Origin of the sequence: Ferdinandcohnia jepli (genome assembly GCF_047246645.1) — a bacterium.
Taxonomy (GTDB): Bacteria; Bacillota; Bacilli; order Bacillales; family Bacillaceae_L; genus Ferdinandcohnia.
The window spans coordinates 115,343-173,013 of record NZ_JBFOKR010000001.1 but is presented as its reverse complement, the minus strand read 5'-3'; the positions used below and the strand labels follow the sequence as shown (position 1 = coordinate 173,013).

56 protein-coding genes (1 of these 56 cut by a window edge) are annotated in these 57,671 nt (G+C 36.9%); 16 read left to right on the top strand and 40 right to left on the bottom strand.

The genetic code is table 11. The features are described 5' to 3' along the window. Nucleotides 1-4,699 carry the 5' portion of a type I pullulanase gene (pulA, locus tag AB3M96_RS00910; protein WP_412965671.1) on the bottom strand. It extends 1,757 nt beyond the left edge of the window, so 4,699 of the gene's 6,456 nt are visible here — the first part of the coding sequence; its start codon is at nucleotides 4,697-4,699; its stop codon lies beyond the left edge, outside the window. 305 nt (nucleotides 4,700-5,004) lie between these two features. Here pulA and AB3M96_RS00905 point away from each other — a divergent pair, with 305 nt between their 5' ends. Beyond that, the gene (locus AB3M96_RS00905) at nucleotides 5,005-6,060 is read left to right on the top strand and encodes a YeiH family protein (protein WP_412965670.1); all 1,056 of its coding nucleotides are present in this window, start codon (nucleotides 5,005-5,007) and stop codon (nucleotides 6,058-6,060) included. Nucleotides 6,061-6,392: 332 nt separating this feature from the next. Here the strand turns inward: AB3M96_RS00905 and AB3M96_RS00900 are convergent, their stop codons facing one another. From AB3M96_RS00900 to AB3M96_RS00885, 4 genes are all read right to left on the bottom strand, one after another. Then, a complete protein-coding gene (locus tag AB3M96_RS00900; protein WP_412965669.1) occupies nucleotides 6,393-6,809 on the bottom strand; it encodes a hypothetical protein in 417 nt (138 codons plus the stop codon). A 107-nt stretch (nucleotides 6,810-6,916) separates the two neighbouring features. Then, nucleotides 6,917-9,277: an FdhF/YdeP family oxidoreductase gene (locus AB3M96_RS00895; protein WP_412965668.1), complete on the bottom strand. Its 2,361-nt coding sequence runs from the start codon at nucleotides 9,275-9,277 to the stop codon at nucleotides 6,917-6,919. Between the two features lie 254 nt (nucleotides 9,278-9,531). After that, entirely contained in the window at nucleotides 9,532-9,894 is a 363-nt protein-coding gene (locus AB3M96_RS00890; RefSeq protein ID WP_412965667.1) for a Na-translocating system protein MpsC family protein, read from the bottom strand. A gap of 62 nt (nucleotides 9,895-9,956) precedes the next feature. Next, nucleotides 9,957-11,222, bottom strand: a complete 1,266-nt coding sequence (locus AB3M96_RS00885) for an L-lactate MFS transporter (RefSeq protein ID WP_412965666.1) — start codon at nucleotides 11,220-11,222, stop codon at nucleotides 9,957-9,959. A gap of 369 nt (nucleotides 11,223-11,591) precedes the next feature. Here AB3M96_RS00885 and fdhD point away from each other — a divergent pair, with 369 nt between their 5' ends. Then, nucleotides 11,592-12,401 carry a formate dehydrogenase accessory sulfurtransferase FdhD gene (gene fdhD / locus AB3M96_RS00880; protein ID WP_412965665.1) on the top strand — a complete coding sequence of 270 codons (810 nt, stop codon included), beginning with the start codon at nucleotides 11,592-11,594 and terminating at the stop codon, nucleotides 12,399-12,401. A 73-nt stretch (nucleotides 12,402-12,474) separates the two neighbouring features. Here the strand turns inward: fdhD and AB3M96_RS00875 are convergent, their stop codons facing one another. Both AB3M96_RS00875 and AB3M96_RS00870 read right to left on the bottom strand, forming a co-directional pair. Continuing rightward, nucleotides 12,475-12,924 carry an SRPBCC family protein gene (locus AB3M96_RS00875; RefSeq protein ID WP_412965664.1) on the bottom strand — a complete coding sequence of 150 codons (450 nt, stop codon included), beginning with the start codon at nucleotides 12,922-12,924 and terminating at the stop codon, nucleotides 12,475-12,477. A 478-nt stretch (nucleotides 12,925-13,402) separates the two neighbouring features. Continuing rightward, complete coding sequence (locus AB3M96_RS00870; RefSeq protein WP_412965663.1) at nucleotides 13,403-15,094, bottom strand: DUF2339 domain-containing protein; 1,692 nt, start codon at nucleotides 15,092-15,094, stop codon at nucleotides 13,403-13,405. Between the two features lie 167 nt (nucleotides 15,095-15,261). On the opposite strand from AB3M96_RS00870, the gene AB3M96_RS00865 reads away from it, so the two are divergent. Both AB3M96_RS00865 and mscL read left to right on the top strand, forming a co-directional pair. Further along, nucleotides 15,262-15,564, top strand: coding sequence for a hypothetical protein (locus AB3M96_RS00865; protein WP_412965662.1), 303 nt, complete (start codon nucleotides 15,262-15,264; stop codon nucleotides 15,562-15,564). A gap of 87 nt (nucleotides 15,565-15,651) precedes the next feature. After that, on the top strand, nucleotides 15,652-16,020 hold the full coding sequence (gene mscL / locus AB3M96_RS00860; RefSeq protein WP_412965661.1) for a large-conductance mechanosensitive channel protein MscL: 369 nt from the start codon (nucleotides 15,652-15,654) through the stop codon (nucleotides 16,018-16,020). A 445-nt stretch (nucleotides 16,021-16,465) separates the two neighbouring features. Here mscL and AB3M96_RS00855 read toward each other — a convergent pair whose 3' ends face one another. From AB3M96_RS00855 to AB3M96_RS00805, 11 genes are all read right to left on the bottom strand, one after another. Further along, nucleotides 16,466-16,984, bottom strand: a complete 519-nt coding sequence (locus AB3M96_RS00855) for an acyl-CoA thioesterase (protein ID WP_412965660.1) — start codon at nucleotides 16,982-16,984, stop codon at nucleotides 16,466-16,468. 106 nt (nucleotides 16,985-17,090) lie between these two features. After that, a complete protein-coding gene (locus AB3M96_RS00850; RefSeq protein WP_412965659.1) occupies nucleotides 17,091-17,531 on the bottom strand; it encodes a GNAT family N-acetyltransferase in 441 nt (146 codons plus the stop codon). A 27-nt stretch (nucleotides 17,532-17,558) separates the two neighbouring features. Next, the gene (locus AB3M96_RS00845) at nucleotides 17,559-18,035 is read right to left on the bottom strand and encodes an NUDIX domain-containing protein (RefSeq protein WP_412965658.1); all 477 of its coding nucleotides are present in this window, start codon (nucleotides 18,033-18,035) and stop codon (nucleotides 17,559-17,561) included. Nucleotides 18,036-18,155: 120 nt separating this feature from the next. Continuing rightward, the gene (locus AB3M96_RS00840; RefSeq protein WP_412965657.1) at nucleotides 18,156-18,590 is read right to left on the bottom strand and encodes a DUF6376 family protein; all 435 of its coding nucleotides are present in this window, start codon (nucleotides 18,588-18,590) and stop codon (nucleotides 18,156-18,158) included. Nucleotides 18,591-18,792: 202 nt separating this feature from the next. Then, complete coding sequence (locus tag AB3M96_RS00835) at nucleotides 18,793-19,758, bottom strand: bile acid:sodium symporter family protein (RefSeq protein WP_412965656.1); 966 nt, start codon at nucleotides 19,756-19,758, stop codon at nucleotides 18,793-18,795. 330 nt (nucleotides 19,759-20,088) lie between these two features. Further along, nucleotides 20,089-20,415, bottom strand: a complete 327-nt coding sequence (locus AB3M96_RS00830) for a MerR family transcriptional regulator (protein ID WP_412965655.1) — start codon at nucleotides 20,413-20,415, stop codon at nucleotides 20,089-20,091. Between the two features lie 41 nt (nucleotides 20,416-20,456). After that, nucleotides 20,457-20,612 carry a hypothetical protein gene (locus tag AB3M96_RS00825; protein ID WP_412965654.1) on the bottom strand — a complete coding sequence of 52 codons (156 nt, stop codon included), beginning with the start codon at nucleotides 20,610-20,612 and terminating at the stop codon, nucleotides 20,457-20,459. Nucleotides 20,613-20,832: 220 nt separating this feature from the next. After that, nucleotides 20,833-21,561: an exonuclease domain-containing protein gene (locus tag AB3M96_RS00820; RefSeq protein ID WP_412965653.1), complete on the bottom strand. Its 729-nt coding sequence runs from the start codon at nucleotides 21,559-21,561 to the stop codon at nucleotides 20,833-20,835. Nucleotides 21,562-21,573: 12 nt separating this feature from the next. Continuing rightward, nucleotides 21,574-22,542, bottom strand: coding sequence for a DUF294 nucleotidyltransferase-like domain-containing protein (locus tag AB3M96_RS00815; protein ID WP_412965652.1), 969 nt, complete (start codon nucleotides 22,540-22,542; stop codon nucleotides 21,574-21,576). An 87-nt stretch (nucleotides 22,543-22,629) separates the two neighbouring features. Continuing rightward, nucleotides 22,630-23,892, bottom strand: a complete 1,263-nt coding sequence (locus AB3M96_RS00810; RefSeq protein ID WP_412965651.1) for an ammonium transporter — start codon at nucleotides 23,890-23,892, stop codon at nucleotides 22,630-22,632. Nucleotides 23,893-24,144: 252 nt separating this feature from the next. Then, nucleotides 24,145-24,300 (bottom strand): hypothetical protein, encoded by a 156-nt coding sequence (locus AB3M96_RS00805; RefSeq protein ID WP_412965650.1) that lies wholly within the window; start codon nucleotides 24,298-24,300, stop codon nucleotides 24,145-24,147. 294 nt (nucleotides 24,301-24,594) lie between these two features. Here AB3M96_RS00805 and AB3M96_RS00800 point away from each other — a divergent pair, with 294 nt between their 5' ends. Further along, nucleotides 24,595-25,968, top strand: a complete 1,374-nt coding sequence (locus AB3M96_RS00800) for a YjiH family protein (protein ID WP_412965649.1) — start codon at nucleotides 24,595-24,597, stop codon at nucleotides 25,966-25,968. Between the two features lie 233 nt (nucleotides 25,969-26,201). On the opposite strand, the gene AB3M96_RS00795 is transcribed toward AB3M96_RS00800, so the two are convergent. The 5 genes from AB3M96_RS00795 to AB3M96_RS00775 all read right to left on the bottom strand — a co-directional run bounded on the left by AB3M96_RS00795 (nucleotide 26,202) and on the right by AB3M96_RS00775 (nucleotide 32,183). Then, nucleotides 26,202-27,986: a S9 family peptidase gene (locus tag AB3M96_RS00795; RefSeq protein ID WP_412965648.1), complete on the bottom strand. Its 1,785-nt coding sequence runs from the start codon at nucleotides 27,984-27,986 to the stop codon at nucleotides 26,202-26,204. 26 nt (nucleotides 27,987-28,012) lie between these two features. Next, nucleotides 28,013-29,023: an ABC transporter ATP-binding protein gene (locus AB3M96_RS00790; RefSeq protein WP_412965647.1), complete on the bottom strand. Its 1,011-nt coding sequence runs from the start codon at nucleotides 29,021-29,023 to the stop codon at nucleotides 28,013-28,015. Between the two features lie 122 nt (nucleotides 29,024-29,145). Next, nucleotides 29,146-29,955: an ABC transporter permease gene (locus AB3M96_RS00785; protein WP_412965646.1), complete on the bottom strand. Its 810-nt coding sequence runs from the start codon at nucleotides 29,953-29,955 to the stop codon at nucleotides 29,146-29,148. Between the two features lie 3 nt (nucleotides 29,956-29,958). After that, the gene (locus tag AB3M96_RS00780; RefSeq protein ID WP_412965645.1) at nucleotides 29,959-30,762 is read right to left on the bottom strand and encodes an ABC transporter permease; all 804 of its coding nucleotides are present in this window, start codon (nucleotides 30,760-30,762) and stop codon (nucleotides 29,959-29,961) included. A 131-nt stretch (nucleotides 30,763-30,893) separates the two neighbouring features. Beyond that, nucleotides 30,894-32,183: a purine/pyrimidine permease gene (locus tag AB3M96_RS00775; protein WP_412965644.1), complete on the bottom strand. Its 1,290-nt coding sequence runs from the start codon at nucleotides 32,181-32,183 to the stop codon at nucleotides 30,894-30,896. A gap of 118 nt (nucleotides 32,184-32,301) precedes the next feature. Between AB3M96_RS00775 and AB3M96_RS00770 the strand changes: the two genes are divergently transcribed. Then, on the top strand, nucleotides 32,302-33,285 hold the full coding sequence (locus AB3M96_RS00770; protein ID WP_412965643.1) for a Gfo/Idh/MocA family protein: 984 nt from the start codon (nucleotides 32,302-32,304) through the stop codon (nucleotides 33,283-33,285). 438 nt (nucleotides 33,286-33,723) lie between these two features. Here the strand turns inward: AB3M96_RS00770 and AB3M96_RS00765 are convergent, their stop codons facing one another. Both AB3M96_RS00765 and AB3M96_RS00760 read right to left on the bottom strand, forming a co-directional pair. Next, the gene (locus AB3M96_RS00765; protein ID WP_412965642.1) at nucleotides 33,724-34,956 is read right to left on the bottom strand and encodes a Bcr/CflA family efflux MFS transporter; all 1,233 of its coding nucleotides are present in this window, start codon (nucleotides 34,954-34,956) and stop codon (nucleotides 33,724-33,726) included. Nucleotides 34,957-35,208: 252 nt separating this feature from the next. After that, a complete protein-coding gene (locus AB3M96_RS00760) occupies nucleotides 35,209-35,853 on the bottom strand; it encodes an SDR family oxidoreductase (protein ID WP_412965641.1) in 645 nt (214 codons plus the stop codon). A 159-nt stretch (nucleotides 35,854-36,012) separates the two neighbouring features. Here AB3M96_RS00760 and AB3M96_RS00755 point away from each other — a divergent pair, with 159 nt between their 5' ends. Both AB3M96_RS00755 and AB3M96_RS00750 read left to right on the top strand, forming a co-directional pair. After that, nucleotides 36,013-36,711, top strand: a complete 699-nt coding sequence (locus AB3M96_RS00755; protein WP_412965640.1) for a YetF domain-containing protein — start codon at nucleotides 36,013-36,015, stop codon at nucleotides 36,709-36,711. A gap of 57 nt (nucleotides 36,712-36,768) precedes the next feature. After that, nucleotides 36,769-36,900 carry a hypothetical protein gene (locus AB3M96_RS00750; protein WP_412965639.1) on the top strand — a complete coding sequence of 44 codons (132 nt, stop codon included), beginning with the start codon at nucleotides 36,769-36,771 and terminating at the stop codon, nucleotides 36,898-36,900. 48 nt (nucleotides 36,901-36,948) lie between these two features. On the opposite strand, the gene AB3M96_RS00745 is transcribed toward AB3M96_RS00750, so the two are convergent. Next, complete coding sequence (locus tag AB3M96_RS00745; protein ID WP_412965638.1) at nucleotides 36,949-38,103, bottom strand: glycerate kinase; 1,155 nt, start codon at nucleotides 38,101-38,103, stop codon at nucleotides 36,949-36,951. 890 nt (nucleotides 38,104-38,993) lie between these two features. Between AB3M96_RS00745 and AB3M96_RS00740 the strand changes: the two genes are divergently transcribed. Continuing rightward, nucleotides 38,994-40,001, top strand: a complete 1,008-nt coding sequence (locus tag AB3M96_RS00740; RefSeq protein ID WP_412965637.1) for a nuclease-related domain-containing protein — start codon at nucleotides 38,994-38,996, stop codon at nucleotides 39,999-40,001. Nucleotides 40,002-40,296: 295 nt separating this feature from the next. Here the strand turns inward: AB3M96_RS00740 and AB3M96_RS00735 are convergent, their stop codons facing one another. The 4 genes from AB3M96_RS00735 to dsdA all read right to left on the bottom strand — a co-directional run bounded on the left by AB3M96_RS00735 (nucleotide 40,297) and on the right by dsdA (nucleotide 44,046). After that, entirely contained in the window at nucleotides 40,297-40,902 is a 606-nt protein-coding gene (locus AB3M96_RS00735; RefSeq protein ID WP_412965636.1) for a HEAT repeat domain-containing protein, read from the bottom strand. A gap of 13 nt (nucleotides 40,903-40,915) precedes the next feature. Beyond that, nucleotides 40,916-42,376 carry a sodium/pantothenate symporter gene (gene panF, locus AB3M96_RS00730; RefSeq protein WP_412965635.1) on the bottom strand — a complete coding sequence of 487 codons (1,461 nt, stop codon included), beginning with the start codon at nucleotides 42,374-42,376 and terminating at the stop codon, nucleotides 40,916-40,918. Next, a complete protein-coding gene (locus tag AB3M96_RS00725) occupies nucleotides 42,373-42,660 on the bottom strand; it encodes a YhdT family protein (RefSeq protein ID WP_412965634.1) in 288 nt (95 codons plus the stop codon). Before AB3M96_RS00725 ends, panF begins: the two co-directional genes overlap by 4 nt. Nucleotides 42,661-42,747: 87 nt before the next feature. Next, on the bottom strand, nucleotides 42,748-44,046 hold the full coding sequence (dsdA, locus tag AB3M96_RS00720; protein WP_412965633.1) for a D-serine ammonia-lyase: 1,299 nt from the start codon (nucleotides 44,044-44,046) through the stop codon (nucleotides 42,748-42,750). An 86-nt stretch (nucleotides 44,047-44,132) separates the two neighbouring features. Here dsdA and AB3M96_RS00715 point away from each other — a divergent pair, with 86 nt between their 5' ends. Next, nucleotides 44,133-44,312 carry a small acid-soluble spore protein H gene (locus tag AB3M96_RS00715; protein ID WP_412965632.1) on the top strand — a complete coding sequence of 60 codons (180 nt, stop codon included), beginning with the start codon at nucleotides 44,133-44,135 and terminating at the stop codon, nucleotides 44,310-44,312. A 724-nt stretch (nucleotides 44,313-45,036) separates the two neighbouring features. On the opposite strand, the gene ltaS is transcribed toward AB3M96_RS00715, so the two are convergent. Continuing rightward, nucleotides 45,037-46,986, bottom strand: coding sequence for a lipoteichoic acid synthase (gene ltaS / locus AB3M96_RS00710; RefSeq protein WP_412965631.1), 1,950 nt, complete (start codon nucleotides 46,984-46,986; stop codon nucleotides 45,037-45,039). Nucleotides 46,987-47,515: 529 nt separating this feature from the next. Between ltaS and AB3M96_RS00705 the strand changes: the two genes are divergently transcribed. Beyond that, the gene (locus tag AB3M96_RS00705; RefSeq protein ID WP_412965630.1) at nucleotides 47,516-48,448 is read left to right on the top strand and encodes a metallophosphoesterase; all 933 of its coding nucleotides are present in this window, start codon (nucleotides 47,516-47,518) and stop codon (nucleotides 48,446-48,448) included. Between the two features lie 37 nt (nucleotides 48,449-48,485). Here the strand turns inward: AB3M96_RS00705 and AB3M96_RS00700 are convergent, their stop codons facing one another. Beyond that, entirely contained in the window at nucleotides 48,486-49,493 is a 1,008-nt protein-coding gene (locus AB3M96_RS00700; RefSeq protein WP_412965629.1) for a metal ABC transporter solute-binding protein, Zn/Mn family, read from the bottom strand. Nucleotides 49,494-49,861: 368 nt separating this feature from the next. Between AB3M96_RS00700 and guaC the strand changes: the two genes are divergently transcribed. Next, entirely contained in the window at nucleotides 49,862-50,845 is a 984-nt protein-coding gene (guaC, locus tag AB3M96_RS00695) for a GMP reductase (protein ID WP_412965628.1), read from the top strand. Between the two features lie 39 nt (nucleotides 50,846-50,884). Here the strand turns inward: guaC and AB3M96_RS00690 are convergent, their stop codons facing one another. Next, on the bottom strand, nucleotides 50,885-51,295 hold the full coding sequence (locus tag AB3M96_RS00690; RefSeq protein WP_412965627.1) for a hypothetical protein: 411 nt from the start codon (nucleotides 51,293-51,295) through the stop codon (nucleotides 50,885-50,887). Nucleotides 51,296-51,313: 18 nt separating this feature from the next. Further along, nucleotides 51,314-51,883, bottom strand: coding sequence for a hypothetical protein (locus tag AB3M96_RS00685; protein ID WP_412965626.1), 570 nt, complete (start codon nucleotides 51,881-51,883; stop codon nucleotides 51,314-51,316). Between the two features lie 135 nt (nucleotides 51,884-52,018). On the opposite strand from AB3M96_RS00685, the gene AB3M96_RS00680 reads away from it, so the two are divergent. Further along, on the top strand, nucleotides 52,019-52,264 hold the full coding sequence (locus AB3M96_RS00680; RefSeq protein WP_412965625.1) for a DUF2164 domain-containing protein: 246 nt from the start codon (nucleotides 52,019-52,021) through the stop codon (nucleotides 52,262-52,264). 114 nt (nucleotides 52,265-52,378) lie between these two features. After that, nucleotides 52,379-52,726, top strand: a complete 348-nt coding sequence (locus AB3M96_RS00675) for a hypothetical protein (RefSeq protein WP_412965624.1) — start codon at nucleotides 52,379-52,381, stop codon at nucleotides 52,724-52,726. 90 nt (nucleotides 52,727-52,816) lie between these two features. Here the strand turns inward: AB3M96_RS00675 and AB3M96_RS00670 are convergent, their stop codons facing one another. Beyond that, nucleotides 52,817-53,260 carry a GNAT family N-acetyltransferase gene (locus tag AB3M96_RS00670; protein WP_412965623.1) on the bottom strand — a complete coding sequence of 148 codons (444 nt, stop codon included), beginning with the start codon at nucleotides 53,258-53,260 and terminating at the stop codon, nucleotides 52,817-52,819. A 139-nt stretch (nucleotides 53,261-53,399) separates the two neighbouring features. Next, nucleotides 53,400-53,729: a chaperone CsaA gene (csaA, locus tag AB3M96_RS00665; RefSeq protein WP_412965622.1), complete on the bottom strand. Its 330-nt coding sequence runs from the start codon at nucleotides 53,727-53,729 to the stop codon at nucleotides 53,400-53,402. Nucleotides 53,730-53,903: 174 nt separating this feature from the next. Between csaA and AB3M96_RS00660 the strand changes: the two genes are divergently transcribed. Next, complete coding sequence (locus tag AB3M96_RS00660; RefSeq protein ID WP_412965621.1) at nucleotides 53,904-54,347, top strand: GNAT family N-acetyltransferase; 444 nt, start codon at nucleotides 53,904-53,906, stop codon at nucleotides 54,345-54,347. A gap of 82 nt (nucleotides 54,348-54,429) precedes the next feature. Here the strand turns inward: AB3M96_RS00660 and yidC are convergent, their stop codons facing one another. Then, nucleotides 54,430-55,215 carry a membrane protein insertase YidC gene (gene yidC, locus AB3M96_RS00655; protein ID WP_412965620.1) on the bottom strand — a complete coding sequence of 262 codons (786 nt, stop codon included), beginning with the start codon at nucleotides 55,213-55,215 and terminating at the stop codon, nucleotides 54,430-54,432. Nucleotides 55,216-55,664: 449 nt separating this feature from the next. Further along, the gene (locus AB3M96_RS00650; RefSeq protein WP_412965619.1) at nucleotides 55,665-55,958 is read right to left on the bottom strand and encodes a DUF5316 domain-containing protein; all 294 of its coding nucleotides are present in this window, start codon (nucleotides 55,956-55,958) and stop codon (nucleotides 55,665-55,667) included. Nucleotides 55,959-56,133: 175 nt separating this feature from the next. Between AB3M96_RS00650 and AB3M96_RS00645 the strand changes: the two genes are divergently transcribed. After that, nucleotides 56,134-56,292: a hypothetical protein gene (locus AB3M96_RS00645; RefSeq protein ID WP_412965618.1), complete on the top strand. Its 159-nt coding sequence runs from the start codon at nucleotides 56,134-56,136 to the stop codon at nucleotides 56,290-56,292. 27 nt (nucleotides 56,293-56,319) lie between these two features. Here AB3M96_RS00645 and AB3M96_RS00640 read toward each other — a convergent pair whose 3' ends face one another. Together AB3M96_RS00640 and AB3M96_RS00635 are read right to left on the bottom strand one after the other, a co-directional pair. Next, nucleotides 56,320-56,988 carry a hypothetical protein gene (locus AB3M96_RS00640; protein ID WP_412965617.1) on the bottom strand — a complete coding sequence of 223 codons (669 nt, stop codon included), beginning with the start codon at nucleotides 56,986-56,988 and terminating at the stop codon, nucleotides 56,320-56,322. An 81-nt stretch (nucleotides 56,989-57,069) separates the two neighbouring features. Beyond that, nucleotides 57,070-57,540, bottom strand: coding sequence for a hypothetical protein (locus AB3M96_RS00635; protein ID WP_412965616.1), 471 nt, complete (start codon nucleotides 57,538-57,540; stop codon nucleotides 57,070-57,072). Nucleotides 57,541-57,671: the final 131 nt, after the last annotated feature.

Genomic DNA, 57,671 nt, shown 5'->3' with positions numbered 1-57,671 from the left:
GATCTCCATCTTTAAAACGGTCTGTTAATAGGAAATAGATACGGGCTTCATCCCAATCAAAATCTAGTTTGTCACCTACTATTTGTTCTGGTTTCACTGTTAAACTAACTGTTTTTGTATGAGTATTTCCATACTCGTCTATAGCTGTAATGACAATTTCCTTTTCTCCCGCTGTAACTGATTCATCGACAGAGAAACTGACTGCCCCTACGGATGGATCGATAATGACCTTTTCCTTACCACCTAGAGGTGAAAGGTTAGCATACAGTTCACGTATAATAACATCTTCCTCCGATGTAGCCTTCGCTGTTAGAACCGTACTCTCATCATAGGTAATTTCATTAGGTGAGATGGACGCTTCAATTGTCACATTCGGACGATTATACGTTATAGTTGATTTACCATTTTTAGTGTTCTTAGGATCTGTTACTTCAACAGTTTCCCCGTTCTTTGTTACTAAGAAACTATATTCATGTGTACCTTCAGGAATATTTGCTAGTTTATAAGAGAAATACTCATTTTGTTCACTATACTCCATCGGATACTCTGCATCATTGATTCTTACTGAGACTGAATCAATTGTATGCATTTCATCTGTTGCAAATAACTCTTCGTCTCTATAGTAAAATGTTACATCTCCATTTTCTAAAACAGGTCCTTTTACATTTGGTACGGTTGTCTGCCCAGGAACACCTGTAACTACTGTTACCTTAGTCAAGATGGCATCACGATCAATTTTAACATTGTGGTCATCGCTATCAGGTGAAATTTTGGCAGTATTCCAATCTGTACCTCTGCGGACTAAAAATCCAATCGATTCAGTTTCAGGTGCAATTTCAACATTAGCAATTGCAGTATCACCTTCAATTGTTTCAAAATCGATTTGGTCATTTTTCACACCAGTATTCCACACCCATAGATTCCAATCACCTTGTTCAGTTTTGAAATCACCTTCTGGGCGAACATATTTAATTCGAACATATCGTTTTACATTCTTCTTTATTTCCATGTCATGCGTTCCTACGGCATCTCCTGATTTCGCCGAAATCGTAACAAAGCCAGGTTTCACACCGGTCACTTTACCAGCACTGTCTACTTTTGCAATTGTTTCATCCGAAGTTGACCATATAACCTTCGCTCCAAGCATATCTTGACCATATTGGTCCTTCACTAACGATGTTAATTGTGTTGTATATGTTTCAAATACTGAATCATAACCGGAAATTTGAATTGTATTAGGTACTAGGTTGTCAACCGTAACTTGTATATCCGCCGTACTATCACCTGCTTTTGCGGTTATTGTTACTTCACCTTTCGTAATACCAACTACTCTTCCATTAGTAACAGTGGCAATTGCTTCATCCGAAGAAGACCATTCAATTTCTTCCCCTAACATGATTCGGCCTTTTTGGTCTTTTACATAGGCAGTAATAATCTTCGAATCGGTTGGATTAATTGCAATTGCAGCAGGGCTTACCTCAATAGATGTCGGTACTGGAGTGTATGCCGCCTCTGCGTCATCATATAATACCATCATTGAAAGACCTTCAACAGTTACCTTATTAGAAGCAACCGTGCGAATTGTTTCTGTACCTGCACTTGTGTGATCTACCACAACCTTCCACTCAGCCGTTGTTGGTAGTGTTACTTCCTTAGGCGTTTTATTGGCATTGTAAATCACAACAATATTCTTCCAAGTATCATTGTTTGCATAGTCTTTTAATTGATAAGCTACGACATTATCATTCTGTTTAAGAACTGCTAAATGATTCTCAATATCTACTTTCTCATCCATTTTAAAAGCAGAGTGCGTTTTTCTAAGTTCAATTAGCCCTTTATAATAATTAAAAACAGATTGATACTCGTCTTTTAAATTCCAACGTATTTTATTAATAGAATCTTGACTCTTATAGCTATTATGTTCCCCGTATTTACTTCTAAGCATCTCTTCTCCCGCATGAAGAAAAGGAACACCTTGAGATGTTAATACGATACCATTTGCTAATAGACTACGTTTAACCCATTCATTATCTAATGCGTTCTCTTCTGTGATAACTGCATGTGGATCATAGTCAGGGTTCGTATGGTCAGAATCCGTACCCGCAACCCTCATTAATTTATCCCATAAATTCAAATTGTCATGAGCCGTAACATAGTTAACTGACTCAGAGGAACGATTCGTAAAGTCATAGATTGCTCCCTGTACACCCTTAACAATGTCAGCTTCCTTACCGGCTGCACCTGTAGCAAATCCTGTACCCGCACCATCGCTATCACCTTTTATCGCCCCACGAATATGATCGTTAAAAACAGCATACCCCTGGTCCTTTTGCGTTCCTTTTACATGCTGAAGTGCTGCAGGTAAACTTGTAGACCCACCTGTCCAAGGCTCTCCATAAAGTAAAAAATTAGGGTCGACCTTAGTTGTTAGCTCTTTTGTAATTTCTTGCATCGTTTGTTTATCAATTAAGCCCATTAAATCAAAACGGAATCCATCAATTCCATATTCAGTTGCCCAATAATGTACAGAGTCTTTTATATACTTACGCACCATTGGTCTTTCGGATGCAACTTCGTTTCCTGTTCCAGAACCATTTGTAATTTTCCCTGTATCATCTGTACGATAATAATAGCCAGGAATAATCAGATCAAAAGGTGAACTTCCTTCAAGCTGTGTTGATTCGTTCATATACGTATGGTTATATACAACATCCATTACTACACGAATTCCTTGTTCGTGTAGTGATTGTACCATTTGCTTATATTCTTTAATTCTACTTGTCGGATCCTGTGGATTAGTAGAATAAGAGCCTTCTGGAACATTAAAATGAATTGGGTCGTAACCCCAGTTAAACTTAGCATCTTTCGAGGCAGGGTCATCAACTGTTAATTCATTCACTGATCCAAAATCATAGGTTGGTAGAAGGTGTACATAATTTACACCTAGTTCCTTTAGGGAATCGACACCCGTCTTCACACCATTTGGTCCTTTAGTACCTGTTTCTGTAAATGCTAGGTACTTCCCTTTGTTCTCCATGCCAGAATTTTCATCAATCGAGAAGTCTCTCACATGTAATTCATAAACAATCGCATCATTTGGAGATACAACTGCCGGTTTATCATTTGGATCAAATCCAGCTGGATTTGTACTTAGTAAATCAACAATTACTCCTCGTTGCCCATTTGCAGAAGTAGCACGTGCATACGGATCAACTGCATAATTAACAGTTCCATCTGCAAATTCTAGTTTGTACATATAATACTTATTCTTTAAATCTTGTTCAATTTCAATAGACCATACACCATTGTCAGCTCTGTTCATTTCTGTTTCAGTACCATCTGTATGATCTGTAACAAACGCTCCTTCATATGTACCAGCATTGTCATAGATTGCTAGACTTACTTTTTCTGCAGTCGGAGCCCAAAGCTTAAAACTAGTTTTTTGACTTGAATAAGTATATCCTAAGTCATCTCCTTCATAGAAAAAGCGATCATCGTTTAAAATATTGCGCATTTCTAGAAGCGTCCCTTCAGTATCACCTACTGATATTTCATATTGTTTTCTTACATCAATTTCTTCAGGGTCTGCCAACTTTAAGATAACCTTTTTATCGTCAATAATTTGTTTTGCCGCTGCGATTTCCTCACCTGTTTCTACATCACTTACAGTAAATGGTAGGTCACCGTATGCTTTATTTGTTGTTACTAACATCTCGGTCACTGAGTCCATTAATGCCGACTGTACTTTAATCGGTTCCGGTGATTCTATGGTAAAGACAGAGTTGTCTCCTTTTTCATTCGGGTTCAATGGATCCTTTGTAGATTGGTCCCAAGAACGATTATTTAGAATAAATTTGTACTCGTACTCTTTTGGTGCCAAATCATGTAAGGTTGCCGAGAAAACACCATTTTCGAGTGTCATTTCTACTGCTGTTTCCAAATTCCAGTCATTAAATGCTCCAATTGCATATGCTGCTGTTTCATCTGTCTTCTTGTAATTAAAAGTGACACTTCCATCTTCATTTATTACTGGACTTTGAAGTGAAGTGATTGTAAAGACAGAATTCCCGTCCTTTTGATTTGGGTTTGCTGGATCAGTTGTAGATTCATCCCAGCTGCGATTGTTTTTAATAAATTTATACTGATACTCCCCTGGAACTAAATCATTGATAGTTACCGAGAATATACCATCTTTTTCCTTCATTTCAATCGCATCATTTAAACTCCATTCTTTTGTAAAATTACCAATAACATATAATGCCTTTTCACCCTGACTTACGTAGTTGAATGTAACACTTCCGTCTTGGTTCAATATTGGGCTTTGAACTTGTTGCCCAACTGTAAAGACAGAGTTATTATTTTGCTGTTTTCCGTTCGCAGGGTCAAGAATCCAATTGCCATCTACAATAAATTTGTACTCATATGTTCCTTTCGGAAGTGAATGAGTTATCTCCCATATATTCTCTGAGTTCTTAACCATATTGAGCGCACCATTTGCCCAATCTGTGAAGTTGCCTGCTACCTGAACAGAAGTAGCTTCACCTCCAAAATAAAATGTTACACTTCCGTCATCATGAATTACAGGACTTACAATTTCTGCACTTCCGGTTGCAGGTAAAACAACACCAGAAAACATCTGTAAGATAAGTGAGAAAACCATAAGTAATGATAACGTTTTCATTTTTGTCTTTTTAAACATCAATTTCCCTCCTTTTAAATAGTTATACAAAAATTAGTGAAACCGTTTGCACAATTATGCAAAAAGATAATTACATAGCAACCAATTTACCATGCAGCTTTTTTGCGCAACCGTTTGCACTACTCCCTACTTTAATAGAATAACACCTCACACAACTGATTACAATAAGATTATTGGCATAATTCACCTACAAATTACGAGTTATTTCTACTAATTATTAACCATATTATCCTTCTATTAAACTGACGAGAACATATGATAAGATAAATATAGAAAACTTTGAGTTAATTAAAAGGAATGATCATGTGAGTAACACAAACTTGGAAATGCATCCGTCTTCTGTTGTAAGGAAACTTGAAACAATACAATTTTTACAATCTATCAAAAATAAGTTGCCAGGAGTATCTCTCGTTTTTATTATAGGAGTTTTAGCAAACTCACTTGGAAAAGACTTCCCTCTAATTGGAGGAGCTGTTATTGCAATTATCATAGGGATTCTTGTCCGCAACTTTCTTGGAGTTCCTATTGCATTCAGTGAAGGAGTTTCTTATACACTTAAAACATTATTAAAACTCGCAATTGTACTACTCGGCTTTGGCCTTAGTTTTTCAAGCGTATTTAAACTGGGATATGAGGCAATTCTTTTAGTTGTGGCTTCAGTTTTATCAGGTATTCTTTTCACCTTTTTCCTTGCTAAACTTTTTAAACTGGATGGAAATATTCCTATATTGGTGTCTCTTGGAACTGCCATATGCGGTGCTACTGCTATTGTTACTACTAGTCCAATTGTACAAGCAAAAGAGGAAGAAACTGCATATGCTATTAACACAATTTTCGCCTTCAATGTGTTAGCCGTTTTACTTTATCCACTGTTCGGACAGCTCTTTGCTATGTCAGGGGAAACCTTTGGTCTCTGGGCAGGAATTGCAATTCACGATACATCTTCGGTTGTAGCCGCTGGCTATAGCTACAGCAATACTGCAGGAGATACATCAGTTGTAATAAAACTAATTCGTACTCTCATGCTTGTTCCAGTTGCATTACTTCTATCTATTTTTATCTCTTTTAAGTCTAAAAGCAGCACTTCCAGTAAGGTTAAGATAAGTAAAGTGTTCCCCGGTTTTATTCTATTTTTTGCTGGTGCTGTTGCAGTAAATACGATTTTTTCACTTCCTGCACCAATTACATCATTTACCGATGGAATTGCGAAATTTCTTATCATCATGGTTATGGCAAGTGTTGGATTAGGTACTGATTTTAAAAAGATTAAATCTGTTGGGTTGCGACCTTTGCTAGTTGGGTTACTGTCATCCGTTTTAATGGGAATTGTAACTCTTACGATCATACAGTTTCTATATTAATCGAGAGGTCATGTCGTACCCTCGTGTGCTTATCGTTTATATAAGCGGAGTTTTTCCCGTTAAGCAAAACACAATGGTTCATATTCATGGTTATCGATTAAATAGGCGCATTCTTTCCCTCTATTTCATCTATTTTTCGTTTAATTTCCTAATTAAGAGGAATTTCTCCACTTAATTAGGAAGCTGATTTCCTGCTATTTCTTGAAGATGTGGAATTCACTGAACGGGTGCAAATGCTTAGAGCATATATTTCCAAGCATTTTTCTTTTCAGATTTACTTGCTTCGTATTTTGTACTTCAAAACCGAACCCATCATTTTGACATACCATGCATTACTCATCTTTTCTCTCCTCTAAAATATCTTTAATTATCTCCACATGAAAAGAAGTCCAGGCTTTTTCCCTAAATTGAAGAATAACACTACCAAAAAGAACACTAATGTAAATTAGGCTAAAGCCCAACCAATGGAGGCTACCTTCTTCAAACAGAAAACCTTCTAATTTACTAGAAAATAAAAATAAAAACCATGGAATGGCTGTTACAAAAATTAAGATTATTCCTGAGCCGTTCTTCTCCTTTAGCATTCGGTAGTAGATGATTTTCAAGGTTTCGGTATCAATACCTTCGTAAAACTTTTGGATGTTACGAACTTCTTGCATAGCTTTGATTTGTTGGAAGGATTGGTCTGTAGCTTCTGCGTTTTTTAGCTGTAGATAGATTTTATGTGCATCTCCGCGTAATGAAAACATGCTTACCACCCTTCTATGACTTTAATTGCCTCTACTATTTATCCATTCCCTCTTCTTATTTAAAGATGTGTAAAAAAAAACCTCCAACCTAGTTGGAGGCAAATAGTTTATGCTGGTGCATCAATATCTAAGTCTTCGATATGTTTCTCATTATATTGAACATCTTTACGCGCGTTGAAGCGGTCTGCTTTTTCTACATTAACTGTGATGTTGTAGTCAGGGATACCTGCAAACTTTTCATATCTTCCACGTGGTAATAGGAAGTTTCCTTCTGGGAAGTGAACACCAAGGTTCTTTCTTGCAATATCCGCAAACTTTGCTTTACCTTGGAAAACACCAAACCCATTGTACACTACAATGTTTTCACCTTCTGAAATACGAAGTTCACGGGCATCATCAGGATTAATTAACACATCATTACGTTCTGCAGCGTTGAATGGATCAACTTCCTTATAAATCATAGAGTTAAATTGCTTTCCGCGACGGGTAGTAAGTATGAATTGTTCATCCTTCTTTTGTAAATCAGGAATTTCAACTCCAATTAAATTTCCTCTACCATCTGGTGTTGGGCAGATTCCGTCTTCACATAACCAAGCACCACCCCATTGGAACACATCTCCTTTTTTCTTAAGATGTTGAATTCCATCGTAATCTGGGTTTGCCTTTGCAATCTCATCACGAATTTCCTGACCAGATTTAAAATCAACTAAATGTGCTGTTTCAGGTTTTACTCGTTTCGCAAGATCAATATAAATTTTCCATTCAGAACGCGCTTCTTCGATTAGGTTTTTATTCCCTTCAATTTCAGGAGAGTAATACACCATACGTTCAGTTGATGTTGATGTACCGCCACCATCTTGTTCATAACGAGTTTTTGCCGGAAGAACAATAACTGCTTCTTTCGCATCAACAAGTGTGGATGTATTCAAGATAATATCTTGGTGTACACGAATTTCTAGCTCAGATAAAGCTTTCTCAATAAAGTTTGGATCAGGCATTGTTTCTAAGAAGTTTCCACCAGACATGTAATACAGCTTAATTTTTCGTTCATTGTCTTCTGGTAAGACGATGTTTTCTAACGTAACTCCACAAATATCTCCCTGCCATTTAGGTACTTCAAAGCCCCATACCTTTTCAATACGTTCAACTGTCTTTTCATCAAAACCTCCGCCTGGCAATACAAATGGATCTGCACCCATTTCTCCGGAGCCTTGTACAGATGAGTGACCACGGAAAGGCATTAGGCCATTATTCTTACGACCAAGGTGACCGCGGAGAAGCGCTAGGTTTGCAACCTGGGAGATGTTGTCCGTCGCAAATGAGTGCATGGTTAAACCAAGTGCCCATGCATAAACAGCATTCTTACTTGCTGCTAAAAGCTCAGCTAATTCAATAATTCTTTCTTTTGAAATACCAGCAGACTTAACAATTTCATCCCATGTTTGAGAGTTAACGTACTTTTTAAGATCTTCATATCCATTTACATGTTCTTGAACAAACTTATGATTAATTGCTGATCCGCGTTGTTGCTTTTCCATCTCAAACCAATGCTTCATGATTCCGTGCATGAACGCGATATCTCCACCAATATTTACTTGATAGAAATCATCGGCAAGCTTTGTTCCAAATAAAGCAGATTCCATATTAGAAGGAATCCAATACTTATCTAAAGCAGGCTCTTTATATGGATTCACAACAATAATCTTTGTTCCGCGTTTTTTCGCTTCAAGCATATATTTAGTAGAAACAGGTGAAGCATTGGATGCAACACTTCCCCAGAATAATAGAACATCAGCACCAAACCAATCTTGGTAGTTTGCAGTAGATGCACCCACTCCAATGGAACGCTTTAACGCCGTCTTACTAGGAGAGTGACAAATACGGGAGGCATTATCGATATTGTTTGCCCCTAAGAAACGTGCAACCTTTGCTGCAACATAATAGGACTCATTCGTAATTCCTCTTGATGTTAAATAAAAAGCATACTGCCTTGGATTTAACTTCTTCATTTTTTCAGCAATCATATCCATTGCCTCATCCCACGAAATACGAGAAAACTTCCTTTCCCCTTTTCGACGAATCATTGGGTATGGAATACGCCCTAATTTACGTAATTCCGTAGAATCATATTTGCGTAACTCATCAATATCAGCATGTAAAATATCTTCTTTTATTGCCGGCATTGTGCTTAGTCGAAGTACATTTAATCTTGTCGTACACATATGTGGTCCTTTTAATGTTTGGTCATAAAGACCTGACACACCTAATGCACAACCATCACAAACACCTTGCGTTAAAATACGGGAGGCATACCCAATATTATCTTTATTTTCCCATGCAATTTTCATAGTATCTCGAATATGCTTTGGTTTTACCTTGCCCAAACCAAAAGGAATTGGACTTACCCAATGTTTTGGCTGAGGCATTTTCGTTGCTTTCATAGGACCCTGATGTTTTGTTTTTCCCATTTGTTATTCCCCCTCAATTCATACTTACTACTATGTGTATTGTAAAAGTCAGATTATATTAATTTTGACTATGTTTTCGATTGTTAGTGATGATAATAATTCAAAAATTGTAAGTGCTTACATCGTTATATTATAACGTAATTTTTCTATTAAAAATAGAAAAACCACCGAACAAATCTCTAGAAATACTAGAAAGATGCAACGGTGGTTAGTCTTTAGCAGGTTCGCTACCAAGTGCCAACACATGTTGTGTGTTATTTAGTTGAAAATTTCTTTTCTATGTTCTGATCGAATACAAAGATTGACATTCCAAAATCTCGATCAATATCAATATCGACAAACAAATCAACAAAGTTTGAACCTAAGAATTCTTCCATTTCAACTGGCCGATTTTTTCGATACATATCCTTAACCATTTCTGTTCTTGCTGAACGAAGTAATTGTTTCCCCTCATCCGCACCAGCAATAAATTTTTCTACAGGTGAAAGATTTCCTTCCATTTCACAAATAGCCCAATGTTTACAAAACGTTGTTGTGATTTTACTAGGACCTTTTCCCATATGCTTTTTCCGAAATGAACGGACGATGTTACTAAATTCAGCCTCATATTTATTCATTTTTTCAACCTCTTACTAGTAGAATTGACTAACTTATAGTTAACCAAGTATATCATCTAATGTCAACTAGCAAGCTCAGTACCTTGTTGTTTTTGCTCATTTCGTAACTTTTTCATATCCAGGCGAATTAGTAATGATACTACTAATGCTACTGCAAAGAGTCCAGTAAATACTGTTAAGCTTTGTGAGTAACTACCTGTTGTTTCACGAATCCATGATGCAAACAATGGACCAGCTAATCCTGCTGCAGCCCAAGCTGTTAAAATGTAACCGTGAATAGCACCAAGCTGTTTTGTACCAAAGATATCTCCAATATACGCTGGAATTGCAGCGAATCCGCCACCATAACATGTATAAATAAGTGCAAGTAAAACTTGGAATAACACCGGATTTGATACATGTGGTAATAATGGGAACGCAATTACTTGGATCACAAAGAAAGTAGTGTATGTATTTGGTCTTCCAAAAAAGTCTGATACTGAAGCCCAACCGAATCGACCCAATCCGTTAAATGCTCCTAACACCCCAACTAACGCAGCTGCTGCTACAGGTGTTAAACCGATACTTTCTTGTGCAAGTGGTGAGGCTGCAGAAATGATTGCGATTCCGCATGTTACGTTAATAAATAACATTAGCCATAAATAATAAAAACGTTTTGTTTTTACTGCTTGATTTGCAGTTAATTGTGCTAAGTCTTGTTTTACTTTTTTCGTTCCACTTGAAACCTTTTCTTTAAATCCTGCTGGCATCCAGCCTTCTTTTGGTGGCTCAAGATATAACGATGAAGCAATCATGATGACAAAATATGAGATTCCTAAAATATAAAATGTATTTGCAATTCCAACTGAGTCAATCAAGCTTTGCATGATTGGACTATTAATTAGTGCTGCGAATCCAAATCCCATAATCGCTAAACCTGTTGCAAGTCCACGTCTATCTGGGAACCATTTTACAAGTGTAGAAACTGGTGCAATATATCCAACGCCTAGACCAATTCCTCCCAAAACACCATAGAATAAATATAATAATGGCAATGATTCTAAATTAATGGCTAACCCAGATCCGGTTATCCCAACTCCAAAGAATATAGCTGATAGCATCCCAGCTTTACGTGGACCATATTTTTCTACAAAGTGCCCAAGAAAAGCTGCTGACAAACCTAAAAATAAAATGGCGATACTAAATGTTAAGCTTATATCTGTTAAATCCCAACCAAATTGTCCTTCAATTGGCTTTGTAAATACACTCCATGCATAAACAGAACCAATCGAAAGATGTATTCCGACTGCAGAAGCTGCAATCAGCCAACGATTTTTTGTTTTTTCCATTTTCTCTCTCCTATTCTCTTAAAAAATAAAAAACCGTCAACAAACCCAAGAACACCTAAAAAAACAGGTATCAAGGCATGATGACGGTTAATTCCATAGCAGGATCGCTACTATAAAATCAACAGTAATCGTTTTCAATATCTCCATTTTTGCAGCAGAGACAGGGTCGCTATCCTGTGTCAAAAATGTGGCGATATTGTGAACTATTTGTTACGATAGTATCACAAACTATCAAATGAAAACAACTACTTTTTACTACTTATTTTTCGTTAACCTAAAAAATTAATAGCTTGTACTGTCAAATAAAATGTGATTATATTTATAGTAAAAGTTTTTCGAAGTTAACTAGATTGAAAGTGAGGTGCATAATTGATGGATTCAATTACGGTTAGAAAAGGCATAATTAAGTTTGAAGATGGCCAACTAATTGGAGAAGAAGATCAAATTGTCACAGAGTACCCATTAACAATTATCTTAAATCAGCACGAATTTGCTACTATGGTTTGTACACCTGCTGAACTTGACGAGTTAGTGGTTGGATTTTTAGCATCTGAAGGTGTTATTCGCTTTCGTGATGAAATTAAAAGCTTACACATAGACGAAGGTCAGGGCTATGCTTATGTTGAAACAACTACAGAAGTGACGACGAGTCAGGAATACTATTCAAAACGGTTTATCGGATCTTGCTGTGGAAAAGGAAGACAGTTTTATTTTGTTAATGATGCCAAAACAGCGAAAACATCTACCTCTACCTTAACCCTCACACCAGAGGAATGTATCACACTTATGAACGAAATGCAGCAAAACAGTACAGTATTTAGAGATACAGGTGGCGTGCATAACGCAGCTCTATGTAGCCCGAATCAAATGATTGTTAATCGAACCGATATTGGGAGACACAATGCGCTTGATAAAATATATGGCTATTGTATGTTAAATAAGATCCCTGTTCGTGATAAAGTTATCGTTTTTAGCGGTAGAATCTCTTCAGAAGTACTTTTAAAGGCTGCGAAAATCGGTGTCGGGATTGTCTTATCTAAATCGGCTCCAACCGATCTTGCAATAAAAATGGCGGAAGAACTAAACATTACTGCAGTTGGATTTATCCGTGGAGGTAAACTAAATGTCTACTCCCACCCAGAACGTATTGTCAAAAACGAGGAATCATTTACTGTATAAGAAAAGAGATTAGTAGTCTACGTCTACTAATCTCTTTTTGTATATTTCCATCATTTATCTTGATAGTAACGTTTTACGTATGCTGAAATAATTCCTGCACATTTCTTACAAACTCCTCTGAGTTCTTTTTACTTGAACCCTTCATCAACAATTCACCGATTGAGGCAAGCTTCCCTTCAATTTCATAGTCCATTTCATATTCCACTAGTGTTTTATTTGGCTCAAGTGTTTTTAGTTTTGCTGTTAATGTATTAGTAAAAGATCCTGCAAGAGAAACAGGCTTCCCCTTCATTTCAACAACAATTTTTTCATTTTCGATGGACTCCTTTAATTCCCCGATTCCTTGAATCTTTATAGGGACAAACTGCACTTTCACTTCCACCAACGCTTCGTACTTTGTTGGGGAAATTGGTTTCACTTCCTTACAACCCGGTATGCAACCTCCAAGCTTTATTGGGTCCATAAACACAGAATAAACACTTTCTCTATTGGCATGAATGACGAATGTATCAGTCTTTTTCAAAATCCCACTCCTCTGAATTTTTCTAGGATGCCTGTTACAAGTTTATTTTAGAAGGATAGGATTTAGAACATAGGATGACTCTGGGTCCAGCAGTATTTAACGGTCCATTAAAGAACAAGATTGTTTTCAAATACTTTATTGATTTCACTCTACTTGAACGTTAATTAAGCTAATATTAGTATAGAAAGGGTGATTGGAGCGCATGGCACGAGACTACTGCGGGAAAGAAATAGGAACGTCTACTAACGACCGCCACGTCCTGTGGCGAACGTAGACGTCAGCACATCCTGTGCAAGTCAGGTGACACCCCGCAGGAGCCTGCGACGAGGAGGCTCACGGTCCGCCCGCGGAAAGCGAGTGCCAGGAGCGGAAATCACCATACTTTATTCCCACACTCTCAAAGAAAAAAGTCCAGTTGCAACAATCTTTTATAAGAGCCCAGAAAAAAAGCCTACCCTAAGGCAGACTTTTTCTCCATTTACTTATTCGATTTCCCCCGATAAAACACCCTAGATCCAAGTATTCCAATAACCCCAAGTCCAATAAATAAAATGGCTCTGATGAAGATTGAAACATATGACAAATCAAAGAATATCAGCTTTCCTAATGTAATAAACAATAGTGTTAAACCAAACACTCGAAGCGGCTTATTATCTCTTTGAGAACCCAGAACTATTCCAACAAATGCATAAATGGCCCATGCAAATGATACCATCATATATTGCATACTTAACTCAAGATCGTTAGTTAAAGCACTTACGGTTAAGGTGATAAAAAAGAGTAGTAACACCATATTAATAATTTGTAGGAGCTTATACAGACTATCCCTGGTTACGTCTTTTATCCATTCCACTTGTGCAATAAGCTTTGGCAATACAAATATTGCACCAATCAATAGAATCCAATTGATAAATTCAATCGAAAAGATTTCATGAAATTGCATCAGAAAAATAACATATGAACTTACAACAAATATGAGTGAACCAACTGCTTGCTTTAATTTCGATTGCGCCCTTATCCCCAGGTAAAATGAGATCATACCTTGAACTAACAATACCCCAGAAATATCTTCAACTTCAAATCTACTAACAAGATAGGCTAAGATAGCAATTGAAGCAATAGATAAAGTTCCCGCAAGCTTTTCTTTGCTAGGTTTCCAAAGTAAAAATGATAAAAATACATAGAGTATAATAAAGATCAGTAGTAACCATTCAAATGTTCCATCGGTGAAAGCTGCTCGCGTCCACGCAAGCATGAGTAAAAAGCTTCCAAACAAGATTCCCAGCTGTTCCTTGTCAAATGACCGAAACAATAGGTATCCACCAAGTAAAAATATGTGCTGAACAATTACAGCGAATGCGAAATAATCAATGTCTCCATTCGATTGAATAAGCGCTCCGGCAAGAAGTGTAAAATGAAGAAATGCAAATGCGACATGATAGAGAATATTGAACTTTTTCAATATCGCAAATGCCAATAGCGCTCCATAAAAGATTGTCTCAAATGTGATAAATTGAAAAACATTTGGATTTTGGCTTTCTATTAAGAACGGGATTAGGTAGCCACCTATTGCTGTAACGATAGCCAAAGGCTGAGATTGATATCGATTTGCAAAAAAGATTCCAAGTCCTATCCATACTATATTCAATGGAAAAGCAACAACTAAAGGTACTAAATCATATAAGACATGCATCGCAAAGGTTACAATGAGAAGTAATACAACACTTCCCCCTAATAACACTTGTCCCAACGCAATACGCTTCTTTTTTATCTGTAACAAACCTAGATAAATGAGGATAGCTGATGATAAATACCCTAGTAATACTTTTACTGGTTCATTGATAATTCCAAAATCGGAGGCGGCTTTAAAGGCCCATACCACGCCTAGTAAAAGTACAAAAATAAAAATACGTGGTAACCATACTTGACCGATTTGTTTCTCCCAATCTATCTGCTCTTTCTGAACAACCTTCTTCTGTTTTTGCGGAAGTGGTATATGCTTTTCATTTCTTTGTTCAGGTACAACATTTGCAGCTTGATTTATTGGACGTTGCTCTTCACCTACATTCTGTCTTCTAATTGAATGGATTAAAACCTTTAGTTCATGGGCTTCCCTTCGCAGTTCATCAACCCTTTTTTCCAATTCGTCTAAATTATGTTTATCCTGCATTCTCGTTCCTCCTTATGACACCAATTACGATATGAATGCTACTTACAGAATATCATGTTTTCTAGCAAAATCTACCATTAGTTTTCTTACTATAACAAGCTTTTGTTATAATGAAGGAATATAGGAATCTGACTTTACAATCGTTGGACATTTTTGAGGTGAAACAAATGGCATTTGGCATAAATAGAAAGGAACTGCTTGAATGGAAAAGAAAGGTCTCTAATGGGGAAATCGCATTTCTAACACATTATTGGATTGATGACCGGTTTCCAGGCATGAACACTGTCACAAAGGTTGGCTGTGCAGATCTTGAGAAATTAATTAAATGGGGTGAAAAACACAATATTCCCTCTCGTTATATTCATAATCGTGAAGGTTTTCCACACTTTGATTTATTAGGAGAGAGACAAGTGGAGATACTGAGAAAAGAGAATTTACTTTATCAATTGGATAGATTTAGAAAAGGATAAGGCCCTTCTACCTATTTATTTAAAAATGGATGTACCAAAAAGGAAAAACAGATAAAATAAAGGAAGGTTTTGAAAGGAGAAATACATATGTTAAATGAATTTAAAAAATTTGCTTTAAAAGGAAATGTTATTGATCTTGCAGTAGGGGTAGTTATAGGAGGAGCATTTGGAAAAATTGTATCATCACTTGTTAATGACATCATTATGCCGATATTCGGCTTTATCCTTGGTGGGATAAATATTAAAGAGGCAAGCTATAAGTTTCTTAATTATGGAGCCTTTATCCAAACCATTATTGATTTCCTCATTATCTCGTTTTCAATCTTTCTGTTTATCCGTTTCTTTAATCGTTTTAAAAAGAAAGAACTTGAAGAGCCCACTGTGGAACCAACTCCAACAAAAGAAGAACTGCTTCTTACAGAAATACGCGATTTATTAAAAGCACAACAAAAATAGAACTGAAACCGAGTGATTACTATCAAGCACTCAGTTTTTTATTGGAATATTCTAGAAATAATGGTAAAGTGAATGTAGTGTAAAAATTATCCATATGTTCTAAAGGGGATGTTTGTTTGAAAGGAAATACGAATTTAGCTTTTTTTGTTTCTTTATTTGTTTTAATAGGCTTTCCATTAATTTTCCTAATAATCTCTTTGAGCACAGGAAATTGGAACTACTTGGTTTATAGCTTACCCCCTTCTTTTACAGCTGGTTTTATAGGTCTTGTGTTAACTAGACAGCAAAAGAGGAAAGAACAAAAGCAAATATTAGAAAACTAGGCGATTGCCGAGCCTTTAGGCGACAGCAGAGCCGTAGTTGCACTTATGCAGATAGGAAAGATTTTATGCTTTCCTATCTGCTAAAAAATGCTCAGAATGGTTCTGAGCATTTTTTGTGTACCTTATACTTCCCATGGTAATGCAATACTAAATTGTTGGGCCATCTTCTCGTTATCCTTTTTACGCCTCTTCCTTGTCTCGGCACGTGTCTTTGCAGATTCATGAAGCATTTTTTCTTCATCACTTTTTGGTATAACCTTTGGAACCGGCCTTGGTTTTCCCTCTTCGTCAAGTGCAACAAATGTCAAGAAAGACAGAGCACAGATATTTCTTTTACCGGTTAGTAAATCCTCAGCTATTACTTTCACAAATACCTCCATAGAGGTTCGACCCGTATATGTAACAAAAGCTTCTAGACATACTGAGCTTCCTTCATAAATTGGATGTAAAAAATCGACTGAATCAGTTGAGGCGGTGACAACCGCACTTCGGGAATGGCGCACAGCAGCTATAGACGCAACATCATCGATATACGCCATTAACTTACCACCAAATAATGTACCATGTGAATTTGTATCTGGTGGAAATACATTGCTTGTTTTTACAACAAACGATTCCTTGCAATATTTTGTCTCTTCCATAGTTGTTCTCCTTTTATTACCTTTTACCCTTATTCTACACCCTTATGCTAGATGTATTCTAAGACATAAAAAAACTTATAGTCAACGACTATAAGTTTAACAGTTTTTAGTTTACTTTTAAATGAACAAGCTTTTCTCCCCAAGGAGCCATTCCTTTTGGTTGAAAACCTGCTTTTAGATAGGTTCTTTCTGCTTCAATATTTTCTGGTTTATAGCCAACAATAATTTCATTGCAATCAGGCTTATCTTTTAGTCTTTCAATAACCTGTAGTAGAGCTGCTTTCCCATAGCCCTTCCCTTGATGGCTTTCGTCGACCATAAGACGATAAATCCAATAATTACGGTCATCTTCATCAAGACCGAACATTACAAATCCAACCATGGTTTCATCAGTATAAATTGCTAACGCTTCGAAATCAGGTAAAAATTGAACCTCAGCTATGGAATATAAATTTGAGGCAACAAATTGTTGTTGCTCTTTGCTCACACGCAAATCAATACATTGTTCCCAGTTATCTCTTGTTAATTCTCGTAGCCTTACTGTCAAAATTTTCCCTCCATCTTCGCACTCTTCCTACTGTTGCAAAGGAAGTAAGTGCTCCTCAATATATTCTAAACCGTTTCTCTCATGCCTACAATATTCTAGTATTTGTGATTTAATATTCGGAAATAGCACGATGTCATCAAGCTGATTTAAAGGCACCCAACGAACTCCAATCTGGTTTGGATCTGGATTTTTTGGTAACTTTGGCATTGAACCGTTTTTTAGTTTACAATCGAACATTAAGCTCAACCCATGTGGTCCGGAAGGATCATTTAAAGATGGAACATACTCTGAAACAAATGCTAGTTTACCAACTTCAACATCAACTGACGCTTCTTCCCAAGCCTCACGTTTGACTGCTTCAATAATCGTTTCACCTGGTTCTACCCCACCTGCCGGTAAGTTATAATGGATACCTACACGTGTAGGTTCATCAAACTCTACAAGTAGAATTGAATCGTTCTCAATAATCAATGCACAGGCTCGAACTCGGATCGGATATTTCACACTACACCCCCATAGATTCGTAGACAACATTACAATATTATGCTTTGGTACCATTTTTTTCAATATGTTTTAAAGAAAAAAATAGAATAAAAACCGCAGCCTATTGACTGCGGTATCTTTCTAGTTAAATAATTTTACTGAGATATTCGAGAAAAATTCATCGTTTACTTTTTCAATATCTTCTGTCGTTGCTTCATTATTTTCTGCTTTATCCTTTAGAGCAAGAAGATGCACTTCTCTCTCATCGAATTCTTTTTGTAACTTTTTCTGAACCATTTTTAATCCAAATGGCGGTTCAACACTTAGGAATTCTTCAATATCTGATCTTACATTCTCAATATCAGTTACGAGCTGCTTCTGTTCTTCTTTGGTAAGGTGATCCTGTTTCTCTAAATTCGATAATTGTCTTTCAAATCCGGTAATATTTTCTTCAAACTCTTCTGCTACAGCTGCATAGCCCTCTGCATCTTCAACTTTATCTGATACGCTTGAACATCCTGTCATTAAACTAACCCCAACGATAATTCCCGCTACTAGTAAACTCACTTTTTTCATAATTGTATCTCTCCTTGTGATTTTCTTTTGAACTAATCATTAGAAAAACACGGTTTGCCGCCAATAATGGCGGAAACCGATGTCTTTTCTTATACTTTAGTCGTATAAAAAAGTTAACTCTCATAAAGTATAAAAAATAAAAGTCATATGACATAGTGAACACAGTCACTTGTTTAGTCACATGACTTTTTGCAAAAGAGACTTATGCAGATTGCTTTTGTTCGAGTGCTTCCAAGCTGTACGTACGTTGTATAAAATAACCATAAATTGAAGCCAACACCTGTTGAAACAACATACCTACAACAACGGGAACGGCTACCTCAGCAGGGAAAAACGTAACAGCAATTACCGCCCCTGCGCTAATATTTCGCATCCCGCCTGTAAAAACAAGTGCAATGATTTCATCTTTTTCAAGCTTCATAAGTCTGCCAATACCCCAAGAAAACAAATATCCGCTGAATGCAACAAAAAAGACAGCTATTGCAGTTATAAGTAGTTTTAGATCCACATTTTGTAAATAAGGCGCAACTTCAGCACTATTTATCATAACAACAATACCTAAGCTAATTTTCGAAAATGGAGCAAGCTTTGGACTTAGAGTTGTTTTACAGGTCCCCTTAGTTAAATGATTTACAACCATTCCAAGTATCGATGGAAGAACAACCATGAATAAAAGACCCTTCATTATACTAAGAATATCCATTTCGACACTTCCACCTGCGAATAAAGTCAGGCTATATGGCACAACAAATGGTGAGATTAACGTGTCAACTAGAATAATAGACAGGGTAAGCGCAATATTTCCATGCTTCATTGAAACCCATATGAAACTTGTAATCCCGGTCGGAATCACTACCGCAAGTATTAAACCAGTAATTGTTAGACTATCTCCTGGAAAAGTGAGATGTCCTACAAGCCACGCCCAGCCCGGCATAAGAAGATGGAGTGTAAACAAGGCAATTAGAATCGGAAAAGGATGTGAAATCGCCTTTTGTAAGGACCTGAAATTGGAACTAAGAGACCCTGAAAACGTAATGAAAGCAAAAATCCAAGGAACTAAAAAAGATAGTGGGCTTAAATAAGTTGTTAGCAATACCCCTATTACAACGCTTGTCGGTGTAATTAACGGCATCAGCTTTTCTAGTTGTTTATTCAATTTCTGTAGCATATTTCATTCTCCTACTAATGCGGAATCCTTTACTATGGTAAACCATTAAGTAAGTATACTATTATATTAGCATTAATATGGTTGTCTAATAAACAAATTCGAAGAAGATGGGTAAAACTACCGTAACACAGAAGGACATAAGATCTCCTTATATGTACTCGTAGGAGTTGGGCGTTTATAGGCGGGTTGAGTGCCAAACTGGACTGTTGGCGGTAGAAGTTGAGTGTTCATAAGTGACCAACTAGTTAGTTCACGGTTATAGTTGGGCGTTCATCGCAATTGGCAGCACCATTTAAACTCTCTTATTTATAACATAATCAATAATAACTCTTAAAACTTCCTCCGCATTCCAAAATGTGCATTAATTTGTCCTTGGATCATTTTTCGATGCTGCTCCCGCTGGGCATTTGTTTCGTTACGTATTAATTCCTGCCTTATCTCACGGGTTTGTACACCATCTTCAATTTTATTTGCGATTTCCATCAATAGTTCAATATCTGAAAATGAATACTTTCGTATGCCACCCGAAGTCCTTTCAGGGAAAATCAGTTTTCTTTCTTCATAATATCTAATTTGTCTTTGCGAAAGTCCTGTTAACTCTTTTACAATTCCTATGTTAATTACTTTTTTATGTTTATACGACACCTCATCTGCCAATGTATGCACCACCTACTTTTACAGGCGTTCAGAATTTAGTTTTATTTTTTCAGCTGAAAAGTCAATTTAAACAAGTTCTCAAGTTCAGTCAAAGTATACGAGTCTGTTTCATTGTCTTTAACAACACCTGCTGCTACAAGTTGTTCCGTATAGTAACTCCTCATCTTTTCCATTCCCACTCTTAGTTGATTGGTCATTCTACAGCACTCCTTCTTCATTATGGAATCTGCAAATCTTCAATCCATAACATTACCAGGTAAAATCATATTATCTCTTAGGTTCCTCTTATCTTTTTATTAAGCATAGACAATATCTAATGAGAAATCAGTAAGTATGTAAGAAAGCCTAACAATCTATTTTATTTGTGGTGATACGGAAATCAGACTAAAAAAGAAAAGAAACACGAATCGTGTTTCTTCAGAGTCTTGCTAGCCGATCATAAATATCACGTAAAGTACGACACCCAAACTGTTGAGTTTTATTGATATAAATCGACCAAAGCTTCGCAGTTAATAATGCATCACCTAATGCATGATGTCTGTTTTTAATGGGAATCTGGTGATGATTGCATAATTCTTCTAATCTAGTAAACGGAAGTTCAGATTCAACAATTCTATATAGAAAGGACGTATCGATAACTCTATGCTTAAAAGGTGTTCGAAATAATTTCCAGCTCATATACTGCATAAACGCTTTTTCATGATTTGCATGGTGCGCGACTAACGGGGCTCCCTTCGAAAACTCAAAAAACTGAATAAGCACCTCTGATAAAGGGGGAGCGGATTTAAGTTTTTCTGTACTGAGTCCAGTCAGTTCACTAATTTCTTTGCTCAGTTCTTTTTCATATTGAACCAGTGAATAAAACACATTATTTTCTCGCAGTTCGTCACCTTCAACTTTTACCGCTCCCAGCGAAATAATTTCGTCTCCCTTGTCAGGAAAAAATCCGGTCGTTTCAATATCAAATACAACCACATTTAATTTTTCTAAAGGAGTTGTTAAGATATCTTCTTGTTGAAGATCACGTTGTAACTGGCGAAGAAAAGCTGTTTGTTGAAAGCTTTGCCCTTGAACTCCAGCAAGTCCACCCGTATTCAGTTTTCCTTGAAGCCCTCTTACAAAATGAATAAATGGTTCAAATGCCATCTTCAACACCCTTTAAGAAATGCAATCTCGAACAAATTGATGAATTTTCTTTCCATCCTTAAGTATTTTTTTTAGTTCTTTTTTCCTTGCCTTTTCGAGTCCCTTAACTGATAAATAATGACTTTCTTCGTACGAAGTACCTGAGAGATACGATGTATTCCTTATTTGAAGTAGTTTTAAAAAGTTGTCCTGATACTTTCTTAATTCACTTGGATACCCTTTTTTCTCTATAAGGGTGTCAATCCGTTCCAATGTTGATGTTACAAGTAAACCTTCTTTTATCGCTAAAAGGCGAATTGCGTTTACATATGGTATAAATGCAGTTTGTTTTATATCGATAGACCCCTCATAACCCCCTTTTTCTTCTACAATTATTTGCCCGAACGGTCCAATGACTCTTTTTACAAACATGATATTTTCCATAAACCGCTGAAGTAACTTGTTATCGTTCTTCTGATGTTCGTAAATAAAAACTTTTAAATCATGAAGAGACTGCTCATATCCTATTAAACATCTTGCATCGTAAAAAATTTGTAAATAACGAATTGCCTCCCAAGTGCCTTCTTCCATCCAACATGTTAGCTGTTCCTTCCATTCACTTTCAGATTTACACCAAATCCGATTTGAAGACATAACCTTCCCTTCACAAAAAGGATATCCTACCTCATACATACCGTGTGAAATCTCCTTACCTAATTCGAGAAAATATGCTTGAGTCTCATCCGAGCTATCCACATACACGATACCATGGTCCTGATCACTGAGTAGCCCTTGTTCAAACCTCCCCCCACTCCCTGTAATAAACCAGGTAAAATTACATGGTGGTTTTAGGGGCGCCATCCTTTTCAGCGCAATACATAACACATGTTTCATCACTTCATCATGAAACTGATTTAGTTTATCCGTATCTGTTTGGTATTGGAGGATATATGAATTTTTCCAGTTTCTTATCGACTCATACGTGCTAAAGTTCTCACACATCGCAACCCGTCCTTATAATGTAGCAATCCGATGACTTCCATTAGATGGGAAGGCAAGGTACCTATAATAGATACCTAGCCTATATAATCATGAACTTAGCTTATCTTCCTTCGCTAAAAATACCTCTGGATACCCATAGCTGCCATGCTCACTTACATCTAATCCCATAATTTCTTCTTCTTCGGTTACACGTAATCCTTTCATTACTTTTTTCATAACTGCAAGGATAATGAAAGAAACTACAAATGCATACGCACCAGCTGATACTACTCCCATTAATTGAACGCCAAGTTGTGCAAATCCGCCGCCGTAAAACAGTCCCGCTTGACCTACAGTTGCAAGCTCAGGAGTTGCAAAGAAACCAGTTGATAATGTACCCCATACACCAGCAGCACCGTGTACAGACAAAGCAAAAATTGGATCGTCAATTTTTCTCTTTTCAAAGAATCTTGCACTATAGAATACTAGGATTCCAGCTACGAAGCCAATGACAACTGCCGCCCAGGTGTCAACGAAAGCACACGATGCAGTGATTGCAACTAATCCTGCCAATGCACCGTTTAACATTGTTGGAACATCTGACTTTCCTAGTACCGCCCAAGAAATTAACAACGCTGCAACTGCACCAGCAGCTGCTGCTAAGTTGGTATTCATTGCAACAAATCCAAAGAATCCGGCATCAACTGAAACTGTGCTACCTGCGTTAAACCCAAACCATCCTACCCATAAAATTAAAACGCCTAGTGCTGTGTAAACTTGGTTATGACCAAAGATATTATTTGGAGAGCCGTCTTTGTTGTATTTTCCAATACGAGGTTTTAATAGAATTGTCGCAGCGAACGCAGCCATAGCTCCAGTCAAGTGAACAACTGTTGATCCAGCAAAATCTTGTTTACCGTGCTCTGCTAACCAGCCTCCGCCCCAGATCCAGTGAGCAACTACCGGATAGACAAGTGCTGCAAATAATAATGTAAACACAAGGTACACAGAAAGTTTGGCGCGTTCTGCAAATCCACCAGTTGCAATCGTGATGGCAATACCTGCAAATGCTAATTGGAACAGGAAGAATACCGATGAATTAAGTCCTAAATCAAGTTCTTCTCCCGAATAAAAGAAGTTTGAAAGCCCGACTAAAAAGTTCGCATTATCACCAAAAATAAAACCAAATCCAACTGCCCAGAATACGAGTGATGCTAAACCAAATGTGAAAATGGTTTTACCTGCAATGTGGCCGGCATTTTTCATTCGAGTAGAACCTGCTTCAAGTAATATGAATCCACCTAGCATAAAAATAACTAAAACTGCTCCCAACATTACCCACACGCTGTTCATTAAATACGTAATATCCATATTATTTCCCCCTTATAGTTACATGTTATAATTTCAAACACTTAATGTTAGAAAATGTAACATGTATTTATGATTACTTATTTTATACGTAAATAAATATAAAACGCAACAGTTTTTTGAAAATTTTTAATTATCATGTTAGATTTCATTACATGAAACCGGATACATGATTATAAATACGCCATTTTGTATATTAAATCTTTTTTTATACATAAAAAAAGGCATTACCACATACGTGATAATGCCTACTTCCTAACTTGGATCATTTTCATCCAAAGACAAAGTTGTAACCTGGGTGTATTCCCCTTTTTCGATATCATCCATTGTCGCATCCTTCTGTAAATCATCTTGGGTGTCCATTCCAACAGCAATTGTTGGTTCTTCAGTGTTATTCGTTTGTTTTTTCACAGTATACACTCCTTTCCATTTTATTTTTCCGTACTATTTAAAGACTTATCCGTATTAATCTTTCAGAAGTATTGTGTCCAGTATTCGTTTGGCAAGAATCTTATAATTATTTTTCTACAATAATTTAAATTTAGTTCCTCGTAAGAAAAAATTACCAAACTGCTTGATTTAGGCATTTTTATACGTAACAAAGAATTTTTATTAAATAATTCTCGCATTTTTATACATTTTGTTGTAAAGTTACTAGTGTTGTTTTTATATACATTAGAGAAAATGTTACTTGAGGTGAAACAAATGGCAAACCAGACACAACAAAAGCAAATTTCACAAACATTTATGGTATCTGATTACCTCCAATTTATTATTCCGTCTTTAATCGGAATTATCTTATTCGTTATTCCATTCCCCTATAATGAAGGAGTTACCATTCCAGTAGCGATTTTAGCAGGTTGGGCACAAGATTTATTAGGCGGAGCTATTCCAGGAATAATGACTGCACTAATTGTTTTAGCTGCTTTGATATCGGTAATCACATCATTAACAAAACCAGGATTTATCATGAATTCACCATTTTTAAATAAGCTTTTTTACGTAACCCCTCTTTGGCTCGTCACAAGAGTTTTAGGAGCGATCTTCGCTGTAATGGTGCTTTTTCATATAGGACCAGAAGCAATATGGTCAGAGAATACTGGAGGAACTCTTCTTTTCGATCTAATACCTGTATTATTCTCTGTTTTCTTATTTGCGGGTCTCTTTTTACCACTATTACTTGATTTTGGATTACTTGAACTATGTGGAGCACTTTTGACAAAGGTTATGCGTCCTCTATTTAAGTTACCTGGTCGTTCCTCAGTTGATGCAATAGCATCATGGTTAGGTGATGGCACAATCGGTGTACTTTTGACAAATAAACAATATGAAGATGGTTTTTATACAAAGCGTGAAGCAGCAATCATTGGAACTACTTTTTCAGTAGTCTCCATTACCTTTACAGTAGTAATTTTAGAATACATGAATTTGTCCAATTTATTTGGTCCCTTTTATTTAACAATTGTAGTTGCCGGCCTTGTGTGTGCAATTATATTACCACGCATCCCACCTTTGTCACGTAAGCCTGACACGTATTATGAGGGTGTGGAAAGCAATGCTGATGAGAGCATTCCAGAGGGGATAAGTCGATTCAGATGGGGATCAAATCAAGCAGTAATACAAGCAAAGAAAAACAGTGATTACGGAAATGTACTTAAAGGTGGTTTACAAAACGTACTTGATATGTGGTTGGGTGTAGTTCCAGTCGTAATGGCAATTGGTACTATTGCGTTAGTCATTGCAGAATATACACCACTATTCACATGGTTAGGAGTACCATTTGTACCAATTTTAAACTGGTTACAAATCCCTGAAGCTGCGGCTGCTGCACAAACGATGGTTATTGGCTTTGCTGATATGTTCCTACCCGCAATCATTGGAGCTGACATTGAAAGTGACCTGACACGTTTTGTAATCGCAGGTGTTTCTATCACTCAGTTAATCTACATGTCTGAAGTTGGTGGATTGCTATTAGGATCTAAACTACCAGTTCGATTTATTGATTTAGTTATCATTTTCTTACTGCGAACAATTATTACACTACCAATTATCGTAGTTGCTGCACACTTTATCTTTTAATGAATATCCTATAAGAAGGCGTCTCAGAATTCTGGGGCGTTTTTTTGACGCACAGGACAAGGAAAGCTTCGTCAGCATAACCATCGCACGAAGAAAATGCGTAGCATTTTCGAGGACGTGCTAACAAAGCCGTTGCCACAGGACGTGGCGCTCTTAGGCTTTGCTCCTTTGAGCAAAACTTTATATATACAACTAAACCCCTACGCAAATCGTAGGGGTTTAGTATCTTTTTATCAAATGTATTTTTCCAAAAACTCAACCATTCTGCCATACACCATTAATGCATTTGATGTTTTAGTAAATCCATGACCCTCATCTTCTAGGACAAGATATTCAACATCTTGGTCACGCTGTTGCATCGCTTCAACGATAACATCGGATTCAACCTTCACTACGCGAGGATCATTTTTCCCTTGAATTACAAGCATTGGCTTTGTCATTGAATCAATGTATGTCATTGGTGAATCTTCAATTAATTTTTCACGATCAATCACAGCATCACCGATTAATTCACGATCAGCTGCTTTCCAGTGCTCAGGTGCTGTTTCAATCGTAGTAAATAAATTACTTGGTCCAAAGATATCAACAAACGCCTTAAAACGGTCAGCATGACGACCATGAAGCAATAATGTCATGTAACCTCCATAACTTCCACCAATACAGAACCACTGATCAGACTGTGATTTACCTTGTTGGTCAAGCCAATCCATCCCAGCAATGATATCAAGACGTGGACCGCCACCCCAGTCTTTATTAACCATTTTCTTAAATGTATCTCCATATCCAGTACTACCACGGAAGTTCGGGGCAAATACTCGGTATCCTTTAGCGCTTAAATATTGAAATAACGGGCTAAAATTATTTCGCACTGCATGCTGAGGACCTCCATGCGGCCATAATATCGTGTGTCCATTATCCGTTTCTGGATTTGCAGGGAAGTACAACGCTTCTATTTCCAGTCCATCGAAGCTGGAATACGTTAGCACTTCCGGTTCCGTTAATTCCTCTCTGCCAACTCCAATAATACGGTGTTCTGTTACCTGCTTCCACTCTATTAAATCAGAACTGCGGAATAAATTTGCTGGTAAAGTAGCAGAACGTCCTAACGCAAACAATGTTCCCTTTTTACCTAAGACCAGTTTGTCTACGATATCAAAAGGAGTTTGAATTTGTTCCAACTTACCACTGCCTAAACCAAAAGAGTATAACTTATCAACAACACCACGTTCCGCAACAAAGAAAACTCTATTGTTTTTCGTATCTACCGTTAATTCAGTTAACTCATGTCCTTCAATTTCCACTATCTTTTCAAAGCTTCTAGTACTAATTTGGAACTTCGCAATATAGCTAAATTCACTTTGATAATTTGTCACAAGCAGAACATTGTCATGATCAATATACTCCACCTGCAGAACCGCATGTGCAACATCCTGAGAAGGAGTTACCGGAATATGCTCGTCATTTTTAAGAATATATCCAAATGAGCTTGTATTCCCTAATTCTCTCGAATAGGCAAAAGATGATTCATCTGGGCTGACAGAGTATAAATAGCTTGGTCCTTCATAACCCTTTAATAAGATTTCAGTCTTACCGCTTTCAACTTGTATTCGTCCAATATTTAAGAAGTTCGGGTTATCGACACTTGTTATGTAATACAGTGTTTTACCATCTTTTGAAAGATCACCGAAGTAAAACTTTTCTTCATCCTGTTCGAGTAATGGCGTTGTTTCACCACCCGTTGAAGGCAACGCAAAAATACGATTATTTTCATCACCGTCAATGTCATGCCCAACTACTAAGAAGTTTCCATTTGGCTCATATTTTACGAATGAGATCGTTTGATTGACTGTTGTTAACTGATAGGGATACATAGAATTGAGCTTCATACCCCATAGATTGTAATACCCATTTAAGTTCGTTGAAAAGGCAATCTCTTCTTCTGAAGGACTGACATCAAAATCTGTAATATTTAATGTGCGAAAATAACTTTCAATACTTGCTTTTGGAAATGATAGCATAACGAATCCCCTTTATACCTCTATTTTTATACGTTTAATGGAACATGGTCTTCCTTTGAAAAACCTTCTTGATAAATGCGACTTATAATCGATTCAATTTCAGGCTCTTCAACGGTAAGGTCTGTAATATTGTGAGTTTTTGTAAGCTGTGAAATAAGGTCAGAAGCAGAATGTTCATCGCGATTGAAACGAATCCATTTCCGATTGCCTTCCTCTTTGAAAAGCTCTCCATTCGTCACTTGTAAAGCTACCCCGTTATCCTCAACATCAACAACTAGAGTACGCATTTTCCCATACCTGGATTTTACCGCTGCTATGTCACCGTCATACACCTTTTGACCGTGATCAATTAATACCATCCGTTTACAAAGCTTTTCTATATCTTCCATATCATGTGTTGTTAAAATCACGGTAACATTGCGAAGCTTATTAATTTCTTGAATGAATTCTCTCATTTTTTCCTTCGCCACAACATCTAGCCCGATTGTTGGTTCATCTAAAAACAAAATATCGGGATCATGTAAAAGTGAAGCTGCAATATCAGCCCGCATCCGCTGCCCTAGTGAAAGTTGACGAACTGGCGTATTTAAAAATTCACCAAGTCCTAATATATCAGTGAAAGTCGCCATATTTGCTTTGTATTTTTGATCGGAGACGCGGTAAATTTCTTTAAGTAGCTCAAATGACTCAATCGTCGGCAGGTCCCACCACAACTGTGTACGTTGTCCAAACACAACACCAATATTTTTGGCGTTTTCTTTACGATTTTCATAGGGAACGATGCCATTTACCTTAATTGAACCACTTGATGGAACTAGAATACCCGTTAGCATTTTGATCGTTGTTGACTTTCCTGCTCCATTAGGGCCAATATATCCAACCATCTCTCCTTTTTCAATCGAAAAAGATATATCATTAACCGCTTCCTTTGTAACAAATTGGCGGTTTACAACACTTTTTAATGCTCCCATGAGCCCAGTTTCCCTTTTTGCAATCTTAAATTCTTTTCGTAGATTCTGTACCTCAATAATCGCCAAGACAGTTCCTCCTTTCTTAGAAAAGCGCAAGCGCCTTGGTCAGCCCCGACAAGCGCTGGAGCTAGACATCAAGACTAAGTTTGAAATTCTATTCTTTCTTTTTTTAAACAAACTTACTCATATTACGAACCAGCACTTTTATATCGACTCAACCCTAACATCCATACATAATACGCTAGAACAAAAAACACAATCCCTACAAGTGGCGTTAAATAACCGATGTATGAAGGAAAATGAGGAGTACCTTTATCCAATAGAACGGAAGCCGGAAAGTAGTTTACAAACCCAAATGGCACAACAAACGCTGTCACCCATTGGACCATTTTCGGATAAATATTGAGTGGATAGTTTGTTAGATTTCGAGCAGGATACATGACCACCCAATAAAAACGTTCAGATTTTGTCGTCCAGAATGCAATCGCTGAGATAAATACGAGTAATCCCCCTTGGATTAATACTCCCCCAATGATAGCCCCCAGTAAAAACAGTATATTACTAATCTGCCATTGAATGTTGAGAGCATTGCTTACCCAAATAAAAATACCGATACTAAAAATAAATTGCCCTGCAGCACCTATATCAAACTTCATTGCCATGAAATGAAAGAATGGATTAATAGGGCGTACTAGAAATCTGTCAAAGGTGCCATTCACAATATATGTATCTAAACTACGAAAATGGAAAAACAGGATGATACAAAACCCCCACGATAAAACTGCCAGAGCAAAGAGAAAGAGAAGTTCATAGAAGTTCCACATTCCCAATTCCTTAAATTGATAAAGCATGACCCACATTGTTACCGCAGTTCCTGTATAGGCTGCAACCATACCTACAATTCTCATAATAAACGCAAAGCGATATTGCATTTGAGCACGAACTCCTGCAGAAACAAGGCGAAAATATAATTGAATGTAATCTACTATTCTTTTCATTCTTCACCCTCCCTGCACTACGACTTTACTAGATGCCTTATGCCATACAAAACGAAGGATGCCATAAGTGATAATAACCCAGAAAACCTGGATGCCTAATGAAGTGAGAATTTCACTACCTGATATCTCCTCAATAAAAATAGCATTTGGTATGAAATAGATACCTTGGAACGGTAGATACGTAGCAAACGTTTGCAACCAACCTGGAAAAAACCATAGCGGGATAACAGAACCAGATAAAAGTGACAATGAAAAATAGAAGATATCCTCAATTCCACCTGTTTCGATTAACCAAAATGTAAATAAACCAAAGGTTAATTCAATGCAATATCTGATCAGGAATCCTAAAAATCCTGACACAATAAACAATAACCAGGTAGTCCACGAAGTTGGTAACGTTAAGTCTACAAAGAAAAACAACACAACATATAATGGGACAAGTGCTGTTAGCATATAAAACGCGACACTGCCAAAGTCGGCAAATAAATAGCGTAATGGTACGTCAAACGGCCTCATTAACTCAAGTGCTATATCCCCTGTTCGCACCTTTTCCTGCAGCTCCCAAAGTGGTGTACCTGCCCCATTGACCGCACTAAGAAACTGGCTAACTACTACATATGTAAGCATCGCGGTAAGTGTAATACCTTGCGCCTCTTCTTTTCCGCCGTAGAGTGCAAACCAGATAGACATCCACATTAATAGAAAAATAATGTTAGAGATTAGCCGGGTCCACACATCAAAGCGATAGGCTGCTGACCTTAAAAACGCTTTTCTTGTAAAGGTCAAATACATTCGTACTGAATCCATCTGTTCACCTCTGACTATTTGGTAATACGAAAGGCCAACCTCTCACCTAGCTAGAAGTCAGCCATTTCCGAGTTTTCTATATAGTAGCATAATTTCTAGTAACCGACTAGATAGTATCTATTAATAACCTCTTAACCTAATTTTTCAAATCGGATTGCCAATTGTTCAATAAAGATAGAAACTACTGTTCCAAGAATTAGCCCATTATTTAATATAGACGCTACAATTGGTGATATTTGTTCAAAAGCTTCCGCAGACACAAACATTGCACCGATTCCAACAAATAAAGAGAAAGCGATTATTAATCTTGAAGAGCTTTTATTCTCAATCAAATCAAACTCCTGAAAAGCCGGGACCATTAAGTTTGCAAAAATAATGAATACAGTAGCATATCCTACAGGTGTTGGAAGTGCTGAAACAAAGATCATCACATGAGGAAAAAAACTAATGGAAATTAAAAATATACTTCCTAAAATAAATGGAAGACGAGAAGTAATTTTTGTAGTTGCAATAAAACCCGCAGCTCCTGAAATCGGCACACTCGCAACGGCAGAAAATAACCCAGCTAAGAGCTGGTTGATACCCGCTATAAACCCTGCAGGACGATATCTGGTCTTCTCGACAGGAACTTCTTGAGCTTTCAGGACTTGTTCTACTACTCGAATACTTGCAATTAAATTAGTTAATAAAAGCAATGTTACTAAGACAGATGTTGCAACCATACCTGTATCAAAAGTTGGTAAGCCAAAAGCGAAAGATTCAGGAACTGAAATTATATGTGCTGAAGGTACCTGAATCGGATCTGTTAGACCAAACAAAGCAAATATTCCCCAACCAAGCGCTAAACTAAATAGAACTGAATATTGCTTTAAAGCTCTTGGTCCCTTTTTCGAAAATACAAATGAAAAGATAATCAGAACTACACAAATACCTAGAATTTTTAAATCCACCGTGTATTTTCCACGATAGCCAATCCCTAATATTCCCTTTAAAAAAGACCCGCTCAACTGCGAAACCAACAAGATTAAATAAACACCTGTCACAACTGGTGTAAATAGTTTTGATATGCGGTCAATAATGCCGAAAACGCTCAATATCATAAAAAGGATTCCACTTATAAGAATACCCGACTGAATTGCACGGAGTGTCTCTTCCCCTGAACCATAAAGAGTTGGACCTAAGCCCGCATAAATGATAAAAACTCCCCACCATAGACCGGCAGGCCCTTCGTTTATCGGTAACCGATGACCAAAATATACTTGAAGCAAACTGGATAACCCTAACACGAGAAAAGTTCGTTGAACAAACCCTGCAGTTTCCACAAGATCCATTCCATATATACTAGCAATAGCTATTGGAGCCACAATTGAGCTCGCTACAATAAATGCTAACCATTGCAATGCACTAAAAAATAGTTTCATAAAAATCGCATCCTTACACTCATTTCCGTACTAATTGTAGCATAACGCATTTCATTTTCGTGTAAGCGACTAAGTACTGTTATAATAAAAATATGTTTACTAGTTGGAGGGAATACATATGATTCGTTTTGGAGTTATTGGAACAAATTGGATTACGGAAGCATTTTTACAAGCAGCATCTGAAATAAAAGATTTCAAGCTAACCGCGGTATATTCAAGAACTGAGGATCGAGCAAAAGAGTTTGCAGAAAAACACGGTGCTACACTCACTTTTACCTCAGTTGAAGAAATGGGAAAAAGTAATGAAATTGATGCTGTCTACATAGCAAGTCCAAACTCTTTTCATTCTACTCACGCGATTATACTAATGAATCATGGCAAGCATGTTCTATGTGAAAAACCAATTGCATCTAATACATCAGAGTTGCAAGAAATGATCTCAGTTGCGAAGAAAAACAATGTGTTACTAATGGAAGCTTTAAAATCAGGATTTCTCCCATCATACAGGAGTATTCGTGAAAACCTATATAAAATTGGGAAAGTTCGGCGTTATTTCGCAAGCTATTGTCAGTATTCTTCCAGATATGACGCTTATAAAAACGGAACTGTTTTGAATGCATTTAATCCAGCTTTTTCAAACGGCTCACTTATGGATATAGGCATTTACTGTGTGTATCCGATGATTCAGTTGTTTGGTCGTCCTCAAAAGGTAAAAGCCAGTGGTTTAATGCTTGAATCTGGCGTTGATGGTGAAGGTAGTATTCTTGCACATTATGAAGACCTTGAAGGAACAGTCATCTACTCTAAAATAACAAATTCCTATATTCAATCCGAAATCCAAGGTGAAGAAGGCAGCATATTAATTGATAAAATAAGCTCACCTGAAAAAGTAGAGATTCATTACAGAGATGGTAGAGTTGAAGACATCTCACAACCACTTGACCATGATTCGATGTACTATGAGGCAAAGGAATTTATTGAACTACTACAAAGTGAAACGTATGAATCTAGTATTAATTCATATGAAAACTCATTAGCAGTTATGGACGTCTTAGATGAAGCACGCAGGCAGATGGGGTTGGTATACCCTGCGGATAAATAAATAAGAAAAGCGCATGCGCCTTGGTAGAGGAACATCGACTAAATGCCGCCACGTCCTGTGGCGAACGCCGATGTCAGCACATCCTGTGCAAGTCCGACAAGCGCTGGCCGACTAATGTTGCCACGTCCTGTGGCAACGTCGGTACTAGCACGTCCTGTGCGTCGGAACCCTGACGAGGAGGCTCGAAAAAAAGCAAAGCTTCTTTCCTGCGAGGATTATCCTCACGAAGCATTCCTTAGTGTTGCCGCCGCAGGAAGGGTGAAGCGACCTCGAGCTGCTTAAAAGCATAGCTTTTGCGCAAGATACTCGAGGAAGTTTATTCAGGTAGGAAAACTGGCTAGGCGCTGGAGCTAGACAGCAAAACTAAGTTAAATACTTTCTTATCTCATATAAAAAGATGCTAACTCCTTATGAGTAGCATCTTTTTTCAGTTGGCATCTAAGCCTCCATTTGCAATTTCACTTCATGCGTTACCTGTTTTGATGGCTTTGTTAATGTAAAGAAAAGAACTGTACCAAGAAGCGAGGTACTTGATAAAATAACCCCTAACGGAACTGCTGTCGTTTCATTAATTCCTACAAGAGGTGCTACCATTGAGCCGATAATAAGAGGCAGCATTCCCAGGACAGCACTAGCACTACCAGCACGATGGCCTTGATGCTCCATCGCCAAGGCAAAAGAACTTGTTAGAATCATTCCCATTGACATCATGTAAAAAAAGATGGGGATCACAATCATAGCAAGCGGCCCTTGGATAATCGTCATCGTAAGAAGCAATAAAGTTGCACAGTTTGAAGCAATCACCGCGACTCGTAACAGCTTTCGTTCGTGAAACTTATCTCCAAGTCTACCTACTAGAAAACTTCCTGTAATAATCGCCAGCCCATTTATTCCAAACAAAACACTAAACACCTGTGGTGAAACGTCATAAATCCCTTGATAAACAAATGGAGTCCCGGAAACATAGGCAAAACTGCCACCGTGTACAAATCCAACAATGAGTGCGTAGCCTATGAATGATCGATCCTTAACAAGACTTCCCATTGTGCGAACTGTATGTTTGATTGAACTCGGACTCCTCTTCTCTGGTGGGAGTGTTTCTTTCAGTCGGATTCCTATAACAGTAACGATTAAAAAGCCTAGTAGCGTTAAAAAGAAGAATAACGTATGCCAATCTGCAAATGGAAGCAATAGGATTGCCCCACCAGTCATCGGTGCAATCATTGGTGCTGTTGAGTTAATAACCATTAACAACGCAAAAAACTTTGTCAACTCTCTTCCACTAAATACATCTCTTACAACAGCACGGGATAAAACAATCCCCGCTGATGCGGTTAATCCTTGTAAAAACCGAGCAACCAATAATGTCGTAATATTAGGTGCGAGAGCGCAAAGAAGTGATGCAATTGCAAATAGACTAATAGATATTACGATTGGTTTTTTTCTACCTTGCGAATCACTAATGGGCCCAATGATTAATTGACCGATTGCAAGACCTACTAAGCAGGCTGTCAAACTTAGCTGAACTAATGAGGCACTTGCTCCTAGGTCCTCTCCGATTTCCGGGAAACTCGGTAAATACATATCAATATTAAACGGCCCTAATATACCGAGCATGCTCAATAGAAAGGCAAGAGCAATCCGCTCTTTTCCTGTTGGGTTTTTAAGCATAGGTCACCTTTCCTTCCATGTCCCTGTTTTCTTTTATCCATATTTTATAGGTTGCTATGTAGTGGATTTATTTTACCATATATATAATATTTCGTTTTTATTCACTGAAATAAGTAAAGCGTTTTCTTTGTTGCAATAACAGAACGAACACTTTGTGAAAAATATTTTTTTGAGTACTTCTTTTTGACGAGTTTAATATACTTTAAATCCAAAACAAGCTGTTAACTCCGTTTGAAGTTAGCAGCTTATTTTTTAAAAATTCTTCAATGCATCTGAAATTGGTATGTCACCACTCACAAGGTCAAAGGAACGATAGAATGTATTTTGTTCTGTTAGAGCAGCTACAATAGTCTTCGCTACATCAGTCCGAGGGATTGAGCCTCTCACCAGTTCTTCTCCTATTGTAACTTTTCCAGTGCCATCCTCGTTTAAAAGGCCACCTGGACGAATGATGGTATACGTTAATTCACTTAAAGCGAGCATTTTATCTGCATAATGCTTTGCAACGTAATAAGGTCGAATTGCTTCGTTCCAATTTTCTCGCTTATGGGCTCCTAAGGCACTAACCATAACAAATCGTTTTATCCCAGCCGTTTCAGCTGCTTCAATTGTTTTAACCGCACCATCAAGGTCGATCAAAAGAGTTTGGTCAGCCCCTGTATGACCACCCGAACCAGCTGTAAAGACAATTGCATCACAACCATTTATTGCTTCAACAATCTGCTCAACTCCGGCAGCTATACTTGCCACCACGGTCTCGACACCTTTATCATCAAAATATGCTAACTGCCCCTGCTTCCGTACCATTGCTCTCGGAGTGTGCACACCACTTTCAACGAGTTGGTCTATTAATAACTTTCCGATTTGTCCATTTGCACCAACAACACATACCTTCATGTACCTAGCCCCTTTCCTTGAATTTCCTTTATTATGTCAATTCTAAGACCATATAGCAAATGGTGTGCTTGTGGTTTACTTTCAATAACTCCCTACTAAATAGAATATATAAATTTAGATAACAAACACTATAGAAAACTTAAAAAGGGAATGTTTACAATGGATATTCTTGAGCTAGCTATACGAGTAGCACTTGGATTTATTGTTTTATTTTCACTCGCTCGAATTATGGGAAGAAAAGAAATTAGTCAAATGACATTTTTTAATTTTGTATCTGCAATTGCAATTGGCTCTATTGCAGCAAACCTTGTAGTTAATCAAAACTTAAGTATACGGAATGGAGTTTTAGCACTCATCGGTTGGACGATTTTTACATTGGCGATGGATATAATTGATATTAAATCGAAAAAGGCGAGAAAAATTACAACTGGAACTCCTCAGATAGTAATAAAGGATGGAAAGATCGTAGAGAAATCACTCAGGAAATTGCGTCTTGATCTTGATTCTTTAACAGCCATGCTACGACAGAAAAATATTTTTTCCATGACCGATGTGAATTACGCAATTCTAGAGACTGATGGAAAATTATCGGTAATGCTTAAGGAAGAAAAACTACCAGTAACTAAAAAAGATATGAATATACTTAGTGGTAGTCAAAAAGTTTATCCTCTACCAACTGAAATTGTCTCGGATGGTAAAGTGTTGACAAAAAATCTATCTAAACTCAATCTCGACCAAGAGTGGTTAACCAAACAACTTCAAGAAGCTGGGATAGAGTCTATTGACACTGTCATGTACGCTGAAGTACAACAAGATGGTTCTCTCTTTATAGATCGTAAAGAAAATATTTTTCATTAAATAAAACATATTTGCTAATACTAACTATCTACATAAAAAGGATTTGGAGGAACAGTCATGAACAAACATGAATCAATGCAACAACCACTCGATACAGGAAAACTTACAAATAAGCATTACGGAATGCCTAATGACAAACAAACAGAGGAAATTATGGAAGAAGCCAAGAATCGCAATAAGTCGAAGTAAAGGCTTTGTATATCGCATTAGAAACTGCCTGGTTGCCAGGCAGTTTCTTTATTCTTCCTCTTTATTTCTTGTGGCCTTTATTAAACGGAAAATCTGTGACGTTGTTGTTTGAAGGTTTGCTTGAGCTATTTCAGGCTGCATAGCTTTTTCAAGAGACATTGGTTCGTTTGTAATTGAAAAACATGAAGTGATTCCATATTCATGTAGTATAGATGTATCATAAGTTGTTGAACCTGCTAGCGCTATTACAGGGATATTTTTATTACGCGCCAGTTTTGAAACACCAATCGGTGCCTTTCCCATTGAAGTTTGTCCATCTAACCTCCCCTCACCAGTAATTACAAAATCTGCTCCTTCCATATGCTTTTCCATTTGTATAGCATCAAGGACTATTTCTACTCCTGATTGAAGGGTTCCATCTAAGAAACCAAAGAATGCTGCTCCTAATCCACCTGCCGCACCAGCTCCTGGGATACTATTTATGTCTTGATTCATACTCGTTTTTACAACCTCAGCAAAATGCTTTAACCCATTATCAAGCTCTTCTATCGTTTTTGAAGTAGCACCCTTTTGAGGACCATATACGTATGCTGCTCCATTTGGTCCACAAAGTGGATTTGTTACATCACAGGCGATTCGAAAAGTACAATTTTGTATAGAGGTATTAAGACTTTCTATTTCTATTTTTTCTATAGTTTGGAGAATCTGACCACCTAGACCTACCTGTTTACCGTTCTTATCTAAAAATTGAATGCCTAACGCTTGTAACATACCTATCCCTGCGTCATTTGTAGCACTTCCGCCCAACCCGATAATAAACTCTCTACAGCCTCTATGGATTGCATCTAAAATTAATTCTCCGACGCCATAAGACGTAGTTTCTAAAGGATTTCGTTTCTCTACAGGTACAAGTGTAAGTCCACATGCAGAAGCCACTTCTATCACTGCTGTTTTGCGATCGCCTGTTATTCCGTAGGTTGCGATTACTTTATCTTGCAGAGGACCTGTAACCTCTACATCTATTTTGGTTCCATCAGTTGCTTGCACTAACGCATCTACCGTACCTTCCCCACCATCGGCAAGCGGTAAACGTATTATCTCGGAATTAGGGTATACTTCCTTTACTCCTTCAGCTATCGCTTGACTACCTTCTATTGATGACACGCTTCCTTTAAAAGAATCAATAGCAATTAGAACCTTCATGTCTGGGCTCCTCACTTTTTGAAGTCATATTGTATAGTTCTATGGCTGTTTTTGGTTTTCCTGCTTTGTGGTTGTGTATAGAGGATCATTTTTGTTTGTATGCTCTGAGATATACAGTTGCTGAATATGTTACTGAGCACAAAAGCAAATCTGTAGTTGGATGGACTTCGGAGAATGGGAGATTTATATGTGGGCGCGGGACATAAATTTCGGTGAACGGGACATTTATTTGTTGGCACGGGACATATCATCGGAGAATGGGACATTTATTCGTACTCGCGGGACATTTCCTCGAATGAACGGGAAATTTATTTGTTTGCGAGGGACATATCATCAGAGATGGGACATTTATTCGTATTCGCGGGACATTTCCTTGAACGAATGGGACATTTATTCGTTGGCACGGGACATATCATCAGAGAATGGGACATTTATTCGTACTCGCGGGACATTTCCTCGAACGAACGGGACATTTATTCGTACTCGCGGGACATTTCCTCGAACGAACGGGACATTTATTCGTATTCGCGGGACATTTCCTCAAACGAATGGGACATTTATCCGTACTCGCGGGACATTTCCTCAAACGAACGGGACATTTATTTGTTTTCGAGGGACATTTCCTCGAACGAATGGGACATTTATTCGTATTCGCGGGACATTTCCTCGAACGAACGGGACATTTATTTGTTTGCGAGGGACATATCATCGGAGAATGGGACATTTATTCGTTTTCGCGGGACATTTCCTTGAATAAACAAGAAATCCTTATTTGCAGACATACTTTCATGAAGGTTATTTATTAGATTCTAAACTTTGAAAAATAATTTTGTAAAAGTAAAAGGATTTTCCTATGAATTATCGAATATTTGTGTTAAAGGAGTGAATATATGAAAATAATTAAACATCGTACTATTCCATATCGAATAATTATTGATGAAGTACTGTTAAGGAGATTGACGCATGGCCATAATAAACTGTCAGTTATAAATGAAGACTTACTTAACAGGCGAAAAGGTTTCAAAGGTGAACAAAATATTGATTACTATCTACAAAGAATGAATAAACAGTATTACATGGTCTTTCATGATCTTCGTTTAACGATTGGCCATGCAACCTTCCAAATCGACACCCTCTTACTCTCTCGATTTTTAGCCTTAATTATCGAGATCAAAAACTTCTCTGGTATCCTTACATTTGATACAAAATCCAACCAATTCACACGTACTTATAACAATGAAGAATCAGGCTTTAAAAACCCTATTTCACAAGCTTCTGAACATCGAGAACTTTTTATCAACTGGTTACATTCCAACAATATCTTTAATCTGCCAGTTGAATATGTTGTCGGAATAAGTGAGCCCTCAACTCTAATTAAAGCTCTACCAGGTAGTGAGAGTATCTATCAAAAAGTACTTCACTTCGATCACCTTAAAAGCAAAATTAGTAACTTCGAAGGTAAGTATATCAAACCTGTGTTAGACACAAACACACTTAATCAATTAAGTGAAGAACTTTGCCAATCCCATTTGCCCTTCCGACCTAAAGATCCCTTATCTATCTATGGATTAAAAAAGAAAGAAATTATAAAGGGTGTTGCTTGTCTAACATGTAGTTTCATCCCTTTACAAAGAACTTATGGAAGGTGGTATTGTCCACGCTGTAAGTGTTTTTCAACTAACGCACACAATTTATCTCTTCTTGATTACTTTGTAATAGTTAATCCAACCATAACAAATAAGCAGGCTAGAGAATTTCTCCGTCATGATAATAGGAAATCCATGCATAGATTATTAACCTCATCCGGATTACATTTCACAGGTGAGAATAAAGGCCGTCTATATTATCCTTTTTCTATTCAATCTTATTTATCTATGATTGATACAAAGAATACCTAGCGATGTAAGGTTAATCTTTGTACTTGAGGATATATTTCCGGTTGGTTGGGACATATTTCTTAATGGACTGGACAAATCGCTAGATGAATGGGACATATATCTAAACGCACGGGACATATCGCTAGATGAATGGGACATATATCTAAACGCACGGGACATATCCCTGGATGAATTGGACATATTTATAAACGCACGGGACATATCTCTTGACGAGTGGGACATATTTCTTAACCAAAAGGACAATCTTACCCACCCTTCCATAATGAAAAAAAGATGCTGATCAAGTCAGCATCTTTCATCTTACAATCCCCTTATCAATCGCCTTCACCAATGCTCTAGCCGCCTTTTTAACAGTACCTCGATGATCTTCAATGTATTCCTCAGCAATTCCTCGAATTTCAAGTGTGAACTTCGATGTAGATTGGCAAACATATAGCATTCCCTTTAACACTCGCGCACGGTGTTTTCCTTCCCAAACAGATAAAGATCCCTTTAAAAGAGGATAGAAACAAAGTGCCTCAATTGCATAATCTCGAACAATTGTACTTTTATCAGTTTCAATCAGTTCTACTAACTTTGGTAATAATGAATGAATCTTTACTGGAATGTGAAAAGCAAGCAGCGCTAAAGCATGCATGGCTTCCCACCGTACTCTGGTAGTTTTATGTGATAACAAGGGCAAAAGCCGACCAGCAAACGGTAAAACAATCTTAGGCTTCACCTCGGCTACCTTAGTAAGTACTTCTGCACAGTCTCCCACGAGAGCAGCATTTTCGCTTGATAAAGAATCGGCAATTTCTTGTAACAATTCAGGATTTGTAATACAGGCATTCGCTACTCTACGGTTGCCTTCTTCTGTCTTTTCTCCTAACTGTGAAGATAATCCAGTGATAAGTTTCACCTTATACACCTACTTACGAGAATTTTGCATCGATGTTTTTTAGATGTAATTCGTCTTTTTCCTTAACAAGCAAACTTCCTAACACAAATGCAACGAGTGATAGTAGCACAGGAAATACAACCGAATGCATACCAAATGGTTCAGGTGAGAATGTATGAATAAGGATATAACTTCCTACACCAATTATAATAGACGCAACTGCACCGTACTTATTACCATGTTTCCAATATAAACCTAGGACGATTGGCCAGATAAAAGCAGCTTCAAGTCCACCAAAGGCAAATAAATTTAGCCAAATTAATAAGTCAGGTGGATTAACTGCCATAAAAAAGACTAAAATACCAATCACCGCAGTAACTGTAATACTTAGTTTTTTCACCACTTTATCTGAAGCATCAGGTTTAATGTAATTTAAATATACATCTTTTACTACTGTAGAACTGACTAATAATAATAAAGAATCTACGGTTGACATGATTGCAGCCATTGGAGCTGCCAGAACAACTCCTGCCAGCCATGGCGGGAGAACTTCCATCGCAAGTAGAGGCATAACTGTGTCTGCGACTTCAACTCCTGGTATAACAACCCTTGCAAATACACCTGAAAGATGCATGCCAAGCATGATGAATCCAACAACTATCGTTCCTATGATCATCGCACGATGCATGGCTTTTGCATGCTTGTACGACATTGCCCGAACAGCCACCTGTGGTAAACCAATAACGCCGACCCCTACTAGTATCCAAAAAGACGAAACATACGCCGACGTAAGAGAGCGATCAGGCCCATACGGAGAAACCAAATTCGGATTTTCCGCGACTAATTCCTGCATAATATTTGGTATTCCGCCACCAGCAATAATGGTTCCAATTAGGATAATCAAAGTTCCAATAAACATAATAATTCCTTGAATACTATCAGTAAGCGCAACAGCCCTAAATCCGCCTATTACCACATACACCATGACAGAAGCTGCAAAAATAAATAAAGCAGTAGTATACGAGAGTCCAGTTAACGACTCAATAAGTCGACCTCCCCCTACCCATTGGGCAGCCATAGCCGAAAATAAAAATACGATGATACTGCCTGCCGAGAGAAGCACAACCCATTTACAGTTGTATCGTTCCTTTAAAAAGTCTATGAGTGTTACTGCTTGAATTTTACGAGAAACGATTGCAAACTTCTTTCCTAAAACAGCTAGTACAAAATAACCAGTCACTACCTGGATCATAGAGAGCAATACCCAACCAAGGCCGATATTATAAGCTGCTCCAGGTCCTCCAATAAAACTACTTGCACTTCCGTAGGTTGCCACCATCGTCATCGCAAGCACAAAGCCACCTAACTCACGACTTCCAAGGAAGTATTCTTGAAGAAACCCTGTTGTTGTTTGCACATGTTTTGAAGCATATAAACCAACAACGAAAATAACAATTAAAAAGATAAGTAAAGGGGTGACAACTTCCCAATTCATACAGAGTCTCTCCCTTCCTCATCATCAAAAGGAACTTCCTTAAAGATACCTTTAACTAGGATGATTACTAGAACAACTACGACGATAAATCCTAAAACACAACTGTAAAAGAACCAGCTAGGCAATCCTAAAATATATGTATACTCTTCGACAGGCTTAGACCCTAAACCATAAGCAAATCCAAACCACCATAGAAAATTAAATAAAGCTAGCCCAATTCCATACAAAGCCTCTTTATTGGAAACCTTGTATCGTGGATCACCACTATTTTTTCCTTTGTTCATTACTACTTCTCCTTGCTAAAATTGAGACGTGTATTTTCTATTCTCCATCCTACCAAAAAACTCCTCCAAAGAAAATAAACCTTATCTTTACACTATTCTACCTCTTTTAATTAGCTGCTGTCTCAACTGCTCTGGGACAAGACTTCCCCCTGTTCCCCACACTAAATGAATCGCTTTTTTTGCTTCCTTAAATGGGGTGTAGTAATCCATTAATACTGGACCCTTCATACCTGCTAGAGCGGAAGGCTCAAGAAATATATTTTCGCTATCGTATAAAAGTGAAAGTAATCTAAGCAATTCTTCATCCTTTATTGTATAGATACCATTTAAAAGCTGCTCCATAAGTTTACCAACAAACCCAGATGGTCTTCCAACAGCGAGTCCATCTGCTTCTGTCTGGTTGGTAAGGTTGAAGTCCTCAACTGATACATTTTGATGCATTTTTGTAACAAGCCCTACTAACATACATGGTGATTGAATTGGTTCTGCAAAGAAACAGTGTACATGTTCACCAAATACCCGTTTCAATCCAAACGTAACACCTCCAGGTCCCCCTCCAACTCCACAAGGAATATACACAAAAAGTGGTTGTTCCTTAGAAATGGGTATACCTAAAGAATCAAGCTGTTCTCTAACCTCTTGAGCTGCATGCGAATATCCAGCAAATAAGAGATTGGAATTTTCATCATCAACAAAGTATGTAAATTTATCCCTTGCAGCCTCTTCTCTTGCCTTTTCTACCGCTACTGAATAATCAGATTGGTGTTCAACAACTTTTACTCCATGCTTTTTGAGTAGTTCCTTCTTCCATTCCTTTGCATCCGCAGACATATGGACTACAACCTTAAACCCGAGTTTCGCACCTATCATTCCAATGCTCAGACCTAGGTTACCTGTCGATCCCACAGAGATCGTATACTTTTGAAAAAGCGCCTTTGCTTCTTCTGATAGTAGTATTGTATTTTTTTCATCATTGGGTTTTAGAAGTCCATTTTCTATTCCAAGCTTTTCAGCAAATGCAAGTACTTCATGAAAGCCGCCGCGAGCTTTAATTGAACCAGCTACAGGTAACAAGTCATCCCTTTTTAATAACAAACGTCCATTTATCTCAGTTTGATATTGTCTTTCAAGTAAAACCTTCATATGAGGAATTTCGGTAATTGGAGAAACGATCTCTCCGTTAGATGTCTCGGGAAAGGCTGAATGGATGAGATCCTTAGACCTGTTAAACCTACCTGCTGCCACATCAATTATTTCTTCCTCTATACCATTAACAGGGAAACATGGTGTAGAAAAATAATCTGGATTCTTCCAAAACTCCGGTTGCTGCCTAATGACCTCCTGTAAAATTGGGTATTGCTTTAGTACATCTTTTAACTTTTTCAACTACAATTTCCTCCCCTCTGACAAAGAATATATTTCCATTTTAATGCAAACAGTAAGATTGTCACAATTACCAAGGAGGTAAAATAATGAATATCCAACGTGCACAAGAAATCGCAGCTTCACCTGAACTAGCGAGTGTTACATACAATGGCATCCAAGTGTATATTCAACATGTCGATGAGCAAAAGGAATCGGCACGGATTTTCCCGCTTGATGAACCACAAAATGAACAGGAAGTACCTGTCACTAGTCTTGAAGAAAATTAATACTGTCTGTTTTTTCGACTGGAATACTACGCCGTGAACACTTTCGGTCGGTTAGATTTAGTCTTATCGACCGAACTTTGGCTTGTTCTGCTTTCTCGGGCAGTTAGACTCGTTCTTATCGACCGAATTCCGCTTGCTACTATTTCTCGGGCAGTTAGACTCGGTCTTATCGACCCAACTCTCGCTTGCTCCTCTTTCTCGGGCAGATAGACTCGCTCTTATCGACCAAACTCTCGCTTGCTCCTCTTTCTCGGCAGTTAGACTCCTTCTTATCGACCGAATTCCTGCTTATTCCTCTTTCTCGGACAGTTAGACCCAGTCTTATCGACCGAACTCCCGCTTGTTCCTCTATCTCGGGCAGTTAGACCTGGTCTTATCGACCGAACTCTTGCTTGTTTCGATTTCTCGGGCAGTTAGAACCGGTCTTATCGACCGAACTCTTGCTTGTTCCGTTTTCTCGGGCAGTTAGAACCGTTCATATCGACCGAACTCTTACTTGTTCCAATTTCTCGGGCAGTTAGACACGTTCTTATCGACCGAGGTCTTACTTATTCTGTTTTCTCGGGCAGTTAGACACGTTCTTATCGACCGAACTCTTGCTCGTACCAATTTCTCGGGCGATTAGACATGCCAAACTAGGTCATAAATGACAAAATACTCCCCACCATAATCTTTTTTTTCAAGAAAAAAGCTACCCAAGGATCTCTCTCAGGTAGCTTTCAACTTACTCTTCAGTTTCTACTTCATCTGTTTCATTGTATTTATATTGTGAACGATCTACTGGAGTAAACCCGTCTGGTGCATAGAAACGAAGTAGATCTCCGTTTACTACTTTATCTGAAGTAGCTAGTTTTTCTTCAACGATGTCTTGATATCGTAACGCAATTGCATTTTCGTCCATTTCAAGACCTGTTGTTGAATCATAGAACTTACCATCCACTGAAGTAATTGTCGGACTTACAAAGTCTCCATTACGGAATGGTACGACTTCGTCATGTTGCTCTGATAATAAATCAGTTCCAAATTGAACATAATCTTTTGTATCAGTACCTAAAAGGTGTAGAAGTGTAGGTAAAAGGTCGATTTGACCACCATATTCATGGTTTACGCCACCCTCCATACCAGGTACACGAATGAACAATGGAACACGCTGTAAAGAAGCATTATCAAACGCTGTGATTTCTTCTTTTTCTAGCACTTGTGTCATTGCTCTATTATGGTTTTCAGAAATACCGTAATGGTCACCATACATGACAATGATGGAGTTGTCATAAAGACCTGATTCCTTTAAGTCTGTAAAAAATTGCTCAAGTGCTTCGTCAGCATAACGAGCAGTTTGGAAATAACGGTCTACTGAACGGTCACCAGTTGTATGAGGATCAATTGTTGCGTCCTCTTCATCAAGCAAGTATGGGTAATGATGCGTTACAGTTATAAATTTTGTATAAAACGGTTGTTGTAATGTCTTTAATAACTCAAAAGATTGCTCATAAAACGGTTTATCCATTAAGCCATACTCTGCAAGGTCCTCAGGATTCATATCGTAGTAGCTAGAATCAAAGAAATGATCATAACCAAACGATTTATAGATTTCGTTACGATTCCAGAAACTACCTGAGTTTCCGTGGAATACTGCAGAAGTGTAACCTTGTTGACCTAAAATTGCAGGCGCAGCTTGGTACGTGTTTAGCCCCTTCGTAGTGAAGGCTGAACCCTGTGGTAAACCATATAATGAATTTTCTAAGATAAATTCGGCATCAGCTGTTTTACCTTGAGCTGTTTGATGGAAGAAGTTATCAAAGTAAAGTGTATTCTCTTCTTCTGTTAATGAATTTAAAAATGGTGTTACTTCTTCACCGTTTAATTCATAATCAATTAGGAAGTTTTGAATGGATTCAAGGTGAAGATAAATCACATTCATTCCTTTACCAGCACCAAAGTATTCTGGATTTGGAGCTGCATAGTTTGCTTTTGTATAGTTAATTACTTCTGTGCTATCGTTACTGTCAGCCATTGCACGTTGAGTAGAAGCCTTCGTACTTTGAACAGCATCATAAATCGTGTAATTATACATGCCAAGATACTTCACAATATAGTGACGATCAAATCCACGAGTTAGAAGCTGTGGACGATCTATTTCAGCAAGTGCTAAGTTCGCAACAGAGATTAAAATTGAAACTGCGAACAATATTCCCACTTTTGCACGTTTCATATCTTTCATTTCGATTTTCACAAATTTAGTTGCAACTAATGCAACTAAAACAAGCCAATCAACAAAGAACAGGATATCGTATGGTTTTAAGAGCGAAAGTACGCTACCACTTACATCACCAAAGTTTTGTGTTTGAAACAATGTCGGTAACGTTATAAAGTCACTAAAAAAGCGGTAATATAAGATATTTGCATATAATAAAAACGAAAGAAGAAAATAGTTGATAAGCAACCAAATATATTTCTTTTTGCCTTTAAAGAAAAATGCAAAGCCTAAAAATAATAACGATGAACCAAGTGGGTTCAGAAACAATAAGAATGTCTGAAGTGAGTTATCAATGCCTAAATTGAACTCAGTTAATTGAGAAATATAAGTTTTTATCCATAATAAGAAAACTGCTAATAAGAAAAAGCCAACATATTTTGAAAAAATACTTTGACTACGTTTTTGAAAGTTATTCATAATTGCACCTACCTTTAAATCTACGTTGATTATTCTTTATACGTTTATATGTCAATTAACCTAGTAAATAGTTTATCAAGTAAATGTGAACAAATTATTAACAAAGTTAGAAAATAAATTTACATATCCAACACATGAATCTACTTTACTCTCTTTTTATTAAAAGTCAAGCCCTATTCAATATACCGAATTCGACACTTTTTGCATGAAAACGCAACCAATCCATCTCCAAAAAGCTTTTAAAAAACATCTCTCAAATTACCTCTTTAATTATTACCAACTCACCCAAAAATATAAGCATTTATATATGAAAACAATCGAGTTTTCCCTATACTAAAATAATAGGAAAACCATTATATGAAGAAAGGCATCTAAAAATATGTTTTTACTTACAATTTCGATTTTTATTTTGCTTTATGGGGGTATGTGTTTTTACTTTGGATATTCTGGCTGGTTTTGGCTAAAGAAATCCTTTTCATTTCGGTATAAGAAGACATATAATCTTATAATCCTGGTTTTATCTTTGTCAATGTTTGTAGGTTATGCTACATCTTCTGCTGTTTTACAAACGATCGGTTATTACTGGCTGCTCCTTACTGGCTACGGCTTGTTGCTTTTTCCGCTCTCAACTTTGCTTTATCTTTTGTTGAAGAAAAGAGGAATACGTTGGATTGGATATGGAGTTCTAGCAGTCTATTTAATTATGATTTTCGTCGGTACTTATAACGCTTGGAGTCCTATAGTCAGAACCTACGATATAACCATCGATAAGGATATTGAACGTGAAAATCTTCAAATTGTTATGGCATCTGATTTCCATTTAGGTCCTATTGTTGGGAAACCTCATTTACAAAGATTTGTAGATCTTGTTGATTCAATTCAACCTGATTTGGTACTAATTCCAGGTGACTTAATTGATGACCATATTGAACCGTTTCTTGCTGATAACATGGGAGAAGTATTGAAACAAGTGAAGGCCCCTCTTGGAGTATACGCCACCCTGGGGAATCATGACTATTACGGTAATGACGACGAGCAAATTGTTGAAACGATGGAAAGCCTTGGAGTCGAAATGTTAACAGATGAAACGATTATGATTGAAAATGAAATTTATCTAACTGGTCGAAATGATGACACAGATGATAGTCGAATAAAGATTAGTGACCTGGTTGATGCTTTGGATCCAACAAAACCACTTATTATGCTTGACCATCAGCCTAATGAGCTTGATCTGGCTCAGAAAAACGGGGTCGATGTGATACTTTCAGGACATACCCATAGCGGTCAAGTGTTTCCTGGGAACCTGATTACAAATGCTATTTTTGAAAATGATTATGGCCTTTTACAAAAGGAACAAATGTATTCTCTTGTTTCTTCAGGTTTCGGAACATGGGGTCCTCCTCTTCGAATTGGAACTCGATCTGAAATTTTTGTGATTAATATTGAGTTTGGATCAAAATAAAGAAGCACCCTAGCCACTAGGGTGCTTCTTCCTTATCTTAGTTAAGTGCTTTTTTTAGTGTTTTTAGATTTTTTCTCATCATGCTAAAATAATCTTCGTTGTTGTTAATGTCTTCTTCAGTAATTGATTCCAAGTTACTCAAGTGTAGTACTTCTGCACCTATTTCGTCCTTCACGACATCTGCAACCTTACTTGTGATATTCTGTTCGAAGATAATATAACGAATATCATGTTCCTTCGCCGTTTCAATAATTTCTGTTAACTTTTTTTGTGTAGGTTCTTGTGTTGGTGACATTCCTGTAATGGAATACTGCTCAATACCGTACCGCTCCCAATATCCATAAGCAGCATGTGCGACCAAGATCTCTTTCTTAGATGATAGGTTAATTGCTTCTGTGTATTCCGCATCCAAGCTTTCTAACTCTTGTTTTAGTTCTAGATAATTTTCTTCGAATTCAGCTGCTGCATCAGGCTTTAATTCGGATAGAGCATTCTTAATATTTTCGGCAATTGTAATCGCTCGAATTGGGTCTAACCAAACATGCGGATCAGCGTCACCATGGTTATGGCTTTCTTCCTCATCGTGATTATTAGCATCTTCTTCGTGATCATGAGCTTCTTCTTCGTGATTATGAGAATCTTCCTCTTCATGAGAATGCTCAATGCTTCCACTAAGCATTTCAATTCCTTCAGATGCTTTATAAATTTTCACATCTTCTTTTTCTAATGCCTTCGCTGCAGCATCTACAAATCCTTCGATCCCTGCTCCATTATAGATAAGAGCGTCTGCACTAGCTATTTTCGTCATTAATCTAGTTGATGGCTCATATGAATGAGCATCCACATTAGGTGGATATACACTTTCCACGTTTACATGTTCTTTACCAATCTTCTCAGTAAAATCTTGGACCGGAAAAATTGTTGTGTATACCTGTAATGCAGATTCATTTTTATCTTCATCCCCCGCAGGACTCTTATCACTACTGCATCCATACAGAAACACTAAAATTAGTAGAAACGCAACCCACAGTGCTGTTTTTTTCATTTTATCTCCCTCTATTTCTCGTAATAATTACGATTTACAAATTACCAATCTCCTAAATCATAACGATTTCGATTTACAAGTTATATTTATTGTAATAACAAAAAAGTTATTACACTATTTTTCTAGCACCAAAAATATGCGATTTGTTTTTAAATCGTAATACTTACGATTTGCATTTACTCCACTTGTTAATTTAGCATCTTTTTGTAACTATGGCAAGTAAAAAATATTCGCTTTAATAATCTCCTATATTTCCACAATATATTCAAAAAACTTTGACATACAGTAAAAAATGATGTAAATTACGTAATGTACGAACATTACTATTTATAGTTGATTTTAATATTCGGATTTAGGGGTGTTGACTTTTGGAAAACGTATTTGATTATGAAGATATTCAATTAATTCCTGCAAAATGTATTGTAAATAGCAGATCAGAGTGTGATACCACTGTTACATTAGGTGGGTATACGTTTAAGCTCCCGGTTGTACCTGCAAACATGCAGACAATTATTGATGAAAGAATCGCAACATATTTAGCTGAAAATGGCTATTTCTATATCATGCATCGTTTCGAACCAGAAAAACGTATAAATTTTATTAAAGATATGAAATCACGCGGATTAATCGCTTCTATTTCTGTTGGAGTAAAAGAAGAAGAATATGTATTTGTTCAACAATTAGCAGAAGAGCAGCTTACACCAGAATTTATTACAATTGATATTGCACATGGACATTCAAATGCTGTAATCAACATGATTAAGCATATTAAACAGCATTTACCTGAAAGTTTTGTTATTGCTGGAAATGTTGGAACACCTGAAGCTGTAAGAGAATTAGAGCATGCTGGTGCAGATGCAACAAAGGTTGGTATTGGACCTGGTAAGGTATGTATTACAAAAATCAAAACAGGATTCGGAACTGGTGGATGGCAATTAGCTGCACTTCGTTGGTGTGCCAAGGCTGCCAGCAAACCGATTATTGCGGATGGTGGAATCCGAACACACGGGGATATCGCGAAATCAATCCGTTTCGGTGCGACAATGGTGATGATTGGATCACTATTTGCTGGTCATGAAGAATCACCTGGTGAAACAATAGAAAAAGATGGAAAGCTTTTCAAGGAATACTTTGGTTCAGCTTCTGAATTCCAAAAAGGTGAGAAGAAAAACGTTGAAGGAAAGAAAATTCATGTTGAGCACAAAGGCTCATTGGTTGATACGTTACGAGAAATGGAGCAAGATCTTCAATCCTCTATCTCCTACGCTGGTGGAACCAAACTAGAATCAATTCGTCATGTAGACTATGTTATTGTAAAAAATTCAATCTTTAATGGTGACAGAATCTATTAATAAGGTAAGAGTGTTTCCAGGTGGAAACACTCTCTTTTTCTACTGCTTATCCTGTTTGGCAAACAATTCATCAATATAATCGTAATCGATTGTATTTTTATGGGTTGTGTAAAAGAATCCTTTATAACGTATTGTATCTTCAGCGTTGATGATGAGTTCTTGTAAAGGTTCTCCCTGTTCATCGTATATGGTTGTATTAAATCTATATCCCAAGTATCCAGCGGATATTTTCCCTTTTTTAAAAATAACATTATTAAGATTAGTAATTATATGATTTATTTCATCTTTGTCTGTAATTTCAATGTCATAACCAGAGCTCCCATCAAAAATAGTTATTTTTGAGACTTCTTCTGGTTCAATTTTTATTACATTATGCGGTAAGTACGTAAATGTATATAAAAGCGCCAATAACAAAGGTACACCAATAAAAAATAGTTTTCTCTTTTTCAAGTACTTCCCTCCTGTAGGCTAGACAGTTGTAATAATAAAATAGAATGTTCCTATTATAATAACAGCTCCCAATCCTAATCCTGCAAATAATGAAATTAGAAGGAACTTCCAGCTATACCCTTTTAGATTTCTTTGTGTGGAGTTATCAATTTTTCTATTATGTAAATGCAATGTAACATTTAATAAACATAGAAATATCACTGCTGCGACCAGTAGGAAAGGGTTTATCTTCATGTAGTTGTCTTCTACTCCAGCACTAGAGTATGCATTTAAAAACAATATACAGCCAAGTAATAGATTTATATAGGCACCGATTCTTCGTTGTTTTACCCATTCATTACCCATTTTTTCTTTTTCGTAGATATATACCTTTTCAATGATAGGAAAAATTGATTTAGTAGACTTACTTTTTATGATCAGAGTAATAGCTTGAATCATTACTAAAACACCAAAAACCGTAAAAAAACTAGTGAATGTAACTTCGAATAGATGAATTATAATGAAATAAATCAAGAAGGCAGTTAATACAATGCTGTTCAATACAATTATTTGCTTGCGCCTCATACGTTTTACCTCTAGTAGATTCACTACATCCTCCCCCTTTCGACCTATTTTCTAAATTTTAACACAATTAAAGACATATCGTACTGAAAAAATAAACTCTTTTATTTTAAATAAAATATGGATAAGGTTAAGGTATCCAATATTAGGAGGATTACAGTTATGTTTATAAAACTTACCAAAGAACAGCAACAGCTTATGATTTCAGATATACAAGTTTTCTTTTCTCTTGAGAGGGATGAAGAAATAACAGAGTTTGCAGCTGAACAGTTTCTCCATTTTGTGAAGGAAAAACTTGCTCCGCATTTTTATAATGCGGCCGTTCATGATGTTAAGCATGTTGTTGAGCAACAATTTGGGTCTCTTGAAGAAGAAATATTAACTTTAGAACGACCTATTAAAAGATAAAGTGGATGCTGGTTCGTTCACCTTCCCTCTCATAACTATATCTACTATTAGCAAACACATTATGGTAAAATATGGTATACTTTTTCATAGTAGATAAAAAGGGAGGAATTAGAATTGCCAATGGAACCGGAAACAATGGGAATGCTAACTAGCGGTTTTACAGTAGTTATGGCTATAACATTTATAGTGGTACTTTCCTTATTTATTTCAAAAAGGAATAAACCATTTAGAGTAGCGTATGGATTTATAGTAGGCTTTTTAGTTGTTTTCAGTTTGGCGATTTATCAAGCATTGCAAGCGTTACGCTTTGATGTTAACCACCCGATGGCTTCAGAGGAGATTTCTTTGCGTTTAGGGGTTGCTGGATTATTATGGGCAATAAGTATGTTGTTCTTAGTTAGTGGATTACTTGGATTTTCATTTAACAAGAATAAAGCCTTGACACTTCGAAGGCAGCCATAAATAGTTTTACTACCTCAATTATTAATGTCTCATTACCAACAATAAAGCTGGAGACCAACCAAACAGGTTATCTTCAGCTTTACTTGGAAACTATTTTATTTCATACACCAACCATTCCGACAGTGTGCCACCCATCTTTTTGTAAAGAGACTGTGCAACGAGATTATCCTTTGACGTTTCCCAAGTCATGGAAGAAAAACCATGTTCTCTGATGTAATCAACATTTCGTTGGAACAGCTTCTCCCCAATCTTCTTTCCTCTTACTGCCGGAACAACAAACAAATCATTTAAGATTGCCTGTCTCTTTACACTAAGCGTACTAAATGTAAAATACAAAGTGGAAAAGCCAAGTAGTTCCCCATTTTCCTCTGCAACAAATTGAAGTCCACTTTCCGGATGATCCAGTAAATGTTCAATTAATCCTTTTAATTCATCTTCATCCGGTTCAGGCATCTTATAAAAATCAACGATGTAAGATCTCATTAAATAGTATAAAGCTATTATGTCTTCGAGTTTTGCTTGTCTAATTTCCATATGTATTACCTCCTGAATCTACAAACGAAACTACAAAACGTAACGTTAAACTAACCAGAAATGTGTTAATAGGCACGGAATAAACTCGCATATTGCATTAACTGCAAGTTTACAAAACGTTATCCATATTATTACTCGTTTAAGCGATCGATGTTCCATTTGGAATGGTGGTATCTGGTTGTAGAAGCACAACATCACCTTCTTCTGGAACACCTCCAATAACCAATACCTCAGATTTGAACCCCGCTATTCGTCTTGGGGGAAAGTTTACGACTGCTACTACCTGTCTGCCAATTAATTGTTCAGGCTCATATCTTTTGGTTATTTGAGCAGAGGTTTGCTTGATTCCTATCTCTCCAAAATCTATTTCCAGCTTAATTGCTGGTTTTCGGGCTTCAGGAAAAGGCTCCGCCTTCATAACAGTACCAACACGAATATCTAGCTTTAAAAAATCTTCTATTGTAGCCATAATTATCTACCACTCCTTATTTATTTTAAAGGTTTTTCAAAAACAATAACCAATAATTCCCGAATTCGTTATTAAATCTTTTCCTCGGTCCAGAGCAACAACATTTTGACTAAGAAGGAATTGGAAAATTTATCAAGAATTATTATATATCATTATAAAGAATGGAGCCATTATATGATAGAGATTAGAAAAGTTGATCCAGAGATAATCTATGAATTTCGGCATCAAGTTCTCCGTCCACACCAAACACTTGAAGACTGCAAATATGATACTGATCATCAGGAAGGCACATTCCACGTTGGGGCATATTTCCAAGGTAAACTACTCATAAGTATTGCCTCATTTAATCTTGAAAAAAACCCTGATTTTGAGATTGAAGGACAATACCGATTACGAGCTATGGCTACCCTTGAAAAGTATCGCAAGTTAGGTGCTGGAAAGAGTGTAGTAACCTTTGCAGAAAACACGATAAAAGAAAAAGGTGTTCATTTTTTATGGTGTAAGGGAAGGACATCTGTACAAGAATACTATAGTAGACTTGGCTTTTCACCACATGGAGATGTGTTTGATTACCCACCCATTGGTCCGCATATTATTATGTATAAAGACCTCTCCTAAAGAAAAAATGCGATTCCTACCCACCATTTGTCGCAGCTAAAAAAAGGTCAATCTCTGTAATAAACCGAGATTGACCTTTTGGTTATGCTTGCTTATTTTCTACTAAAGTTTCTGTTTTTTTATTTTGATACATGCGTTTGCCAATAAGTGTTTGGATTGTTAAGAAGGTACCACCAACTACCCAGTAAAGTGGAAGGGCTGCTGGTGCGTTCAATGAAATAAAGACAATCATAATCGGAGATAATAACCCCATAAATTTCATCTGGTTCCTTTGTTCTGGTGTCATATTTACTTGGGACACTTTAAATTGTATGAAATAAATTACCCCTGCAATTATCGTTAATAGTAAGTCCGAATGCCCTAGACTAAACCATAAAAATGTATGATGAGAAATTTCTTCTGAACCACGAATAGCATAATATAAGCCAGTTAAAATAGGCATTTGAATTAGCAATGGTAAACATCCCATATTTAATGGATTTACCCCATGCTTTCGATAAAGCCCCATCATTTCTTGCTGTAATTCCTGCTTCTTTTTAGGGTCTGTTTCTGACTTCAATTTATTCTGAATGATTTCCATCTCTGGTTTTAATAGTTCCATCTTTTCTTTCATTATTGCTTGGTTCTTGTATTGTTTTAACATGGATGGCATCATAACCAAACGCAGCATAATCGTTACGATAATAATCGCTATCCCATAACTGCCATCAAATGTATCTGCAATAAAGTTTATAAGTGTAGTAAAAGGATCTACTACATAATGTGTAAAGAAACCTTCTTTTTGATTACTCGAATTAACTCCACACCCGGTTAGAACTACTGAAAGTAATAATAAAAGTGCAAAGAGTTTCGTTGTTGCACGACGCATCCCTTGTTTCCTCCTTAAAGTTCAAATAAAACTGTTAAAAATAAGAGGAAACAGAACTTTCAGCATCATCATTCGTGAATACTTTATTTCGTATAGATTTTGTTATTCTCTTTGTTATAAAGTACTGAATTAACAAACTGCTATTTTTATTATCTTTTTGGGGTACACTATATTGAATATCTGTATTAGTTGTAAATGGAGCACCAAAAGCAAGTTCCGTCCTGTGTACAAACACCAAACTTAACAATATACCTATGCATATGCTTACGTTTAGTGTAAACAGTGTATTCATATCCAAATCGAGAAATAGAACTTCAAACAACATAGTTTCACCCCACTCAAAAAAACGATACTATTACTATACATGAAAACTGGGAATCTAACAAAAATCAGTTTCTGCCAATTACAATGTATTCTCATAGAAATGGCTTATATAGAAATTTACACTCTCAATGAAATCTCATATAAAACAATATTGATCCTATAATATTTGGGAGACCTGCTAAAAAGAAGTTGGTTGCGGTTTTTACTCGTTTTTCTCTTTCACTTTTTTCCTCTGAGTAATAATTTGCTCTCATTCGGTCACCACTGATAAATGCTCCAAAAGTAACTCCTGATAAAATTAATGCTCCAATTCCTATACCACCCGATATTTTATAGTATAGGCTTATGTCTTGTAACAAAACTGCAATTATGGTGGAAATACCTAGTGTCAAAAACCCAATCCCTAGTGATTTTTTCACAGTTGTTCCACTCCTTTAAAAACATTTATTATAATTTCTTACGTACTGTTAATAAAAAAGATTCAAATATTGGAAGATTTACCATAATTATATTCAAACAATTTCGTCCTCCGCAGGATATTCTCATAATTGATGCAAAACATATGATTATTATAATAAATCGGAGGTATCAGTTTTGCTTAGTAGAAAAACAAAAATTACGACATTATTTTGGATTGCTATCCTAGGTGTGATACTAACAACAATTTATACAATTGTCATAATGGTTCAGGGAAGCCGCACAATGAAAATGATTGAATACATCTACAAACAAAATAAGAAACAAAATGAATAAAAAAGATTGGAACTAATCCAATCTTTCCTAGTCTTGAATATTTGATTTTAAAATTACTTTTCTCCTTTGAGCAAATTTCCATATAATCAAACTTAGTGGAATAACTCCAATAAAGGAGTAATACCAAAAATTTTGTTTAGAGTTAAGTAGTATTCCATCAGGCGAGTATTGCGGAGTTTCCTTCAAATATGTTTGTAGAAATTCAGTTCCCTCAATAAAAGTTGGATCTACGTCCTCACTATTTATTTCATCAATTATATTCTCTTTCCAGTTTATTAAATTTATTGGCATAAAACTGTCTGGATGCATGGTAAAATAGGAGCCATTTCTTTCTTCCAAAAAGAATAAGATTTCATCGACTTTTGTGACTAATCCTTCTTCCATACTTTTAATTGTGTTATCGATTCGATAGCCAACAGTTTCCCTAAAGTAACCTGATTTTTCATCAGTAATTTTAGCTCCAGGAGTAGAAATGGTAATAGTCGAACCTTGGTAATTCCCTTTTAAATACGAGATAACTTCAAGTTCCCACTCAGTATATCCCAATTCGAATTCCCCTTCATCTACTACTGCTTTTTCAACTTTGGTACCTACTTCTTTTACGTTTTTACCGATAATGATCAAATCTGCTTTTTCTACCATTTCTTCATATGTAATTGGTGTATATAAACTACCAAATGCCCTTGGGCTCATCATAATAAATAAACATACCAAAAGAAAGAGTGACTTTTTAATTAAAAGGTTAATGTAAATCCCCACCTTCAAATTTCTTCGATTTTATTTAATATATTCAAGATACTTGACTTCATCTACAACCGTCATGTTGAAAGCAAGTTCCTCTGCAGCTGATAATGTAATATAACTGCCCTCATAACTACCAAAATTAAAGCTTATTTTATTTCTTTCGGGATAACCATAGAGATAGCAAACAACCTTTCCATCATGAATAAACACTAGCTGATTCATGCCTTCATTAACAGTTTCACTTATTTCATCCCATTTGTAACCAACGGTCTCATAAATGGTTTCCTTTGGTGTATATGGTGCAAAACTGTACAATGTATCCCATTCAAACTTTGTCCAATCAGATAAGTCTTCAATAAGCGCCTCTTTGCCACTGATTATCTCAAAAGAATCGCTTAAAGCAGATGCGTTCTCTTCCCAAACTTCTCTATCAAAAAAGCGTGTAGCCATTAACAAAGCAAGAGCAATAAAAATGCCAATTAAGACATGTTTTTTCTTTTTCATGAAGCACCTCAAAGTATTCAATTTATTTCATTAGATTTTACCATTAAAACAACTTAAATAGTCTAATTCATTTGAATTCACACTATATTTTAGAAAAACTACTTTTATAGTACTAATCTCTTTATCCTTTT

What these genes read in the sequence shown, in the direction of transcription:
- AB3M96_RS00900 (WP_412965669.1), bottom strand. Translation starts at nt 6,809, where the DNA reads ATGTTTTCATTACGCGGAGATGCACATAAAATCTATCTACAGCTAAAA.
- AB3M96_RS00895 (WP_412965668.1), bottom strand. Translation starts at nt 9,277, where the DNA reads ATGGGAAAAACAAAACATCAGGGTCCTATGAAAGCAACGAAAATGCCT.
- AB3M96_RS00890 (WP_412965667.1), bottom strand. Translation starts at nt 9,894, where the DNA reads ATGAATAAATATGAGGCTGAATTTAGTAACATCGTCCGTTCATTTCGG.
- AB3M96_RS00885 (WP_412965666.1), bottom strand. Translation starts at nt 11,222, where the DNA reads ATGGAAAAAACAAAAAATCGTTGGCTGATTGCAGCTTCTGCAGTCGGA.
- AB3M96_RS00870 (WP_412965663.1), bottom strand. Translation starts at nt 15,094, where the DNA reads ATGCAGGATAAACATAATTTAGACGAATTGGAAAAAAGGGTTGATGAA.
- AB3M96_RS00865 (WP_412965662.1), top strand. Translation starts at nt 15,262, where the DNA reads ATGGCATTTGGCATAAATAGAAAGGAACTGCTTGAATGGAAAAGAAAG.
- mscL (WP_412965661.1), top strand. Translation starts at nt 15,652, where the DNA reads ATGTTAAATGAATTTAAAAAATTTGCTTTAAAAGGAAATGTTATTGAT.
- AB3M96_RS00855 (WP_412965660.1), bottom strand. Translation starts at nt 16,984, where the DNA reads ATGGAAGAGACAAAATATTGCAAGGAATCGTTTGTTGTAAAAACAAGC.
- AB3M96_RS00840 (WP_412965657.1), bottom strand. Translation starts at nt 18,590, where the DNA reads ATGAAAAAAGTGAGTTTACTAGTAGCGGGAATTATCGTTGGGGTTAGT.
- AB3M96_RS00835 (WP_412965656.1), bottom strand. Translation starts at nt 19,758, where the DNA reads ATGCTACAGAAATTGAATAAACAACTAGAAAAGCTGATGCCGTTAATT.
- AB3M96_RS00825 (WP_412965654.1), bottom strand. Translation starts at nt 20,612, where the DNA reads ATGACCAATCAACTAAGAGTGGGAATGGAAAAGATGAGGAGTTACTAT.
- AB3M96_RS00820 (WP_412965653.1), bottom strand. Translation starts at nt 21,561, where the DNA reads ATGGCATTTGAACCATTTATTCATTTTGTAAGAGGGCTTCAAGGAAAA.
- AB3M96_RS00815 (WP_412965652.1), bottom strand. Translation starts at nt 22,542, where the DNA reads ATGTGTGAGAACTTTAGCACGTATGAGTCGATAAGAAACTGGAAAAAT.
- AB3M96_RS00810 (WP_412965651.1), bottom strand. Translation starts at nt 23,892, where the DNA reads ATGGATATTACGTATTTAATGAACAGCGTGTGGGTAATGTTGGGAGCA.
- AB3M96_RS00800 (WP_412965649.1), top strand. Translation starts at nt 24,595, where the DNA reads ATGGCAAACCAGACACAACAAAAGCAAATTTCACAAACATTTATGGTA.
- AB3M96_RS00795 (WP_412965648.1), bottom strand. Translation starts at nt 27,986, where the DNA reads ATGCTATCATTTCCAAAAGCAAGTATTGAAAGTTATTTTCGCACATTA.
- AB3M96_RS00785 (WP_412965646.1), bottom strand. Translation starts at nt 29,955, where the DNA reads ATGAAAAGAATAGTAGATTACATTCAATTATATTTTCGCCTTGTTTCT.
- AB3M96_RS00780 (WP_412965645.1), bottom strand. Translation starts at nt 30,762, where the DNA reads ATGGATTCAGTACGAATGTATTTGACCTTTACAAGAAAAGCGTTTTTA.
- AB3M96_RS00775 (WP_412965644.1), bottom strand. Translation starts at nt 32,183, where the DNA reads ATGAAACTATTTTTTAGTGCATTGCAATGGTTAGCATTTATTGTAGCG.
- AB3M96_RS00770 (WP_412965643.1), top strand. Translation starts at nt 32,302, where the DNA reads ATGATTCGTTTTGGAGTTATTGGAACAAATTGGATTACGGAAGCATTT.
- AB3M96_RS00765 (WP_412965642.1), bottom strand. Translation starts at nt 34,956, where the DNA reads ATGCTTAAAAACCCAACAGGAAAAGAGCGGATTGCTCTTGCCTTTCTA.
- AB3M96_RS00760 (WP_412965641.1), bottom strand. Translation starts at nt 35,853, where the DNA reads ATGAAGGTATGTGTTGTTGGTGCAAATGGACAAATCGGAAAGTTATTA.
- AB3M96_RS00755 (WP_412965640.1), top strand. Translation starts at nt 36,013, where the DNA reads ATGGATATTCTTGAGCTAGCTATACGAGTAGCACTTGGATTTATTGTT.
- AB3M96_RS00750 (WP_412965639.1), top strand. Translation starts at nt 36,769, where the DNA reads ATGAACAAACATGAATCAATGCAACAACCACTCGATACAGGAAAACTT.
- AB3M96_RS00745 (WP_412965638.1), bottom strand. Translation starts at nt 38,103, where the DNA reads ATGAAGGTTCTAATTGCTATTGATTCTTTTAAAGGAAGCGTGTCATCA.
- AB3M96_RS00740 (WP_412965637.1), top strand. Translation starts at nt 38,994, where the DNA reads ATGAAAATAATTAAACATCGTACTATTCCATATCGAATAATTATTGAT.
- panF (WP_412965635.1), bottom strand. Translation starts at nt 42,376, where the DNA reads ATGAATTGGGAAGTTGTCACCCCTTTACTTATCTTTTTAATTGTTATT.
- AB3M96_RS00725 (WP_412965634.1), bottom strand. Translation starts at nt 42,660, where the DNA reads ATGAACAAAGGAAAAAATAGTGGTGATCCACGATACAAGGTTTCCAAT.
- AB3M96_RS00715 (WP_412965632.1), top strand. Translation starts at nt 44,133, where the DNA reads ATGAATATCCAACGTGCACAAGAAATCGCAGCTTCACCTGAACTAGCG.
- ltaS (WP_412965631.1), bottom strand. Translation starts at nt 46,986, where the DNA reads ATGAATAACTTTCAAAAACGTAGTCAAAGTATTTTTTCAAAATATGTT.
- AB3M96_RS00705 (WP_412965630.1), top strand. Translation starts at nt 47,516, where the DNA reads ATGTTTGTAGGTTATGCTACATCTTCTGCTGTTTTACAAACGATCGGT.
- AB3M96_RS00700 (WP_412965629.1), bottom strand. Translation starts at nt 49,493, where the DNA reads ATGAAAAAAACAGCACTGTGGGTTGCGTTTCTACTAATTTTAGTGTTT.
- AB3M96_RS00680 (WP_412965625.1), top strand. Translation starts at nt 52,019, where the DNA reads ATGTTTATAAAACTTACCAAAGAACAGCAACAGCTTATGATTTCAGAT.
- AB3M96_RS00670 (WP_412965623.1), bottom strand. Translation starts at nt 53,260, where the DNA reads ATGGAAATTAGACAAGCAAAACTCGAAGACATAATAGCTTTATACTAT.
- csaA (WP_412965622.1), bottom strand. Translation starts at nt 53,729, where the DNA reads ATGGCTACAATAGAAGATTTTTTAAAGCTAGATATTCGTGTTGGTACT.
- AB3M96_RS00660 (WP_412965621.1), top strand. Translation starts at nt 53,904, where the DNA reads ATGATAGAGATTAGAAAAGTTGATCCAGAGATAATCTATGAATTTCGG.
- yidC (WP_412965620.1), bottom strand. Translation starts at nt 55,215, where the DNA reads ATGCGTCGTGCAACAACGAAACTCTTTGCACTTTTATTATTACTTTCA.
- AB3M96_RS00640 (WP_412965617.1), bottom strand. Translation starts at nt 56,988, where the DNA reads ATGATGAGCCCAAGGGCATTTGGTAGTTTATATACACCAATTACATAT.
- AB3M96_RS00635 (WP_412965616.1), bottom strand. Translation starts at nt 57,540, where the DNA reads ATGAAAAAGAAAAAACATGTCTTAATTGGCATTTTTATTGCTCTTGCT.